This is a genomic window from Nonomuraea cavernae (assembly GCF_040655715.1).
GTDB lineage: Bacteria > Actinomycetota > Actinomycetes > Streptosporangiales > Streptosporangiaceae > Nonomuraea > Nonomuraea cavernae_A.
Window position 1 is genome coordinate 167,063 of sequence record NZ_JBFAKL010000007.1, and the last position, 57,163, is coordinate 224,225.

The 57,163-nt window shown below is 72.3% G+C and carries 52 protein-coding genes (2 of these 52 cut by a window edge); 27 read left to right on the plus strand and 25 right to left on the minus strand.

The window, feature by feature from the left end; all coding sequences use genetic code 11:
* A protein-coding gene (locus AB0I38_RS12855) for a helix-turn-helix domain-containing protein (RefSeq protein ID WP_436838740.1) crosses the window boundary here: on the plus strand, positions 1-359 show its 3' end. 544 nt of this gene lie to the left of the window's left edge; the window shows 359 of its 903 coding nt (coding positions 545-903); its start codon lies beyond the left edge, outside the window; its stop codon occupies positions 357-359.
* Positions 360-472: 113 nt separating this feature from the next.
* A complete protein-coding gene (locus AB0I38_RS12860; protein ID WP_358466282.1) occupies positions 473-706 on the plus strand; it encodes a DUF397 domain-containing protein in 234 nt (77 codons plus the stop codon).
* A gap of 191 nt (positions 707-897) precedes the next feature.
* On the opposite strand, the gene AB0I38_RS12865 is transcribed toward AB0I38_RS12860, so the two are convergent.
* From AB0I38_RS12865 to AB0I38_RS12880, 4 genes are all read right to left on the minus strand, one after another.
* A complete protein-coding gene (locus tag AB0I38_RS12865; RefSeq protein ID WP_080036407.1) occupies positions 898-1,209 on the minus strand; it encodes a WhiB family transcriptional regulator in 312 nt (103 codons plus the stop codon).
* A gap of 102 nt (positions 1,210-1,311) precedes the next feature.
* Positions 1,312-2,148, minus strand: a complete 837-nt coding sequence (locus AB0I38_RS12870) for a sucrase ferredoxin (RefSeq protein WP_358466535.1) — start codon at positions 2,146-2,148, stop codon at positions 1,312-1,314.
* A 155-nt stretch (positions 2,149-2,303) separates the two neighbouring features.
* A complete protein-coding gene (locus AB0I38_RS12875) occupies positions 2,304-3,800 on the minus strand; it encodes a glycerol-3-phosphate dehydrogenase/oxidase (protein ID WP_358466284.1) in 1,497 nt (498 codons plus the stop codon).
* Entirely contained in the window at positions 3,763-4,332 is a 570-nt protein-coding gene (locus AB0I38_RS12880) for a TetR/AcrR family transcriptional regulator (RefSeq protein ID WP_358466286.1), read from the minus strand. The genes AB0I38_RS12875 and AB0I38_RS12880 overlap by 38 nt, the downstream gene beginning before the upstream one ends.
* 31 nt (positions 4,333-4,363) lie before the next feature.
* Between AB0I38_RS12880 and AB0I38_RS12885 the strand changes: the two genes are divergently transcribed.
* Entirely contained in the window at positions 4,364-5,920 is a 1,557-nt protein-coding gene (locus AB0I38_RS12885) for an FAD-binding oxidoreductase (RefSeq protein WP_358466537.1), read from the plus strand.
* A 122-nt stretch (positions 5,921-6,042) separates the two neighbouring features.
* On the opposite strand, the gene AB0I38_RS12890 is transcribed toward AB0I38_RS12885, so the two are convergent.
* Complete coding sequence (locus AB0I38_RS12890; protein ID WP_358466289.1) at positions 6,043-6,453, minus strand: hypothetical protein; 411 nt, start codon at positions 6,451-6,453, stop codon at positions 6,043-6,045.
* A 128-nt stretch (positions 6,454-6,581) separates the two neighbouring features.
* Here AB0I38_RS12890 and AB0I38_RS12895 point away from each other — a divergent pair, with 128 nt between their 5' ends.
* On the plus strand, positions 6,582-8,072 hold the full coding sequence (locus AB0I38_RS12895; RefSeq protein ID WP_358466291.1) for a metallophosphoesterase family protein: 1,491 nt from the start codon (positions 6,582-6,584) through the stop codon (positions 8,070-8,072).
* 20 nt (positions 8,073-8,092) lie between these two features.
* Complete coding sequence (locus AB0I38_RS12900; protein WP_358466293.1) at positions 8,093-9,658, plus strand: bifunctional 3'-5' exonuclease/DNA polymerase; 1,566 nt, start codon at positions 8,093-8,095, stop codon at positions 9,656-9,658.
* Between the two features lie 49 nt (positions 9,659-9,707).
* Here the strand turns inward: AB0I38_RS12900 and AB0I38_RS12905 are convergent, their stop codons facing one another.
* From AB0I38_RS12905 to AB0I38_RS12925, 5 genes are all read right to left on the minus strand, one after another.
* Positions 9,708-10,982: an MFS transporter gene (locus AB0I38_RS12905; RefSeq protein ID WP_358466295.1), complete on the minus strand. Its 1,275-nt coding sequence runs from the start codon at positions 10,980-10,982 to the stop codon at positions 9,708-9,710.
* A 164-nt stretch (positions 10,983-11,146) separates the two neighbouring features.
* Positions 11,147-13,336, minus strand: a complete 2,190-nt coding sequence (locus tag AB0I38_RS12910) for a serine/threonine-protein kinase (protein ID WP_358466297.1) — start codon at positions 13,334-13,336, stop codon at positions 11,147-11,149.
* 155 nt (positions 13,337-13,491) lie between these two features.
* Positions 13,492-14,874, minus strand: a complete 1,383-nt coding sequence (locus tag AB0I38_RS12915; RefSeq protein WP_358466299.1) for a DUF1116 domain-containing protein — start codon at positions 14,872-14,874, stop codon at positions 13,492-13,494.
* Positions 14,871-16,208: an FdrA family protein gene (locus AB0I38_RS12920; protein WP_358466301.1), complete on the minus strand. Its 1,338-nt coding sequence runs from the start codon at positions 16,206-16,208 to the stop codon at positions 14,871-14,873. Before AB0I38_RS12920 ends, AB0I38_RS12915 begins: the two co-directional genes overlap by 4 nt.
* An 8-nt stretch (positions 16,209-16,216) precedes the next feature.
* Positions 16,217-17,068, minus strand: a complete 852-nt coding sequence (locus AB0I38_RS12925; RefSeq protein ID WP_358466303.1) for a DUF2877 domain-containing protein — start codon at positions 17,066-17,068, stop codon at positions 16,217-16,219.
* A gap of 130 nt (positions 17,069-17,198) precedes the next feature.
* Here AB0I38_RS12925 and AB0I38_RS12930 point away from each other — a divergent pair, with 130 nt between their 5' ends.
* The 9 genes from AB0I38_RS12930 to AB0I38_RS12970 all read left to right on the plus strand — a co-directional run bounded on the left by AB0I38_RS12930 (position 17,199) and on the right by AB0I38_RS12970 (position 26,747).
* Positions 17,199-18,812: a PucR family transcriptional regulator gene (locus tag AB0I38_RS12930; RefSeq protein WP_358466305.1), complete on the plus strand. Its 1,614-nt coding sequence runs from the start codon at positions 17,199-17,201 to the stop codon at positions 18,810-18,812.
* Between the two features lie 11 nt (positions 18,813-18,823).
* Complete coding sequence (locus AB0I38_RS12935) at positions 18,824-19,027, plus strand: RNA-binding S4 domain-containing protein (protein WP_358466307.1); 204 nt, start codon at positions 18,824-18,826, stop codon at positions 19,025-19,027.
* Positions 19,028-19,173: 146 nt separating this feature from the next.
* On the plus strand, positions 19,174-19,818 hold the full coding sequence (locus tag AB0I38_RS12940; RefSeq protein WP_358466309.1) for an NYN domain-containing protein: 645 nt from the start codon (positions 19,174-19,176) through the stop codon (positions 19,816-19,818).
* 224 nt (positions 19,819-20,042) lie between these two features.
* Complete coding sequence (locus tag AB0I38_RS12945; RefSeq protein ID WP_358466311.1) at positions 20,043-21,401, plus strand: uracil-xanthine permease family protein; 1,359 nt, start codon at positions 20,043-20,045, stop codon at positions 21,399-21,401.
* Entirely contained in the window at positions 21,398-22,270 is an 873-nt protein-coding gene (locus tag AB0I38_RS12950) for an FAD binding domain-containing protein (RefSeq protein ID WP_358466313.1), read from the plus strand. Before AB0I38_RS12945 ends, AB0I38_RS12950 begins: the two co-directional genes overlap by 4 nt.
* A gap of 9 nt (positions 22,271-22,279) precedes the next feature.
* Positions 22,280-22,756, plus strand: a complete 477-nt coding sequence (locus AB0I38_RS12955) for a (2Fe-2S)-binding protein (RefSeq protein ID WP_358466315.1) — start codon at positions 22,280-22,282, stop codon at positions 22,754-22,756.
* A 4-nt stretch (positions 22,757-22,760) separates the two neighbouring features.
* Entirely contained in the window at positions 22,761-25,109 is a 2,349-nt protein-coding gene (gene cutA, locus AB0I38_RS12960; RefSeq protein WP_358466317.1) for an aerobic carbon-monoxide dehydrogenase large subunit, read from the plus strand.
* 18 nt (positions 25,110-25,127) lie between these two features.
* The gene (locus AB0I38_RS12965; RefSeq protein ID WP_358466319.1) at positions 25,128-26,216 is read left to right on the plus strand and encodes a leucine-rich repeat domain-containing protein; all 1,089 of its coding nucleotides are present in this window, start codon (positions 25,128-25,130) and stop codon (positions 26,214-26,216) included.
* A gap of 81 nt (positions 26,217-26,297) precedes the next feature.
* Positions 26,298-26,747 carry a hypothetical protein gene (locus AB0I38_RS12970; protein WP_358466321.1) on the plus strand — a complete coding sequence of 150 codons (450 nt, stop codon included), beginning with the start codon at positions 26,298-26,300 and terminating at the stop codon, positions 26,745-26,747.
* A gap of 168 nt (positions 26,748-26,915) precedes the next feature.
* On the opposite strand, the gene cydB is transcribed toward AB0I38_RS12970, so the two are convergent.
* Together cydB and AB0I38_RS12980 are read right to left on the minus strand one after the other, a co-directional pair.
* The gene (cydB, locus tag AB0I38_RS12975) at positions 26,916-27,803 is read right to left on the minus strand and encodes a cytochrome d ubiquinol oxidase subunit II (RefSeq protein ID WP_358466323.1); all 888 of its coding nucleotides are present in this window, start codon (positions 27,801-27,803) and stop codon (positions 26,916-26,918) included.
* A 10-nt stretch (positions 27,804-27,813) separates the two neighbouring features.
* Entirely contained in the window at positions 27,814-29,157 is a 1,344-nt protein-coding gene (locus tag AB0I38_RS12980) for a cytochrome ubiquinol oxidase subunit I (protein WP_358466325.1), read from the minus strand.
* Positions 29,158-29,423: 266 nt separating this feature from the next.
* Between AB0I38_RS12980 and AB0I38_RS12985 the strand changes: the two genes are divergently transcribed.
* Both AB0I38_RS12985 and AB0I38_RS12990 read left to right on the plus strand, forming a co-directional pair.
* Positions 29,424-30,182: an SRPBCC family protein gene (locus tag AB0I38_RS12985; protein ID WP_358466327.1), complete on the plus strand. Its 759-nt coding sequence runs from the start codon at positions 29,424-29,426 to the stop codon at positions 30,180-30,182.
* 49 nt (positions 30,183-30,231) lie between these two features.
* On the plus strand, positions 30,232-31,128 hold the full coding sequence (locus AB0I38_RS12990) for a hypothetical protein (protein WP_358466329.1): 897 nt from the start codon (positions 30,232-30,234) through the stop codon (positions 31,126-31,128).
* A gap of 40 nt (positions 31,129-31,168) precedes the next feature.
* Here the strand turns inward: AB0I38_RS12990 and AB0I38_RS12995 are convergent, their stop codons facing one another.
* Both AB0I38_RS12995 and AB0I38_RS13000 read right to left on the minus strand, forming a co-directional pair.
* The gene (locus AB0I38_RS12995; RefSeq protein WP_358466331.1) at positions 31,169-32,812 is read right to left on the minus strand and encodes an OmpA family protein; all 1,644 of its coding nucleotides are present in this window, start codon (positions 32,810-32,812) and stop codon (positions 31,169-31,171) included.
* Positions 32,813-32,888: 76 nt separating this feature from the next.
* Positions 32,889-33,518 carry a thymidine kinase gene (locus AB0I38_RS13000; RefSeq protein WP_358466539.1) on the minus strand — a complete coding sequence of 210 codons (630 nt, stop codon included), beginning with the start codon at positions 33,516-33,518 and terminating at the stop codon, positions 32,889-32,891.
* 141 nt (positions 33,519-33,659) lie between these two features.
* Here AB0I38_RS13000 and AB0I38_RS13005 point away from each other — a divergent pair, with 141 nt between their 5' ends.
* Genes AB0I38_RS13005 through AB0I38_RS13015 form a run of 3 tightly spaced genes read left to right on the plus strand, consistent with a single transcriptional unit; the run spans position 33,660 to position 37,845 of the window.
* Positions 33,660-34,034 carry a hypothetical protein gene (locus tag AB0I38_RS13005; RefSeq protein WP_358466333.1) on the plus strand — a complete coding sequence of 125 codons (375 nt, stop codon included), beginning with the start codon at positions 33,660-33,662 and terminating at the stop codon, positions 34,032-34,034.
* A 6-nt stretch (positions 34,035-34,040) separates the two neighbouring features.
* Entirely contained in the window at positions 34,041-36,044 is a 2,004-nt protein-coding gene (locus tag AB0I38_RS13010) for a hydantoinase/oxoprolinase family protein (RefSeq protein WP_358466335.1), read from the plus strand.
* Positions 36,037-37,845, plus strand: a complete 1,809-nt coding sequence (locus AB0I38_RS13015) for a hydantoinase B/oxoprolinase family protein (protein ID WP_358466337.1) — start codon at positions 36,037-36,039, stop codon at positions 37,843-37,845. The genes AB0I38_RS13010 and AB0I38_RS13015 overlap by 8 nt, the downstream gene beginning before the upstream one ends.
* Positions 37,846-37,858: 13 nt before the next feature.
* On the opposite strand, the gene AB0I38_RS13020 is transcribed toward AB0I38_RS13015, so the two are convergent.
* Positions 37,859-39,064, minus strand: coding sequence for a hypothetical protein (locus AB0I38_RS13020; RefSeq protein ID WP_358466339.1), 1,206 nt, complete (start codon positions 39,062-39,064; stop codon positions 37,859-37,861).
* A gap of 439 nt (positions 39,065-39,503) precedes the next feature.
* Here AB0I38_RS13020 and AB0I38_RS13025 point away from each other — a divergent pair, with 439 nt between their 5' ends.
* Positions 39,504-39,650: a hypothetical protein gene (locus tag AB0I38_RS13025; protein ID WP_189126487.1), complete on the plus strand. Its 147-nt coding sequence runs from the start codon at positions 39,504-39,506 to the stop codon at positions 39,648-39,650.
* Positions 39,651-39,719: 69 nt separating this feature from the next.
* Here AB0I38_RS13025 and AB0I38_RS13030 read toward each other — a convergent pair whose 3' ends face one another.
* A complete protein-coding gene (locus tag AB0I38_RS13030; RefSeq protein ID WP_358466342.1) occupies positions 39,720-40,250 on the minus strand; it encodes a uridine kinase family protein in 531 nt (176 codons plus the stop codon).
* Positions 40,251-40,323: 73 nt separating this feature from the next.
* On the opposite strand from AB0I38_RS13030, the gene AB0I38_RS13035 reads away from it, so the two are divergent.
* Together AB0I38_RS13035 and AB0I38_RS13040 are read left to right on the plus strand one after the other, a co-directional pair.
* On the plus strand, positions 40,324-41,481 hold the full coding sequence (locus AB0I38_RS13035) for a CaiB/BaiF CoA transferase family protein (protein ID WP_358466541.1): 1,158 nt from the start codon (positions 40,324-40,326) through the stop codon (positions 41,479-41,481).
* Positions 41,482-41,554: 73 nt separating this feature from the next.
* Positions 41,555-43,042, plus strand: coding sequence for a carboxyl transferase domain-containing protein (locus AB0I38_RS13040; RefSeq protein WP_358466344.1), 1,488 nt, complete (start codon positions 41,555-41,557; stop codon positions 43,040-43,042).
* A 9-nt stretch (positions 43,043-43,051) separates the two neighbouring features.
* Here the strand turns inward: AB0I38_RS13040 and AB0I38_RS13045 are convergent, their stop codons facing one another.
* The 5 genes from AB0I38_RS13045 to AB0I38_RS13065 are packed head-to-tail and all read right to left on the minus strand — an operon-like array spanning position 43,052 to position 47,547.
* The gene (locus AB0I38_RS13045; RefSeq protein WP_358466345.1) at positions 43,052-43,447 is read right to left on the minus strand and encodes a hypothetical protein; all 396 of its coding nucleotides are present in this window, start codon (positions 43,445-43,447) and stop codon (positions 43,052-43,054) included.
* Positions 43,444-43,890, minus strand: a complete 447-nt coding sequence (locus AB0I38_RS13050) for a hypothetical protein (protein WP_358466347.1) — start codon at positions 43,888-43,890, stop codon at positions 43,444-43,446. Before AB0I38_RS13050 ends, AB0I38_RS13045 begins: the two co-directional genes overlap by 4 nt.
* A 9-nt stretch (positions 43,891-43,899) precedes the next feature.
* Complete coding sequence (locus AB0I38_RS13055) at positions 43,900-44,691, minus strand: carbon-nitrogen hydrolase family protein (protein ID WP_358466349.1); 792 nt, start codon at positions 44,689-44,691, stop codon at positions 43,900-43,902.
* A complete protein-coding gene (locus AB0I38_RS13060) occupies positions 44,651-45,592 on the minus strand; it encodes a DUF418 domain-containing protein (RefSeq protein WP_358466351.1) in 942 nt (313 codons plus the stop codon). The genes AB0I38_RS13055 and AB0I38_RS13060 overlap by 41 nt, the downstream gene beginning before the upstream one ends.
* A complete protein-coding gene (locus AB0I38_RS13065; protein ID WP_358466353.1) occupies positions 45,589-47,547 on the minus strand; it encodes an alpha/beta hydrolase in 1,959 nt (652 codons plus the stop codon). The genes AB0I38_RS13060 and AB0I38_RS13065 overlap by 4 nt, the downstream gene beginning before the upstream one ends.
* Positions 47,548-47,572: 25 nt before the next feature.
* On the opposite strand from AB0I38_RS13065, the gene AB0I38_RS13070 reads away from it, so the two are divergent.
* Positions 47,573-48,739: a pyridoxal phosphate-dependent aminotransferase gene (locus tag AB0I38_RS13070; RefSeq protein ID WP_358466355.1), complete on the plus strand. Its 1,167-nt coding sequence runs from the start codon at positions 47,573-47,575 to the stop codon at positions 48,737-48,739.
* 21 nt (positions 48,740-48,760) lie between these two features.
* On the opposite strand, the gene AB0I38_RS13075 is transcribed toward AB0I38_RS13070, so the two are convergent.
* Positions 48,761-49,846: an FUSC family protein gene (locus tag AB0I38_RS13075; protein WP_358466357.1), complete on the minus strand. Its 1,086-nt coding sequence runs from the start codon at positions 49,844-49,846 to the stop codon at positions 48,761-48,763.
* A gap of 123 nt (positions 49,847-49,969) precedes the next feature.
* Here AB0I38_RS13075 and AB0I38_RS13080 point away from each other — a divergent pair, with 123 nt between their 5' ends.
* Entirely contained in the window at positions 49,970-50,509 is a 540-nt protein-coding gene (locus AB0I38_RS13080) for a TetR/AcrR family transcriptional regulator (RefSeq protein WP_358466359.1), read from the plus strand.
* Here AB0I38_RS13080 and AB0I38_RS13085 read toward each other — a convergent pair.
* Both AB0I38_RS13085 and AB0I38_RS13090 read right to left on the minus strand, forming a co-directional pair.
* Positions 50,502-51,188 carry an alpha/beta fold hydrolase gene (locus AB0I38_RS13085; protein WP_358466361.1) on the minus strand — a complete coding sequence of 229 codons (687 nt, stop codon included), beginning with the start codon at positions 51,186-51,188 and terminating at the stop codon, positions 50,502-50,504. The genes AB0I38_RS13080 and AB0I38_RS13085 overlap by 8 nt on opposite strands.
* A 9-nt stretch (positions 51,189-51,197) precedes the next feature.
* On the minus strand, positions 51,198-54,050 hold the full coding sequence (locus AB0I38_RS13090) for a tetratricopeptide repeat protein (RefSeq protein WP_358466363.1): 2,853 nt from the start codon (positions 54,048-54,050) through the stop codon (positions 51,198-51,200).
* A 185-nt stretch (positions 54,051-54,235) separates the two neighbouring features.
* On the opposite strand from AB0I38_RS13090, the gene AB0I38_RS13095 reads away from it, so the two are divergent.
* Positions 54,236-55,330 carry a ring-opening amidohydrolase gene (locus tag AB0I38_RS13095; protein WP_358466365.1) on the plus strand — a complete coding sequence of 365 codons (1,095 nt, stop codon included), beginning with the start codon at positions 54,236-54,238 and terminating at the stop codon, positions 55,328-55,330.
* Positions 55,331-55,444: 114 nt separating this feature from the next.
* On the opposite strand, the gene AB0I38_RS13100 is transcribed toward AB0I38_RS13095, so the two are convergent.
* Positions 55,445-56,137 (minus strand): B3/B4 domain-containing protein, encoded by a 693-nt coding sequence (locus AB0I38_RS13100; RefSeq protein ID WP_358466367.1) that lies wholly within the window; start codon positions 56,135-56,137, stop codon positions 55,445-55,447.
* Positions 56,138-56,310: 173 nt separating this feature from the next.
* On the opposite strand from AB0I38_RS13100, the gene AB0I38_RS13105 reads away from it, so the two are divergent.
* On the plus strand, positions 56,311-56,853 hold the full coding sequence (locus AB0I38_RS13105; protein ID WP_358466369.1) for an SseB family protein: 543 nt from the start codon (positions 56,311-56,313) through the stop codon (positions 56,851-56,853).
* Positions 56,854-56,894: 41 nt separating this feature from the next.
* Positions 56,895-57,163, plus strand: the 5' end (the start) of a protein-coding gene (locus tag AB0I38_RS13110; protein WP_358466371.1) for a prepilin peptidase. Its footprint extends 367 nt past the window's final position; 269 of the gene's 636 nt are visible here — the first part of the coding sequence; its start codon is at positions 56,895-56,897; its stop codon lies off the right edge, out of view.

Sequence of the window (57,163 nt, forward strand, 5' to 3'; positions counted from 1 at the left end):
TGACCCTGTGGGCGGTGATCGACGAGGCCGTGGTGCGCCGCGCCCTCGGCGGACCGCAGGTGATGCGCGAGCAGATCGAGCACCTGCTGGAGATGACCACGCTGCGCAACGTCACCGTGCAGATCATGTCGTTCGAGCGGGGTGGGCACGCCGCGGCGGGCGGGCCGTTCAGCATCCTGCGGTTCCCTGAGCGCGACCTGCCCGACGTGGTCTACATGGAGCAGCTCACCAGTGCCCTCTACCTCGACAAGCCGGCCGAGTCCGACCGCTACACGCAGGTCATGGACCGGCTGAGCATCCAGGCCGAGTCGCCGGCCGACTCCAGGCTGTTCCTTGAGCGGTTGCTCGCCTCCATGTGATCCACTCCATACCGGAATTTTGGTCATCCCGTATATGGGCTTCTTTGTGCTGCCGTATCGTCTGCTCGCAAAGCACGGATGCACGTGCATTTGTAAGCGCGAGGAGTTTCTCCATGCATGAGTTCCGCAACGGGACGCCTGCCCGCACCCTTCCGGCCGTCTGGCGGAAGAGCAGGCGGAGCAACCCCAACGGCAACTGTGTCGAGGTGGCCAGCCTGCCGACCGGTGAGGTGGCTGTGCGCAACTCGCGTTTCCCCGACGATCCCGCGCTCGTCTACACGCGAGCCGAGATCACCGCGTTCGTCCTGGGCGCCAAGGACGGAGAGTTCGACGACCTGATCGTCTGATTTCGGGGGTCCGCGAACGACGAGAGCCCGGCGTCCATGACGCCGGGCTCTCTTTTGTGCTCGGGATTGAGACTCGCGCCTGATCAGGCAGTTGCCCCGACCGGGTTCGGCCGGGCCTGGCCGGGTGAGCCAGGCCCCGCTTCATCGGGACAACTGCGGGATCACGCGCGCTCGTGGCGCTGCCGGGCAGGTCAGGCGGCGGAGATGCCGGCGCTGGCGGCGCGGCGCATGCGACGGCGACGCTCGGAGGCGCGCTCGTCCTCGTTCAGGCCACCCCACGTGCCGTACTTCTCCGGACGGGAAAGCGCGTAGTCAAGGCACTCGTTACGGACGGGGCACTGGGCGCAGATCGCCTTGGCCTTCCGCTCACGTACGTCACGCTCGGGCTGCCGCTCCCCGTCGGGGCCGAAGAAGAGCACGAGGTCCTCACCCCGGCACGCGGCATCATCCTGCCAACCCCAGCTGGGGCGCGGGCGGGCGAGCTGCCGACGTACCTGAGACATGAGAAAACCACCTTCGTGAGAGGTATTTCGGTAATTGAGCCGCATTGGACGCTTTTGGCGTCACTGTTCCAACGCAGGGAGGGGCCGCGGATGTTCCCGTGATCAGGTGAGGGCGAGCGTGGTGTACCGCACAGGCGTGAGCCTGTCCAGCGAAACCAGCCGGTAGGTGGTGATCGTCTCGGCGCAAGCCGTACCACACGGCGCTTGCCACGCCGATGGTGCGACCACAACCCGGAACCGGACATCGCCGCCGCTTCGCGCGCTGACTCGCACGATGGCTTCGGTGACGTCGCCGTCCGACCTGGAGGATTCCACGGCCACTGCGCCGACAGAGCACTCTCCCGTATGGGATCGGGCGAAGTGCTCGACGGCTTGCAATGGCTCAGGGATGCCTGCGCGTCCCCGGTAGCGGTCGAGAATGATCTCGCCCGACCGGTACGCGTTAGCCGCTGCGATCGCAGCAGCCTGAGACATGCTGCCGTAGAAAATTCCGTGTGGCAAGCACACGAGGTTGGCGGCGTAACGATCGCCGCCAACGTGTGACGTTTCCCACACTCTGTCCGGCAAAATTTCCGCCAGCCCACGAGCGAGGGGTAGTCCAATGCGGGCACAACACGCATTGCGTTTGGCGTGCGTGCAGACCAGAAATACCGGCTCGTCATCCAGTATGCAGGACTCCGGGACCACTCCGGCCACCAGCGCGTCAAGGTCAAGATCGTCAGGACCTGCGATGACGCCCGAGGCCAGCCAGGGGTTGGGCCCCGTGCCGTAGGCGACTAGCACACGCAGGCCCTGCTGTCGCGGGCGGGTACGTCTTCCGGGACGGCGGATGAGCTGGGGTCTGATACCGCGATCGAGCGCCCGCCGCACGAGTTCGGCGATGTTGTCAGGAAGTTCGAAGTTCTCCAGATGGGACGGCCAGGGGCCGGGGTGTTCCACGAGCAACCAGAGCCGGGCTCCCACCGTGGCGCTGGCCCCTGTGGGCACGGCGCCGTCGTGGCTTCCCGCCGGATGTTCGCAGCCCCTGGTCACTCTCCGCCCCCTCTCGGATTAGGTAAGACTAACCTAAGAGTAAGGGATCAAGATGTGGGGGTTCAGCCCAGCGTGTCGCGAGCGGCGGGCAGGGCCGCCGCCCGGTCCTCGGGCACCAGGCCGATCCTCGTGCGGCGGTCGAGCAGGTCGCCGGCGTCGAGCGCGCCCTCGTGCCTGACCGACCAGAGCAGTTCGCCCCTGGTGATGCCCAGCCCGACCTCCTCGGGGTGCTCCTGGACGAGTTCGTGCACGGCCGCCGCCTCGCCGCCGTAGCGCTCGACCAGCCGCCGCGGCACCCCGTCGGCGGGCCGGCCGGGAGTCGCGCCGACGAGCGGGAGGCGCGCGGTGCGGCAGGGGCCCGCCGGAATGTCCGTGACCGAGAGCGCCCGGTCCACCGCGTCCCGCGCCATCCGCCGGTAGGTCGTGAGCTTCCCGCCGACGACCGTGACGAGCCGTCCGTGCGCCAGCACGGCGTGGCGGCGCGACAGGTCCGCCGTGCCGCCGGTGTCGCCGTCGGCGGCCAGCAGCGGCCTCAGGCCCGCGTAGGCGCCCGCCACGGCGTCGCGCCCCACGGGAACCTCCAGAACCGTGTTGAGCACGTCGAGGAGTGCTCTCACGTCCTCCTCCGGCGCCTCCGGAACGTCGGGGACGGGACCGTCGACCGGCTCGTCCGTCAGGCCGACGTGGACGCGGCCGTCGGCCTGCGGCAGCACGAGCGCGAACCGGTTGCTCGCGCCCGGGATCGGCACGTGCAGCCCGGCGGTGACGCCCGGCAACGTCCCCGGCCGCAGGACGAGGTGCGTGCCCCGCGAGGGACGCAGCCGCACCCGGGGGTCCAGCCGGCCGGCCCACACCCCGGTCGCGTTGACCACGACCCTGGCCCGGATCGCGAACTCCTCGCCGGTCAGCTCGTCACGCACGGTGGCGCCGTCGCCGGTCAGCTCCAGCGCGCGGCAGCGGGTCAGGACCTTGGCGCCGTGCGCCGCCGCCGTTCTGGCGATGGCCACCACGAGGCGGGCGTCGTCGACCAGGCGGCCGTCCCAGGACAGCAGCCCGCCCCTCAGGCCGCGTTCGCGCAGAGCCGGCGCCAGCCGCCGCGCCCGTACGGCGTCCAGCAGGGAGGGGCCGGGCAGCAGGGGGCGGGGCGTGCGGGCGGCGGCCCGCAGCCCGTCGCCGAGCCGGTAGCCCGTCATCAGCACGGCCGCCCGCGACCGGGACACCGCGGGCGTGAGCGGCAGCAGGTAGGGATGCGCCCTGACCAGGTGCGGGGCGGTGCGGCGGAGCAGGATGCCGCGCTCGACCGCGCTCTCGTAGGCCACGTCCAGCTGGCCCCTGGCCAGGTAGCGCAGGCCGCCGTGCACCAGCTTGGAGCTCCACCTGGACGTGCCGAACGCCAGGTCGTGCGCGTCGATCGCGGCCACGCTCAGCCCGCGCGAGGCGGCGTCCAGCGCTACTCCCGAGCCCGTCGCCCCCAGCCCCACGACGAGCAGGTCGACCGGCCGCTCGGTGACGAGGGCCAGCTCATGGGCCCTCCTGCGTGCGTTCAGTGAGCTGTCCAAGGTATGCCTCCAGCAGTGCCGTGAGTTCGGCGTCGAGGTCGTCGAGCGTCACCGGGTCGTGCCCCGCCGGGCCGCTCGCCGCCGGGCCGAGCATCGTGGGCGCCGACAGCAGGAACGACTGGGCCACCAGCAGCACCGCCCTGGCCTTGCGGGCGTCGCCGGTGACGCGTTCGAGCACGTCCAGCGCGGCTTCGTGGGTGGCGCCCCGGCGCTCCAGCAGGTAGGGGAGGAGCAGGTCGGGGTCGGTCTCCACGATCTTGCGCCAGAGCGGGTGCTCGCGCAGCCGCCGTACGCCCCCGACCATGGCGGCGACGGGGTCCGAGACGTCGAGTTCGGCCAGGACCCGCACCCATTCGCGGGTCATCAGGTCGGCGACCAGCGAGCGGACGTCGGGCCAGCGGCGATAGAGGGTCATCCGCGACACTCCGGCCCTGCGCGCCACGTCGGTGAGCGTGGTGCGGCGCACCCCGTAGGCCAGCACGCAGTCGCGAGCCGCGTCGAGAACTCCATCATTGTGACGAATCAACGTCATATGTCACAGTGTAGACGTGTCTACCGAATCCATGCTGTGGTCCGGCTGGGGCGACCCCGCCCTCGCGCGCGAGTTGCCCGAGCAGGTCCGCGATCTGCTGCGCGACGTGCTGGGCGTGCGCTCGCCGGACGCTCCGGCCGTGCCCCTCGACGCGGTGCGGCTGCCGCCGGTCACGCTGTCCGCCGGGCACCTGGCCGCGCTCGCCGGCGTGACCGGGCCGGAGCACGTGCTGACCTCGCACGAGGCGCGGGTCCGGCACACGCGCGGCAAGTCGACCCCCGACCTGCTGCTGATGCGGTCGGGCGACGGCTCCGACGCGCCGGACGCGGTCGTGCTGCCCGGTTCCCACGAGGAGGTGGCCGCGCTGCTCGCGCTCTGCGCGGCCGAGCGGATCGCCGTCGTGCCGTTCGGCGGCGGCACCTCCGTCGTGGGCGGACTGGTCGCCTCGCGGGCCGGCTTCGCCGGGGTGGTGGCGCTCGACCTGCGCCGGCTGGACCGGCTGGTGTCGGTCGACGCCGAGTCGATGGTCGCCGAGTTCCAGCCGGGCCTTCGGGCGCCCGAGGCCGAGCGGCTGCTGGGCGCGCACGGGCTGACGCTGGGTCACTTCCCCCAGTCGTACGAGTACGCCACGCTCGGCGGGTTCGCGGCGGCGCGCTCCAGCGGGCAGGCCTCCGCCGGCTACGGCCGGTTCGACGACCTGGTGGTGGGCCTCACGGTGGCCACCCCGGCGGGCACCCTGGAGCTGGGCCGCGCGCCCAGGTCGGCGGCCGGGCCCGACCTGCGGCACCTGGTCCTGGGCTCGGAGGGGGTGTTCGGCGTCATCACCTCGCTGCGCCTGCGGGTGCGGCGGCTGCCCGCCGAGAAGGTCTACGAGGGGTGGCGGTTCGCGTCGTTCAAGGAGGGCTCGGCCGCGCTGCGGACGCTCGCCCAGGAGGGGCCGCTGCCCACCGTGCTGCGGCTGTCGGACGAGACCGAGACCATGATCGGGCTGGCCAGGCCGGACGCGATCGGTGGCGGCGACACCGGCTGCCTGGTGATCGCGGGCTATGAGGGCGCGTCGGTGGCCGGGCGGCGGGACGCGGCCGCCTCGGTGCTGTCGCGGCTCGGCGGCACCCCGCTCGGGACGGCGCCGGGCGAGGACTGGGAGCACGGCCGCTTCTCCGCGCCCTACCTGCGTGACTCGCTCCTCGCCGCGGGGGCGACCGTGGAGACCCTGGAGACCGCCACGTTCTGGTCCGGCCTGCCGCGGCTCTACGACGCCGTACGGCTGGCGCTGCTCGGCGCGCTCGGCTCACCGCTGGTCATGTGCCACATCTCCCACGTGTACGAGACCGGGGCCTCGCTCTACTTCACCGTCGTCACCGCCCAGCACGGTGACCCGGTGGAGCAATGGGCGCGGGCCAAGGAGGCGGTCACCTCGGCGATCGTCGAGGCGGGCGGCACCGTCTCGCACCACCACGGGGTCGGCCGCGAACACCGCCGGGCGTACGCGACCGAGGTGGGGCCGGTGGGCGTGGAGATCCTGCGTGCGATCAAGTCGCGGCTGGACCCGGAGGGCATCCTCAACCCGGGAGTCCTCGTCCCCTGACCCCGGACGCCGGCGGTCCCTGTCCGGAACCCCGGACGGCTCCTGACCGGTGCCCCCCTGACGGCTCCCGCCCGGTGACCGGACGGCCCTTGATCTGTGTGACCCCCGTCGCGAGAGCCGGGCTACGCCTCCTCCGGAGGCATGACCTGGGCCGCCTCCTCCGTCGCAGCGGCGGCCTCGGCGTACTGCTGGAGGGCCTCGTACACCGCGGACAGGCACCACAGGCAGGCGACCAGCGCCTCGCCCTCGGAGCGCGCCAGCTCGACCGCCTCGATCGCGAACGGCAGCGCCTCGGCGGCGCGCCCCCGCTTGAGCAGCAGCATGGCCGCGGTGTGCAGGGCGCGCACGAGCAGGACGGTGTGCCCCGGGTCGGCGGCGGCGAGCTCGCGGCTGCGCGTGACCGCCTCCCGGAGGTCGCGCAGTGCGCTCCGGCTCCAGCGCGGGCGGCTCGCGGCATAGGCCAGCAGGCCTTCGACGGCATCAGCGCCCGTGGTGCCGCGCCGGGTCGTATCGTCCGAACCGTTCCGGGCCATCGCAGCCCCCCTCACGGCCGACAACCGCTTGCTTGGGGCGTGAGGCTACACCATCGTGAACCTTCTGTGTTGGCTGCACCACGGAGCGTTCGGATGCAATTCGGGAAGATCGCGGCAAAGATATGGTCATGGTGGACGTCGAAGCCGAGCGTGGTAAGCAGGCCTCATCCCGGGACTCCGAGGAGGGCGCCGGCTGGTCGTGTCAGCAGATCGGCACGTTCGAGCGGCTCAGACCGCACGACACCGGCTTCAACTGGCTCAACGTGGCGACCCTGTGGCGCTCGCGCAACGAGATCCTGGCCGGGCTGTTCGGCGACCCGTCGGGGCAGGTGCGGCAGCGCTGGGTGGCCGGGCAGCTGGAAGGCGGCGCCGACGTCGAGTTCAGGATCCGGCCCGAGGTCGGCCCGAGCTTCGACTTCCTGGTGTTAGGCGACACGGGCGAGGGCGACGCCTCCCAGTACGCCGTCGTGCCGGGCCTGCTGAAGGTGGGGGAGGGCACGTCCTTCGCCGTCATCGCGAGCGATGTGATCTACCCGGCGGGGTCGCCCAACGAGTACGGCGACAAGTTCTACCGGCCGTACAAGGACTACGACGCGCCGATCTACGCGATCCCTGGCAACCACGACTGGTACGACGGGCTCGGCGGGTTCATGCGGATCTTCTGCGACGCCCCGCCGCTCAAGCCCAAACCCGGCACCGGCTGGCTGCGCGGGCTGCTGTGGCGCAGGCCGGAGGCCGTCGACGAGGAGCGCCTGGCCGAGGCCCGTGAGCTCAGAGGCCGGCCGTCGCAGCAGGCCGGCCAGCCCGGCCCCTACTGGGTGATCGAGAGCGACGGCCTGCTCGTCGTCGGCGTCGACACTGGCATCAGGGGGGAGATCGACGCGGTGCAGACGGAGTGGCTGCGCCGCGTCTCGCGCGACCCCCGGCCCAAGGTGCTCATCACCGGCAAGCCGATCTACACCCGCAACGACTACAAGCCGTCGCCGCTGGAGGGCGGTGGCACCATCGACGACATCGTGCGCGACCCCGAGCACCGCTACGTGGCGGCGATCGGCGGCGACGTGCACAACTACCAGCGCTACCCGGTCAGGGTCGGCGACCGGGTGATCCAGTACATCGTCTCCGGCGGCGGCGGCGCGTTCATGCACGCCACCCACACCATCCGGCGGGTCGACGTGGCCGGCGTGCACGAGGACGACTTCAGGCTCTACCCGCTGCGCGGTGACTCGCTGTCGTTCTACAGCCAGCTCTACGCCAAGCGGCTCCGGATGAAGTGGATCTACCTCACGCCCGCCGAGGCCGCCTGCGTCATGGCCGGCCAGATCGGCAACACGCCGGTGCGGCCGCTCGACGGCCAGGTGACCATCACCCGCCGGATGAGGTGGGCCGCGCGACTGCTCGGCGCCTGGCCGTGGCCGTTCCGGCTGCCGGTCGACCGGGTCTTCCACCGCTACCTGTCGGAGTTCTCCGACTGGGACACCCCGCCGTTCTTCAAGCACTTCCTGCACCTGTCGGTCACGCCCGAGCTGCTGAAGATCCGTTGCATCGCCGCCACCGGCTGCCTGGAGCAGGAGCTGCGGCCGCCGGTGGAGGACGAGGTCGTCATCGCGCTGTCGTAGGCGCCTGGCACGCTGGAGGCGTGTACGTGGTGCTTGCGGGAGAGACGATCCACCCCGTCCCGGGGGCGGGCCGGCGTCCGGCCGATCCGGCGCGGGCCGTGGCAGAGCTGGAGCGCGAGCGTCCGCGCTGGGTCTGGGCCGACACCCGTGAGGACTACCCGCCGCTGCTGCGCGCCGGCGTGCGGGTGTCGCGCTGCCACGACCTCGCGCTCACCGAGAGCCTGCTGCTGGCAGCCGAGGGCCGCTACGGCGAGCCCCGCTCGGCCAGGGCCGCCCACGCCCGCCTGCTTGGGCTGCCCGTGCCCGACGAGCAGCCCTCCGCGCCCGGCACCCTGTTCGCGCCCGAGCCGCTGGCCGCCGAAGCGGTGGCCGAGGTGCTGGCCGGCCAGCTGCGCCGGATCGACGCGCTGCCCGATCCCGGCCGGTTCCGGCTGCTGGTCGCGGCCGAGTCGGCGGGCGCGCTGATCGCCGCCGAGATGGGCCACGACGGCATGCCGTGGCGCCGCGACGAGCACGACGCCCTGCTCACCGAGCTGCTCGGGCCGCGGCCCGTGCACGGCATGCGGCCCGCCCGGCTGCAGGCGCTGGCCGACGAGGTGTCGGCCGCGTTCGGTCACCCGGTCAACCCCGACTCGGTACAGCAGCTGGTCAAGGCGTTCAAGGGCGCGGGCGTGGCGATCAAGAGCACCCGGTCGTGGGAGCTCAAGCGGATCGACCACCCGGCCGTCGCCCCGCTGCTCGCCTACAAGGAGCTGGCCCGGCTGCACAGCTTCCACGGCTGGACGTGGGCCGACCAGTGGGTGCGCGGCGGCCGGTTCCGGCCCGAATACGTGGTGGGCGGCGTGGTGTCGGGCCGCTGGGCCACCTCGGGCGGCGGGGCGTTGCAGATCCCCAAGGTGATGCGCCGGGTGGTGCGGGCCGACGAGGGCTGGACCCTGGTCGTGGCCGACGCGGCCCAGCTGGAGCCGCGGGTGCTGGCCGCGATGGCCGGCGACGGGGGGCTGGCCAGGGCGGCGGGCGAGATCGACCTCTACTCCGCGCTGGCGCAGTCGTTCGGCGGCGAGCGTGACAACGCCAAGATCGCGATGCTGTCCGCCATGTACGGCGGCACCAGCGGCGACGCCCCCAAGCTGCTCGCCATGATGCGCCAGCGCTTCCCGCAGGCCTACCGGTTCGTCGAGGACGCCGCCAAGGCGGGCGAGGAGGGCCGCCTGGTCCGCTCCTGGCTCGGGCGCACCAGCCCGCCTCCGTCCGAGCGGTGGAAGGAGATCGTGTCGGGACCCGACGGCGGCCGGACCGCGCGCGACCGCGGCCGGTTCACCCGCAACTTCGTCGTCCAGGCCACCGCGGCCGAGTGGGCGCTCGCGCTGATGGCGGTGCTGCGAGGGCTGCTGCCCGACCCGGCCCGGCTGGTGTTCTTCCAGCACGACGAGGTCATCGTGCACTGCCCGCTCGACCAGGCCGAGCAGGTGATCGGCGCCGTGTCCGGCGCGGCGGCGGAGGCGACCCGGCTGCTGTTCGGCCGCACCCCGGTGCGCTTCCCGATGGAGGCGGTCGCCGTCGACTGCTACGCCGACGCCAAGTAGTTCCGCCGTCGACTGCTACGCCGACGCCAAGTAGTTCCGCCGTCGGCCGCTACGCCGGCGTCACGTGGTTCCGCTGCCCGACGGCCAGCCAGATCCCGGCGAGCGCCACCATCACGCCCACCACCAGGCCGAGCACGCTGTACGACAGGCCGCCGACGATCGCGCCGGCCACGATCGTGCCGGTGGCGCCGCACACGTTCATGAGCAGGTCCGACAGGCCCTGCACCGGGGTGCGACTGCCGACCGGCACCGACTCGCTGAGCAGCGCCGAGCCCGCGACCAGGCCGCACGACCAGCCCAGACCGAGCAGCACCAGCGCCACCGTCACCTGCCAGACGCGGTGATCGGCGGTGCCGGCCAGGGCGGCGGCGCCGAGCAGCAGCGCCATGCCGAGCAGCAGCACCGGCACCCTGCCCGCCTTGTCGGCCAGCCAGCCCACCACGGGCGACAAGACGTACATCCCGGCGATGTGCAGGCTGATCACCAGGCCGATGACGTCCAGGTTCGAGCCGTCGTGGTGGAGTTGGACCGGGGTCATCGACATGACCGACACCATCGCGGTGTGGCTCACCGCGATCATGATCAGTGCCCGGCGGGCCATCGGCGTGGCGCGCAGCGTCCGCCAGGCGTCCTTGACCGTCCCGCTCCTGCCCCGGTCGGTCGGGGACGCGCCGTCGCGCTCGCGGGCCAGCTTGAGCGGGTCGGGACGCAGCCCGATCACGATGATCAGCAGGGCGACGGCGAAGGCCAGCGCCGCGAACGCGAACGGGCCGGCCTTCTCGGCCAGGCCCGCGTCGATGCCGATCTGGTCGGCGGGTCTGGCCAGGTTGGGCCCGGCCACGGAGCCGATGGTGGCCGCCCACACGACCAGTGACAGGTGCCTGGCGGAGTGCCCCTTCGGCGACAGGTCGGTCGCCGAGTAGCGCGCGGCCAGGTTTCCCGCGCTTCCGCCGCCCACCAGCACCAGCCCGACCAGCAGCAGCGGCCAGTTGCCCATCGAGATGGCGGCCACGGACAGCGCGCATCCCGCGAGTGCGGCCAGGTACGCCAGCGCCAGTCCCGCTCGCCGCCCGCCCCGTCCCGCCGCCTTGGCGGTGGGCAGCGCGAGCAGCGCGGCGCCGAGTACGGTCGCGGTGCCCGCGAAACCACTGATGACGGTGGATCCGGACAGCTCGTCCACGACGACCGAGCTGAGCGCCAGCCCGACCGCGACCCCCACCCCGCCCGCGATCTGCGCGCCGGACAGGACACCCAGGGTGCGGCGCTGAATGGCACGAATTTGGTCATCGGGGGAAATAGCGGACTTTGTGGGGGTGCTCGTCACTTGTGAAGTCTCGCATAGCCCACGAGATGGCCCCAAAGAGGACAAGAACGCTTTCCTGATGCGCTCCGCCCGTTCCATTCGCCGGCTCGCGGACGGTGACGAACGCCCCTCTCGCGCCCGCGGCCCAGGGACGCGCCCGCTCCCGTGACCGCTTCTCCTGGAGGTCAGGTGGTCTGGCGGAAGGTGTCGAGGAAGACCTTGCGGTTCTTGGCCTGGTCGTCCCAGGTCAGCTCCGGCATGTCAAAGGTGATCTTGTACGCGGTATTGTCGTCGATCGTGACGTACCTGGTCAGCGCGTGCATCGGGACACCGTTGGGCAGCGTGTAGGTGTACTCCCAGTCGGCCGCCTTCCAGGTGCGGAACTGGGCCGCCTGCAACTGCACCTGGATGTAGCCCTCCCGGCCGCCGTCCGCCTCCTCCCTGCCCAGTTCGGACAGGCCGCCGTCGGGCTGCGGAGTCGCCTGCTCCACCAGGATCCGCAGGCCCGAGTCCTTGGGCCCGGTGAACATGGCCTCGCCGCTGGACGTCGTCAGCTTCCAGCCGCCGGGGACCCCCGCGGAGAAGCCCGGCGGGGTCTGCTCGGTGTAACCGTCGGGCACGGCCGTCTGCCGGAGCGGCTGGGCCGACGCGGTCTCGCTGGTGGCGAGCGGGGCGCTCACGACGGGCTCCGGCGAGCCGCGGGAACCGATGAGCGCGATGGCCACGGCCACCGTCCCCACGGCCGCGACGGAGGCGAGGACCAGGCGGGCCGTCGGCCGCCCGTCCCGCACCCAGGAGTTGCCCTCGTCCTCGCTGGGCCTGCGCCTGCTCCTGGTCAGCCGGTCGGGAGCGCTCGGCAGGGCGGCCAGGCGGCTGCGCGGGACGTCGCGTGACAGGTCGCGCGCGTGGTCGCGGAGATCGTCGTCCGTGGCCAGCGGCCAGGGAACGGCCCGGCTGTCGGTGGTCAGCGGCAGGATCGGCTGGGGCCCTGGCTTGCCGCCCCGGCCGGGGTTCCGCACCGGGTGCGGGCCCGAGGGGCCGCCGAGCTCGTCGGGCGCCAAAGCCGAGTACGGGCCGGATGGTCCGCCGAACGGAGGGAGGGCCGGGTCGTTCAGGTTCGTCGGCCCGCCGAAGGGTGGCGGGGCCGGGTCGTGCGGGCCCGATGGTCCGCCGAAGGGGGGACGGGCGCCGGGCGCGGGCTCCGGGAACCGCTGCGGGCCGGAGGGCGACTCGGGCTGGCGCAGCGGCCCCGAGGGACTGGTGAACGCGTCGAACCCGTCCGTCCGGGGCGGGAACTGGCCGCCCGATGTGCTCGACATCGCGTCGTACCCGTCCGGGGGGCCGCTCGCCGGGTCGTACGGCACGCGTACCGGCCCGGACGGAGTCTCCACGATCCGCGAGGGCATCGGCCCGGAGGGCGGGTCGAACGGCGGCAGCAGCGCCATCGGCGTCGAGTCGGCCTGCGTGGGCAGGGAAGGCTGCGTCTCGGGCGTGCGTGGCCGGACGGACCCGTGCGCGTGCAGCACCCGTTCGAGCGCCTCGCTCACCTGCTCGGCGGTGAGCCGTTCGGCCGGGTTCTTGCGCAGCAGCCGCTCGATGATCGGCAGCAGCGCACCGGCCCGCTGCGGCCTGATCGGGTCCTGGGTGAGCACCGCGCCCAGCACGGCGATCGCGTCCGGCCCCTCGTACGGCGGGCGCCCCTCCACGGCCGTGTACAGCGTCGCGCCGAACGACCACAGGTCGGCCGCCTGCGTGATCGGCTGGCCGGACAGCCGCTCCGGCGGGACGTACGCGGGCGAGCCCATGAGCAGCCCGGTCTGCGTGATCGTGACGTCGCCCTCGATGGCGGCGATGCCGAAGTCGGTCAGCACCACCCGGTCGGCGGTGAGCAGCACGTTGCCCGGCTTGATGTCACGGTGCAGGATCCCGGCGGTGTGCGCGTGGCGCAGCGCGTCGAGCACCCGGATGCCGATCTCCGCGGCCTGGATCACGGGGAGCGGGCCGCTCTGCCGTACGGCCTGCTCCAGCGACCAGGCCCGGACCAGCTCCATGACGATCCACGGCCGGCCGTCCTCCTCGACCACGTCGTGCACGGTGATGATGCCCGGATGCGTCAGCCGCGCCGCGGACCTGGCCTCGCGCAGCATGCGGCGGTGGGCGACCTGCTTGCCCGTGGTGTCGAGCCCGTACGGCAGGATCAGCTCCTTCACCGCCACGGCCCGGTCGAGCAGCACGTCGTGCGCGTGCCACACCATGCCCATGCCGCCCCGGCCGACCGGCGACATCAGCCGGTAGCGCCTGCCGATCAGGCGGCCCTGGCTCTGCGACGCGTTCCCCTCCGCGCCCGGCCCGCTGAGTACGCGGTCGGCTGCCATCTCCGCCCCCATCTCCAGCATCTTCCGTCACATGCGCCGCGCCAACTTCCAGATTATGCGGTTCGCCACGATATATGCAGTTCGTTGAAGAACGGAAGCGGGAACCCCGCCTGACAATAGGCATTACGCAGCGAAATGCAGATCATCAATAATGATCACTGAACGGAATCGGCAAGCGCCGCCAACGCCCTCGTGAACGCCTCGGCGGGCGGGTTCACCAGGCCCGCGCCGACCTGCCCGGTGCCCGCCACACGGCCCGCGATGCCGGTGTTCACCACGGGCAACAGGCCTGTCCGGGCCACCAGGGTGACGTCGATGCCGACCGGCGTGCCGCGAAAGCCGAGCCCCGGGATCTGGTAAACGGGATGTTCGGCCAAAGTGATCTCGTACATCGACCGGGTGGCCGCGATGGCGTCCGACACCTCGCCGCCCACGAACCGCACGATGGCCGGGGCCGCCGCCATCGCAAAACCGCCCAGACCCGACGTTTCGGTGATCGTGGAATCGCCTATGTCTGGATTGGCATCGGCTGGGCCGTATGCGCCGAGATAAAGCCCGTCCGGCACGCCCGCCGGCCCGGTGAACCACCGGTCGCCCAGCCCCGAGACCTGCACGCCGAAGTCGGTGCCGTTGCGCGCCATGGCGACCACCAGCGACGAGCCCGGCACGTCCCGGGCCGCGTCGGTGCTCACCTTGCCCGCGGCCATGCCGGCGTTGAGGAAGAAGTGGTCGTTGCCGTTGACGAAGCGCAGCACCTCGGCGGCGTGCTCCCGAGCCGCGTCCACCACGGCCGGGGCCAGCTCCCGCAGCAGCAGGGAGGTGGCGGCCCGATTGCGGTTGTGCAGCTCGTCGCCCATCTGGAGCGCCTGCGCGATGAGGGCGCGCAGGTCGATCGGGCCGGTCAGCTCGATCGCCGCGGACAGCACCGGGCCGAGCACCCGGTCCATCCAGCGCAGCCGGTCGAGGACCTCGGGCCCGTACGCGCCATAGCGCAGCACCTTGCCCAGGCCCTCGTTGAGCGAGCAGTAGGCGAGGCCGCCGTGCTCGGCGTCACGCACCTCGAACATCCACATCGACGGACTGACCACACCCGCCATCGGGCCCACGGTCCGGTGCCCGTGGCACGGCTCCAGCCGTACGCCGCCGGACTCCAGCAGCGAGCGGGCGCCGTCCTCGTCGTGCGCGTACCCCTCCAGCAACGTCGCGCCGATCAGCGCCCCGCGCATCGGCCCCGACGCGCGCTCCCAGTCGACCGGCGGACCGGCGTGCAGGAACGTCCGCCCGCCCAGGTCCAGCACCTCCGACGCCCGCCGGACGGCCACCAGGTGCGGCCGGGCCGAGGTCAGCCGGGCGACCGCGCGTTCGTTCGCGGCCATCCGGCGGGGATCGGCCAGCACCCTGGCCAGGGCGTCCGCGGTGCCGGGCAGAGGCGGCCGCCACTCCACCGGCGTCGTGGCGACGGCCTGGGCCTCCAGCGCCTCCTGGAGCAGGCCGGCGCCGACCGTGATCACGTGCGGTGGGCCGGAGAGAAGCGTCAAGTCAGGTCCCTGGCGTGGCGGGCGGCATGGGCGTTGGAGGTGAAGACGGAGGCCCCGGCCTCGCGGAGCGCGGCGGCCTGGCGGTGCAGGTCCTGGGGGTCGCCCTCGGTGCCGACCAGCGCGACGACGACGGTCGCCGGGCAGCGGGCGATCGCGTGGGCGAACGAGGCGGCCGGATCGGGGTCGGCGGCATGGCCGAGCACCACGTCCATCAGCACCACATCGCCGGGCGCGGCCTTCGCCAGCGCCTCCAGCCGCAGCGCCGGGTCGATCATCGGGTGGGCACGGCCCAGCGTGTAGGCGTCGTCGCCGTAGTCGACGAACTCTCCCCGTCCCACGATCAGCCGCGCCTCCGCGCACAGCGTGCCGCCCGAGTAGACGCCCCGCACCGTGCCGGTCACCGCCTTGCCGGACCATCCGGGCCAGGCCGGCCATTCGGGCACGGACCTGCCGAGCGCCCGCAGCACCTCCTCCGTCGCCTCGGTCAGATCACGCTCGCCCAGCAACGCGGACACGACCGGCGTGCGCAGGCTCTCCACGACCTCTCGTACGGCCCGCGCCACCTCGGGGGCGGGCGGCTTGGAGACGAGGACGATCAGCTCGGTGGCCGGATCGTCGTCGAGCATGCGCAGCGCCCGCACCGTGGACAGGCCGCCCACCTCGGCCGACAGGTCCCTGCCGCCCACGCCGAGCACGTGGCTGACGCCCGTTCCGGCCAGGTCCAGCAGCGACGTCACCTGCTGGGCGCCGGTGCCGGACGCTGCGACCAGGCCCACCGGGCCCGGACGGAGCACGTTCGCGAAGCCGAGGCCCGCCCCGGCGATCACCGCCGTGCCGCAGTCGGGTCCCATGACCAGTACGTCCCGCTCCTCGGCCAGCCGTTTGAGCAGCACCTCCCGCTCCACGGAGACGCCGTCGCTGAAGACCATCACCGGCAGGCCGGCGTGGACGGCGTCCAGCGCCTCGGCGAACGCGTGCTCGCCCGGCACCGAGACCAGCACCACGTCCGCCGGCCGGCGGGCGGCCGACCGGGTGGTGAGCGGCGGCTGGTCCGCCGCTGCCTGGGGCCGGGAGCTCGACAAGGCCACCAGCTGGCGGTCCAGCTCGCGGGCGGCGGCTTCCACGTCGTGGCCGCGGATCGCGACCAGCAGATCGGCCGGGCCGGCCGCGGGCAGGTCGAAGCGCAGGTCGCGGGCCAGGGCGAGGTTCAGCTCCGTCGCCATGGCGACGATCGCCACCTCCGTGCCGGGCAGCTCGGTCAGTGCCCTGCTCACCCGCATGAGTGCCACCGAGTCGTGATAAATCCCGCTACGCACCATCACGACCTCGCCCACGCCGCCGCTCACGCGGGACCGCGCAGGGCGAGGACGCTGGAGAGGCCGATCGCGATGCCCTGCGCCAGGTCCGACCCGGACGTGTGCCCGAGGCGGTGCAGCCGCCGCACCGCCGGCTCCAGAGCCTGCCGCCCGGCGAGCCCGCGCAGCACCGCGATCACCTCGGGGCTCGCCTCACCCCGGGCCGCGCAGTGCAGGAGCGTCGCCGAGATGGGCGTCGTACGGGTGCGGGCGTCGTAGGTGACGGTCGCCGCCAGCCAGTCGGCCAGCCACACCGCGCGCTCGGTGCCGGTGCCCCGGCCCAGGTGCCGCAGCGCCACCAGCAGCCCGGCGAGCACGTCGTCGCCGCTCGGCGTGAGCCCCGGCCCCAGGCCCACGAGCTGTTCGGCCGCCGTCATCACGCCCAGCAGCCAGCCGCGGGCGCAACTGGTGGCCAGCAGGTCGACGGCCGCGTTGCCGGCCAGGCCCGGACTGCCCACGGTCAGGCGGGGAGCGGCCTGCTCCAGGCGTACCGGATCGACCTCGCCGAGCGGCGGCGCGGGATCCCACCAGCGGTGCGCCCGCAGGCTCAGCCGCCCCAGCTGGACGCAGCCGTCACCCACCCAGCCCTCGTCACCGACCGTGACGTGCGGCAGGTCGGCGGTCAGCAGCACCGAGTTGGGCAGCCGGGTCGCCGTGCCCGTGATCACGGCGATCACCGACGGCTCCACGTCTGACCTGACCTCGAGATACACGCCCGTGGAGAACGCGGCCAGCACCCGGGCCGGTGAGCGCGGCGCCTCCAGCACCGGCCGTACCGCCGAGCTCGCGGCCCCGGTCACGTGGGTATGGGGCCGTCTCGCATGAGTACCGACGGTCACCGGACCTCCTTACCGACCTTGGACCTGACCGTAGAACGGCCTGCCAACCCTCCGTACGGAGAAATTTGCCAACAGTGCGCGGGAAGGTTGGCTCTTCCTGACAGACCGGCTATGGGGTCACAATCTCCACATGGAACCCCCCGTCCGCCTCGCCAGCACCGGAACGATCATTCACGGCGTGTCCGTCGGGGAGGTGCTCGGCGTCTCGACCCTCGCCGAGGCCCGGCTGATCGCGGGGGAGAACGGGCTGGGCCGCATCGTGCAGCGCCTCAACGTCATGGAGGTGCCCGACGTCCTCGCCTGGGTCAAACCGCACGAGCTGCTGCTCACCACCGGCTACCCGCTGCGCAACACCCCCCAGTCGCTCGGCCGGCTCGTCGCCGACCTCGACGAGCGCGGCCTCGCGGCGCTGGCCATCAAGCTCGGCCGCTACGTGGACGAACTGCCCGCCGAGATGGTGGAGCAGGCCGACCGGCTCGGCTTCCCGCTCATCCTGCTGCCGAACGACGTCGGCTTCGACGACATCCTCAACCAGGTGCTGACCGACATCCTCAACCGGCAGGCCGCGGTGCTCGCCCGTGCCGAGGAGGCGCACCGGGCGCTGGTCCAGGTCGTGCTCGCCGGGGGCGGGCTGAACGAGGTGACCGAAGGGGTGGCCGGGCTGCTCGACGTGGCCGTCGCGGCGGTGGACGGCGGTGGCCGGGTGCTGGCCACGGCCGGGCCGTCCGACCACGTGGCGGCGTTGCGCGAGTCCATCGGCCGCGAGGGCCCGGCGGTGGGCGCGGTCCGCGTGGCCGCGGGCGGCCGGGGGCGCGAGCTCGCCTCGGTGCCGGTCGTGGCGGGCGGGCACCACCACGGCCGCATCGTCGCCTACAGCCCCGCGGGCTGCATCCGCGACAGCGACGTCGGCATCCTCGAACGCGCCGCCACCGTCGCCGCCCTGGTCGTCACCCGGCAGGAGGCGGTCAACGCGGTCGAGAGCAAGTACCGCGCCGACTTCCTGCGCGACGTCCTCACCGGCCGCGCCGGCAGCGCCGACCGGGTCACCGCCCGGGCCCGGGCCTTCGGCTGGGACCTGGAACGACCGGTGACCGTGCTCGTCGCCGAGCTCGACCCCGACGGCGACGAGCGCAGCGCCCAGGACCGGCTCGTCGCCTGCTGGACCGCGGCGATGCGCCGGCACGACCCGCGCGGTGCGGTGGCCGGGTTCTCCCACGAGGTCGTGGCGGTCGTGGACGCCGAGGTCGACGCGGCCAGGGTGGCCAAGGACGCCGCCTCCGCCTTCGCCGACACACCGCCCGCCACGTTCTCGACCGGCACCTCCCGGCCGTCACCCGGCGTGGGAACCCTCCCCGAGGCGTACGCGCAGGCCCTCAAGGCCGCCCGGGTCGGCCGCCAGCTGCACGGCGCCGGCGCGGTCGCCCACTTCGACCAGCTCGGCGTCTACCGGCTGCTGTCGCTGGTGAACGACACCGACGAGCTGCACGCCTTCGTCCGCGAGACGATGGGCCCGCTCGCCACCGACGACGACGCCGAGAACGCCGACCTGCGGCGCACCCTCCAGGTCCTCCTGGAGACCAACCTGAACGTGGCGGAGACCGCCCGGCGGCTGCACTTCCACTACAACACGCTGCGCTATCGCATCGGCAAGCTGGAACGCATGCTCGGCAACTTCACCGACGACCCCCACCTGCGGCTCAACCTGACCCTGGCGCTGCACGTGCTGCGGATGCGGGGCATCTAGGCTTGGCCCTCGTGGACTTCGAACTGCGCTCCGACTACATCCCGCTGTGCGACCTGCTCAAGTACTGCGGGATCACCGAGACCGGGGGCCTGGCCAAGCATCTGATCGCCGAGGGCATGGTGCTCGTGGACGGCGAGGTGGAGCTGCGCAAGACCTGCAAGATCCGCTCCGGCCAGCTCGTCTCGGGCGACGGCTTCGCCATCCGGGTGCGGTGACCTTCACGGAAAGTGGCGATGGCGTTACTCGCCGTTGACTATACTCGAACATGTGAGCGAAAAGAAACGGCCCCCGGAGCCGGGGGCCGTAGAGCCCGGGAACGTAGCCCCGGGCGTTGATGACTCCATGTTAGGGGGCTATCGCCTTGGGTGACAAGCCGAACGGAGAGATGGCGCGCGTCGGGGTCTATGTCGACGGCTTCAACCTCTATTACGGGCTCAGGCTGCTGAGCCGTCGCCGCGACCTCTGGCTCGATCTGGGCGAGTTGGCGCGCAACCTGCTGCGCAGCGGGCAGAGTCTGGAACATGTCACCTATTTCACCGCGCTGGTCCGGGCGGATCCTCTCGCGGTGGCCCGCCAGCGGGCCTACCTGGCCGCGCTGCGGTGCCATGGCACCGAGGTGGTGCTGGGGAGGTTCCAGGAGCAGGTGAAGCGGTGCCGGGCGTGCGGTGCCACCTGGCGGTCCTATGAGGAGAAGAAGACGGATGTGGCGATCGCGAGCGCCATGGTCGCCGACGTCGCTCTCGGGCGGGTCGACGTCGTGATGCTCGTCTCGGCCGACTCCGACCTCTGCGCGGCCGTCGAGCGAGTGCGCGAGATCGACGCGCGGCGTGGCGCCAAGACGAGGGTCGTCTCGGTCTTCCCTCCGGGCAAGAGCGCCGACGGTCTGCGCAAGTGCAGCGACGCGTGGTTTCCCCTGGGCGCGGCCGTCGTACGGCGGTCGCAGTTGCCGGAGGTGGTGGCGGGGCGGGACGGGGCGCGCTATCACCGGCCGCCGCACTGGAGCTGAGACGGACCCCCATTTTCGGCCCGGCAGGACGGCTGGGAGCCGTCTCACCGGCTCGCATGGGCGGAGTGAGTGACGGGAACGCTGGTCAGGAAAGCGAATTTGGCAGATCATGCCCGTGTAGAAGTGGGGAAACGGGCCTAATCTGCCCGCAATGGTTTAGTACCGCCGCGGAGGAGCCTGCGGGGCGGCCACCTGTCCGACGGCCCGGCTGATGAGGGGCTTTCATGGTTTTCGGCTGGACCAAACACGGTGACGGTAAGCATCTGGCTCCCGGTGAGGTGGTCAGACCGGACGAGCGGCTGAGCTGGCCGCGCATGATCGGGTTCGGGGCGCAGCACGTGGTCGCGATGTTCGGCGCCACGTTCGTGTTCCCGCTGGTGATGGGGCTCAACCCGAACACCGCGATCATGATGTCCGGGGTCGCGACGATCCTGTTCCTGCTCATCGTCAAGGGAAAGGTGCCCAGCTACCTGGGCACGAGCGCGTCGTTCGTCGGCGGGGTGCTGGCGATCAGGGCGCTGTTCGGCGGCGACACGGCCGGGGCCGACGCCATCGTGACCGGCGCGATCCTGGTCGCCGGGTTCGTGCTGGCGCTGTGCGGCCTGGCCGTGCACTTCCTCGGCGTCGGCATCATCCACAAGATCTTCCCGCCGGTGGTCACCGGAGCGGTGGTCATGCTGATCGGGTTCGGCCTGGCGTACGTGGTGGCCGACTTCTACTGGCCGCAGGACCAGTGGCTGGCACTGATCACGATGCTGGTCACGTTCGTGCTGGTGGTGGCGTTCAAGGGGTTCATCGGCCGGATCGGCATCCTGATCGGGCTGATCGCCGGCTTCTTCCTCTCGTGGGTCGCCGACCGGCTGTTCGGCATGGTGCCGGCCTACGTCGACGGCGCGCTCACCATCGCGCCGCACTGGCGGGTGGACTTCTCGAAGATCGAGTCGGCCCCCCTGTTCGGCTGGCCCGACCTGCACGCGCCCGACTTCAGGTTCTCGGCCGTGCTGCTCGTGCTGCCGGCCGTCATCGTGCTGATCGCGGAGAACATCGGGCACGTCAAGGCCGTCGGCGAGATGACCGGCACCGACGTCGACCCGTACATGGGCCGGGCCATCGCCGCCGACGGCGCGGCCACCGTGCTCGCCAGCGCGGTCGGCGGCTCGCCCACCACCACCTACGCCGAGAACATCGGCGTCATGGCGGCCACCAGGGTCTACTCCACGGCCGCCTACTACATCGCGGGCGTCATCGCGATCGCGTTCGGCTTCAGCCCCAAGTTCGGCGAGCTGGTCTCCGCCACGCCCGACGGCGTGCTGGGCGGCGTCACGGTCATCCTGTACGGCATGATCGGGCTCCTCGGCGCCAAGATCTGGGTCGAGAACAGAGTGGACTTCGCCGATCCGGTCAACATGGTGCCGATCGGCGCGGGCATCATCCTGGCGATCGGACCGGTGAAGCAGATGATCAGCGGCGACTTCAGGCTGGAGGGCATCGCGCTCGGCACCATCGTGGTGGTGGGCGGCTACCACCTGCTGCGCGTCATCGCGGGCAGGCGGCCGGCGCCGGTGGGGAGCGACGCAGGGTGAAGCCGCCGCCGTTCGAGTACCACGCTCCACGCGACCTCGGCGAGGCGCTGCGGATCCTCGCCGAGGTGCGCGGCAAGGTGCTCGCCGGCGGCCAGAGCCTGATCCCGCTGCTCAACATGCGGTTGATGGCGCCGGAGCACCTGGTCGACATCAACCGGATCGAGTCGCTGGCCACGATCGAGACGACCCCGCGGGGCGTCACGGTGGGCGCGCTGGCCAGGCACAGCGAGGTGGAGCACTCCGGCGCCCACCAGCTGCTCGGCCAGGCGCTCCGGCTCGTCGCCCACCCCGTGATCCGCAACCGCGGCACGGTGGTGGGCAGCCTCGTGCACGCCGACCCGGCCGCCGAGCTGCCCGCGGTGCTGGCCGTACTCGGAGGTTCGGTACGGCTCGCGCGCGACGGCGCGGCGGCCGGCGACGCGCCGCTCGTGCGCGACGTGGGCGCCGCCGAGTTCTTCACCGGCCCCCTGGAGTCGGCGGTGGAACCGGGCGAGCTGGCCGTGTCGGCGTTCTTCCCGGCGTTGCCCGCGCGGACGGGCACGGCGTTCCGGGAGGTGGCCAGGAGACACGGCGACTACGCGCTGGCCGGGGTGTGCGCCGTGGTCACGCTGGACGACGACCTGCACGTCGGCTCGGCCCGGGTGGCCTGCGTCGGTGTCGGCCCGGTGCCGATCACGGTGGACGTGACCTCCGAGTGCGACGGCCGCCCGGCCGCCACGGTCGACTGGGCGGCGGTCACGCGGGCGGTGCGGGAGGCCACCGAGCCGGAGGGCGACATCCACGCGACGGCCGCGTACCGCCTGCGGTTGGTGGGCGTGCTGGCCGGGCAGGCGCTGAGAGAGGCGGCCCGCGAAGCCGCCGCGGACTGAGGGAGGGCAGTGGAGCACGAGATCACACTGGTCGTCAACGGCGGCGTACGGCGGGTGCGGGTCCCCGGGCGGCGGCTGCTGTCCGACTGCCTGCGCCACGACCTGGGCCTGACCGGCACCCACGTCGGCTGCGAGCACGGGGTGTGCGGATGCTGCACGGTGCTGCTGGACGGTCTGCCGGTGCGATCGTGCCTGACGTTCGCGGTGACGGTGGACGGGCACGAGATCACCACGGTGGAGGGGCTGGCCGGGCCCGACGGGCTCTCGCCGGTGCAGCGGGCGTTCGCGGAGTGTCACGGGCTGCAGTGCGGGTTCTGCACCCCCGGCTTCCTGTGCACGGTGACGGCGCTGCTGCGGGACAACCCCGCGCCGACCGACGACGAGGTGCGCGAGGGCATCTCAGGCAACCTGTGCCGTTGCACCGGCTACCAGAACATCACCAAGGCCGTTCACCGCGCCGCCGAACTGCTGGCCGAGGAGACGTGATCCAGTGACGACCAGGCTGTTCGGCGAGCCGGTGCAGCGCAGGGAGGACCCACGGCTGCTCACCGGCCAGGGCCGCTACCTCGACGACCTGGGCGCGGACGCGCTGGCCGTGGCGTTCGTGCGGTCGCCGCACGCCCATGCCCGCGTCCGCGACATCGACGTGACCGCCGCCCTCGACGTCGAGGGACTGGTCGCCGTCTACACCTGGGAGGACCTGCCCGAGCGGGTCGGACGCCCGCTGCCGCTGCTCATCCCGCACCCCGCGCTCACCCACGGCCGCACCGCCTACCCGCTGGCCAGGGAGATCGTCCGGCATGTGGGGGAGCCGGTCGTCATGGTCGTGGCCGCCGACCGATACCTGGCCGAGGACGCGTGCGCGCTGATCGAGGTCGACTACGAGCCGCTCAAGCCGGTGGTCGGCCTGGAGGAGGCGGCACACGGCGCGCGACTGGTGCACGAGGACGTGCCGGGCAACGTGGGCGCCCACCTGGTGCAGGAGGTCACCTCGGTCGCGGGCCTGAGCGCTCCCGAGGCCGTCGAGGCCGCGCCGCACCGGCTGTCGTTCCGGCTCGACATCGAGCGCAGCGCGAGCATGCCGCTGGAGGGCCGTGGCGTGCTGGCCCGCTGGGACGGCTCCGACCTGCGGGTCTACTCCAGCACCCAGACCTCCACCAGCGTCCGCATGGCGATCGCCGCCGCGCTCGGCCTGCCGCTGCCGCACGTCGAGGTGATCGCCCCCGACGTGGGCGGTGGCTTCGGCGTCAAGATCGTGCACCCGTGGCCGGAGGAGATCCTGGTGCCATGGGCGGCGATGCTGCTCGGCCGCGAGATCAAGTGGACCGAGGACCGCCGTGAGCACTTCGTCTCCTCGGCGCACGAACGCGGTCAGGTGCAGCACGTCACCGTGGGCTTCGACGACGAGGGGCGGGTCCTCGGCCTGGACGTGTCGATCCTGCACGACCACGGCGCCTACACGCCGTACGGGATCATCGTGCCGATCATCACCTCCACGCAGCTCCTCGGCCCCTACCGGATCGGCGCCTACCGGGTCGAGTTCAGCGCCATCTACACCAACACCGTGCAGGTCACCCCCTACCGGGGCGCGGGCCGGCCGCAGGGCGTGTTCTGCATGGAGCGGACGATGGACAAGATCGCCCGCTACCTGGGCAAGGACCGCACCGAGGTGCGCGCGGTCAACTTCATCGGCCCCGACGAGTTCCCGTACGACCAGAAGATGACCTTCCAGGACGGCCGGCCGCTCATCTACGACAGCGGCGACTACCCCGAGATGCTCCGCATGCTCAAGGAGCTGATCGGCTGGGACGACTTCCGGCGCGCCCCCGGCCGGGGCATCGGCATCGGCTGCTACGTCGAGGGCACCGGCGTCGGCCCCTACGAGGGCGGGCACGTGCAGGTCACCTCCGACGGCCGGGTGCACGTCTCGACCGGGCTCACCTCGCAGGGGCAGGGCCACGAGACGGTGTTCGCCCAGATCGCGGCCACCGAGCTGGGCGTGCCCATCGAGCGGGTCTCGGTGGTCACCGGCGACACGCGCAGGTTCGGCTACGCGGTCGGCACGTTCGCCTCCCGGGCGGCCGTGATGAGCGGCAACGCGATCGCGCTGGCCTGCCGCAAGGTCCGCGAGAAGGCGCTGCGCATCGCCGCCGACGCGCTCGAGGCCGACCCCGCCGACCTGGAGATCGCCGACGGCCTGGTACGTGTGCTGGGGGCGCCGTCGGCGTCGATCCCGCTGTCCACGGTCGCGGTGCTGGCCAACCCGCTGCGCTACGCGTTCGACGACGAGGCGGCCCGCGCCACCCAGTTCGCCGCCGCCGCCTCGCCGGACCGGCCACCGGTCGCCGAGGGCGACGAGCCGGGGCTGGAGGGGCGCGACTACTACTCGCCGATCAGGTCCACGTTCGCCTCCGGCATGCACGCCGCCATCGTCGAGACCGACCCGGACACCGCCGAGATCAGGGTGGTCCGCTACGCGGTGGTGCACGACTGCGGGCGGCTGATCAACCCCATGATCGTCGAAGGGCAGATCCACGGCGGGGTCGCCCAGGGCATCGGCGGCGCGTTGTACGAGCGGATGGTCTACGACGGGCACGGCCAGCTGCTCAACGCCTCGTTCATGGACTTCCTCATGCCGTACGCCACGGAGATCCCGCACGTCGAGACGGCCCATCTGGAGACGCCGTCGCCGCTGAACCCGCTGGGCATCAAGGGCGCCGGCGAGGCGGGCGTGATCCCGGTCTCCGCGGTGATCGCCTCGGCCATCGAGGACGCCGAGGGCATCGAGATCGACCGCATGCCGATCTCGCCGTCGGAGCTGTTCGAACTCCGCCAGTGATCATGGCAGGATCGCCGCATGACGGAGAGGTCCACGGTGGTGCGCCAGATACGGATCGGCGGCGAGGTGACGGAGCTGCGGGCGCCCGGCGCGGGTCTGACCGCGGTGCCCGGCACCCCGGCCGAGCTCGCCCGGGTACGGCTGATCGACCTGGCCTGGAACGAGCTGACCGAGCTGCCCCCGTGGGTCGGCGGCCTGCGGTCGCTGGCCGAGCTGAGGCTCGACGGCAACCGGCTGCGCGCCCTGCCCGGCCTCACGGGCCTGACCGCGCTGCGCGAGCTGCACCTCGACGGAAACCCGCTCACGACCGTCCCGGCCTGCCCGCCGCACCTCGAAACGCTCTTCCTGTACGGCAACGCGATCGAGACGCTGCCCAGCCACCTCCCCGCCGGGCTGCGGCACCTGTCGGCCGGCGGCAACCGGCTGACCGAGGTGCCCGGGTCACTGTGGAAGGCGGCCCGGCTGGAGTCGCTCAACCTGGCCGAGAACGAGCTCACCGAGGTGTCCCCGGACCTCGGCGGGCTGGACGGCCTGCGGATGCTCGACCTCGGGCACAACCGGCTCACCTCGATCCCGCCCGAGCTGGGTGACCTGCGCCTCACCGGCTACCTCTACCTGAGCGACAACCGCCTCACCGAGGTGCCCGCCGCGATCGGGCGGCTCGACCGGCTGGCCTACCTCAACCTCACCGACAACCGGCTGACGCGGCTGCCCGAGGCCCTGGGCGAGATGGCGTCGCTGGTGGAGTTGCGGCTCTACGGCAACCGGCTGGAGTCCCTGCCCGACGCGATCGGCCGTCTCGGCCGGCTGCGCGAGCTGCACCTGAGGGGCAACCTGCTGACCGCGCTGCCCGCCTCGGTCACCCGGCTCGGCGAGCTGCGCCATCTCGACCTGCGCGGCAACCGGCTCGGCGCGCTGCCCGCCGGGCTGGCGGGGCTGACCCGGCTCACCCATCTCGACCTGCGCGCCAACCGGCTCAGGACGCTGCCGGAGGACCTGGCCGGGCTGCCGGCGCTGGAGAAGCTGGACCTGCGCTGGAACAAGCTCGATGGAGATCAGGACGTCGTGCGTCGTCTCCGGGAACGTGGCTGTGTCGTCCTCACCTGAATCGGCCTGACCTGAACACGGGTCCGGGGTGAACTCGGTCCTCAGGTGAACCCGGGCCGCGAGGGCTGCGTATCTCGGCACATGACGACATTTCCACGTCTGGCCGCCTCTGCGCTGTTGCTGGTCGGACTCGTAGCCGCCTGCGCGCCCGATGGCGGCGGTGACGGCGGCGGTTACGCCGCCGCCGGCGAGCAACAGGCGGGGCAGCCCTCAGACGCGCCCAAGGAGAAACTCTCCGTCGAGCAGCTCTCCGCCAAGGTCGGCTGCAAGCCGCGGATGCAGGTCGACGCCGAGGACATCCGCACCGGCTACTGCAAGACCGAGGACGGCGAGTTCTTCGTCACCACGTTCACCAGCCAGGCGGGCAAGGACGCCTGGATGGACATCGCGCCGGAGTACAACCCGCATCTGGTCGGCAACCTGTGGACCGTGCTGTCCAGCCGCAAGGTGCTCGACTCGCTCAAGGAGCGGCTCGGCGGCGACCTCCACCTCAAGGACCACCGCACCAAGAAGATGGAGACCATCGGCTGAGGTCGCCCGACCGTCGGAGGGCGCTCAGTAGGCACCCGGGCGGACGATCATCAGAACGACGACGGCGGCCCAGAGCAGGTTGTGGATCCCGGAGAGCCGGTCTGGCTCGAGCTCCGGCGGGGTCGGCCGCCAGGGGCCGCCTGGCGATCCGCGCGCCGGGCGGGGACGCTACTTCGGCGCCACCGCCACCTGAACCCGCTTTCTGAACACCCAGTACGTCCACCCCTGGTAGACGAGGACGAACGGCAGCGCGATCAGCCCGATCCAGCTCAGCATGGTCAGCGTGTAGGGCCCGGAGGCCGCCTCGGCCAGCGTGAGACCGGGCAGTGGCGCCCCGCGGAGGTCGGCGAAGACCGACACCGAGGTCAGTACGATGGCCGCCGCCGTCGCGGTGAACGCCCAGCCCTCCCGGCGCCGCCAGATCAGCGCGGCCGCCGCGGCCAGCGAGCCCATGGCGACCAGGGCGGGCACTGAGTCGAGGCTCGACAGGGCCACCGCCGCCAGCGGCAGCACGACCGCGCTCGCGGTCAGGGCGACCAGCCGGGAGCGCCGGCGTACCTCGCCGTCGGTCTTGAGGGCGAGGAAGACGGCGCCGTGCAGCACGCACAGGCCCAGCGTGAACACCCCGCCCACCAGGGCGGCGACGGCGCTGTCGAACAGCAGGTCGGCGAAGATCGCACCCCACAGGAACGCGGGCAGCGCGCTGCCGATCACGATGCCGAGGTCGCACCAGGCCGGATAGGAGACCTTGGCCCGCCACTCCAGCCCGACGCCGCGCACGATCAGGCCGACCAGGATCAGCACGACCGGCAGGTAGAAGGCGCTGAACATGCCGGAGTACCAGGCAGGGAAGGCCGCGAACATGGCTCCCACGGCGGTGATCAGCCACACCTCGTTGCCGTCCCAGACCGGGCCGATCGTCTGCAGGCCCTGCCGGTGCTCGCCGTCGTTCGCGCTCACGAACGGCGACAGCAGCCCGACGCCGAAGTCGAAGCCTTCCAGTACGAAGTAGCCGGTCCACAGGAAGGCGATGATGACGAACCACAGGTCGATCACGGTCTCCACCTCAGTACATCAGCGACGGCTCGCGCCGCTCGGCCACGGCCGCGCGCTGCGGCTCCTCGGGGCCGTTGCGAACATGCCTGGTCAGGAGTACGGCCTCGGCCACCGCGAGCGTGCCGTACAGGAGCGTGAAGACCGCCAGTGAGATGGCCACCTCGGTCAGGCCGACGCCGGGGGAGACGCTCGCGGCGGTCAGCAGCTCGCCGGCGACCGTCCACGGCTGGCGGCCCACCTCGCTCAGCAGCCAGCCGGCGGTCACCGCCAGCAGCGGCAGCGGCAGGGCGAGCACGAACATCCGCGACAGCCAGTGGGGCATCGGCCGCCGGCGGCGGGTCAGCCACAGGCCGAGGACCGACAGGCCGACCGTGGCCAGCCCGAAGACGATCATCAGCCGGAAGGACCAGAACACCACGGCCTGGTCAGGCCGGTAGTCGCCGGGCCCGAACTCCTTCTCGAACCTCTGCTGCAGGTCCTCGGTGCCCTGCACGGTGGCGCCGAAGTCGCCGGTCGACAGGAAGCTGAGCACGCCGGGGATCTCGATGCCGGGCGCGATCGAGAACGGCGCGGCGGCGGTGTCGTGCCGCAGTCCCTCGGCGGAGGCCAGCTTCATCGGCTGCTGCTCGAACGCCAGCTTGGCCGACATGTCGCCGGTGCCCGCGACGACGAGCCCGGCGACCGCCGTCATGACCAGCGCGCCGCGAGCGGCGCCGCGCCACATGCCGTCCCTGGTCCGCAGCAGCCAGTAGCCGCACACGGCCAGCACGAACCCGCCCGCCACGATGAACGCCGAGGCCAGCACGTGGGGCACCTGGGCGAGCGCGGTGGAGTTGGTGAGCACGGCCCACAGGTCGGTCATCCTGGCCTTGCCGTCCACGACCTCGTAGCCCACGGGATGCTTCATCCAGGCGTTGGCCGCAAGGATGAAATATGCCGACAAATTGGACCCAATGACCGCCGCCCAGAGGCAGGCCAGGTGCACCCTCTTCGGCAGCCGGTCCCACCCGAAGATCCACAACCCGATGAACGTGGACTCCATGAAGAACGCCAGCAACGCCTCCATGGCGAGCGGCGCGCCGAACACGTCACCGACGAACGTGGAGTATTCGCTCCAGTTCATCCCGAACTGGAACTCCTGCACGATGCCCGTCACCACGCCCATGGCGAAGTTGATCAGGAACAGCTTCCCGAAGAACTTGGTCAGCCGGAGGTAGTGCTCCTTGCCGGTCCGGTGCCACGCGGTCTGCAGTCCGGCCACGAAGACGCCGAGCCCGATCGTCAACGGCACGAACAGGAAGTGATAAACGGTGGTCACCCCGAACTGCCACCGCGCGAGATCCAGCGCGTCCATTCCCCCACCCATCCCCCACCCGGCTGCTGAGCTCCCCAGGCCGTCGTCAGATCTACCTATTGTAGTACTACGTCTTGTAGAGCAATGCGATGCGACCTTGGTCACACATGCCTGCGTATCGGTGTTATCGAGCATGTCGCAGGAGGTCACGACGCCGCGTCACCCGGCGGGCTGATTCCCGGCTACCTCCCGCGGCGGACCTTTGATCGTCCATCTGGCAGGTGTTGCCCTTATCGCGGCGGTGAGCTCGTCCCTAGAGTGGCGATGTGAAAGTCGCAGGCAGCGCCGTGATCGGCGTCGAGAGAGATCGAGTGTGGGCCGCGCTCCAGGACCCGGCGGTGCTGGTGCGCACCATCCCGGGCTGCGAGCGCCTGGAGGAGAGCGGGCCCGACACGTACAGGATGACGGTCACCGCGGGGGTGGCCTCCATCAAGGGCCTCTACCAGGGTGAGGTGGCGCTGGCCGAGCCGCTCGCGCCGGAGCGCTTCGTGCTGCGGGCGCGCGGCCAGGGAGCTCCCGGCACGGTCGACGCCACCGTGCTGGTACGGCTCAGCGAGATCGACGGCGGGACCCGGGTCGACTACGACGCCGACGCGGTGATCGGCGGCATGATCGGCGGCGTGGGCCAGCGCATGCTCGGCTCGGTGGCCAAGAGGACGGCGGGGGAGTTCTTCGCCGCCGTCGAGGACCACCTGCGCGCCCCCGCCGCCGCGGAGCCCGCCGGGCTCGCGCTGGAGGGCGCGGGGCCCGCCGGGCTCGCGCGAGGCGAGGCGGCCACCCCGCCGGCCGTGGGCGCGGTGCCCGCCGTCCAAGAGCGGCCCGGCGGGTACGAGCCCGGCGTGTACGAGCGGTCCGGCGTCCAAGAGCGGCCCGGTGTGTACGAGCGGCCCGGCGTATCCGGTGGGCGCGAGCGGCAGGCCGGGACCCGGCCGTGGACGATGCTGGCCTCGTTCGGCATGGGCGCGGGGGTCGCGCTCGCCGGCGTGGTCGTGGGCTGGCTGCTCGGACGTGGCCGGGGTCGCTGACGTCCACCGGCTCTCGCGGAAAAGGATCTCCGGGCGTAGCGTTGACCGTATGCGGCAGGCACATGCTGAAGACGCTCGGACCGAGGCCAGACGAGTCGTACGCAACCTGCTGGGTGAGGAACGTCCGACGGCCGAGGCGTTGATCGCTGACGCGCGCCCGGTGCTCGGTGACGAGCGATCGGAGCGCTGCCTCAGCCTGGCGCTGGGCGCGTCGCTCACCAGGCGGTCGGCCGAGCTGGCGGCCATCGCCGCGCTGCTGGTCGGCACCCGCGAGCTGGGCGCGTCCTGGTGGCAGCAGCCCAGGGACGGCAAGTTGCCCCCGCCCGACGAGGTGCTGGAGACGTCCGTCGCGATCGAGCCGTGGACCGACCTCACCGCGCTGGAGATGCTGGCCGCGTGGATCTCCGACGACGCCGCAGACCAGCTCTGGGGCCGGCCGGTCGCCGAGGTCGACCTCAACTCCTGGCACGCCGAGGACCGCTTCGCGCTGCCGCCGGAGGTCAGGCCGGGCCAGCGGCTCGTCGTGCACTTCGACGCGGGCGGCCGGCTCGACGCGGTCGTCACGCGCCGCGCCGACGACGACCTGGGGTCCAATCTCGACTTCCACTCGCTGCGCTACTCCCGGCCGGCCGAGGCCCAGTGGAGCTGGGGGGTGGCCGCCGGGCTCGGGCCGCACCGGCTGCCCGGCGAGCGCCCCGACCCCTACGCCCGCGAGGTGGACGCGGACGCGGTCGGCATCCTGCGCGCCTGGGCGATGCGGCACGGCGCCACCCGCGAGCAGCTGGGGGAGCGGTGGCGGACCGTCGGCGACGTGGTGGCCGCGATCGAGCGGGTCGACTGGATGTGGCGCAGCGGCGAGTGGTTCGGCTGGTGGCGCGGCGCGTCGGCGCTGGTGGACGACTCGGCCTACCTGCCCTTCCGGCTGGAAGAGCTGGCAGCGGGCTGAGCCGTCCGGGTCTCAGCGGACGGGAGATCGGCGACCGGTCTCAGCGGATGGGGATGTCGGCGAGCGGCGGGAAGTCGGCGATGCGCACCCGGACCGTCGTGGCCTGCTCCGGCACGCCGATCAGCGCCCAGAACTCCTTGGTCTCCTGCGCGAGATGCTTCTCGACGGGGGTGCCGCCGGCCGTGCAGACGCAGTAGAGGCGGTCCCCCTGTCTCCCGTAGGCTCCCACCGGGCCGTACATGGTCTGGGTGGCGGGGTCGACCAGGTCCACGTTCGAGGATGCCCCGAAGCGACCGGACGCCGGCAGGCGCTCGTGTTTCCTGCTCAGCTCGTGGAGCCAGGTCGACTTGATCCCGTTGTTGGTGGTCCGGTAGGTCAGCACGCCGAGTCCGCCGCCGATCGTCCGGACGGGATCCACCTCGACGGTGAACGGCTGGCCGTCGACGTTGGTCGTGGCCGACGAGCCGGGACCGCCGGAGCTCAGGGGGACCGGCGTGCCGGTGGGGCCGGTCGCGCCCGAGGTCCGGGGCCGGTCGAAGGTCACGGTGACCCGCCGGTTCCTGCGCTGCCCGTCCTTGGTGTCGTTGGGGTACAGCGGTTCGCGGGAGCCGTGGCCCTCGGCGGTGAACCGCACACCCTCCCTGCTCACCAGGGACGTCAGCCGCGCGCGTACGGCCTGGGCGCGGCGCGTGGACAGGGGGTCGTTGACGGCGTCGTCGCCGGTGGCGTCCGCGTGCCCATCGATCTTCACGGTGCCCGCGTCGGAGGTGTCGATCGACGTCGCGGTGCGTTGCAGGATCTGCTGGGCCTTGGCCGACAGGTCGGCCTTGTTGACCTTGAACAGCACGTCCGAGGAGAGATTGATCCGCACGCGCTTGTCGTCGGTCGTGGTCTCCTGGCTCCGGTCCAGGCTGACCGAGGGGATCTCCATCGGGTACGAGAGCGGCGTGAGCTGATGGTCGGCCGGGTCGGGGATCTCCTGGCCGGGCGGCGGCACGGGCGGCTCGTCACTGATCGGGACGTTGACGATGGGCGGGGCGAACGGCAGGTACACCGTGGTGGAGGAGGCTCCACCGGCCGGCGCCGGCACCACGGCGTAGAGCGTGCGCGGCTTGCCGTACTCCAGCCCCGGGCCCTCGAAGTCGTTCTCGACCGTGCACAGGCAGGCGCCCTCGGGAGTGGCGGACGGCATCAGGATCCGGCTCTGGGCGACGTCGATCAACCCGAGCCCGGAGGCCATGTCGTCCTTGTCCTTGGTCATGTAGTCGTGGACATCGTGCCAGAGGTACCACTTCCGGCTGTCCGTGGTCTTGCTGAGCCGTACCTGGATCACCACGTGATCGGCGCCGAGCCGGTTGAGCCCCACGAGGTCGACGGCCACGTCCCGGATGCGCGCGTCCTCCGCGGTGGCCTTGACGGACGCGATGGCCACACGGGTGTCGGAGTGCGGGTCGGTGTACTCGGGGCTCGGCGCGGGCTCGTCTTCAGGAGGCGGCGGATCCTGGGGCGTGTCGCTCGAAGGCGGTGTGTCGCTCGAAGACGGCGTGGCCGCCGCGGACGGGAGGCGTTCGGAGGCGGACCGCTCCAGGGCGCCGCACCCGGCCAGAAGGGTGACGGCCCCGGCCAGCGACAGCGCGCTGATCCACCGGGAGCGCTTGACAGAGGTGATTCCTAAGGCGTCCATCAGATGGACATCTTGCCTCAGGAGCGCTTTTCGCGACGGAAATGGGCGAATTCGGGAGCGATGATCGCGGGTGCGGTCAGCCGGCCGAGCCCTCGCCGAGCAGGCCCGAGCGGTGGTGGCGCCGGCAGAGCACCTGGTAGCGCACCGGGGACGCGTCGGTGTCGCCGATCACGACCTGCTCGCCCGTCCGCACCAGCTCGCCGCCCACGATCCGGCCGTTCAGCTGCCCCGGCCGCCCGCACCAGCACAGCACCTCGACCTGCAGCCGGCACACCTCGTCGGCCAGCTCGAACAACCGCTGCGCCGCCGGGAACATCACCGACCTGAAGTCCGACGCCAGCCCGAAGGCGTACACGTCGACGCCGTGCTCGTCGACCAGGTCGGCCAGCTGCTCGATCTGCTCGACCGTGTAGAAGCAGGCCTCGTCACAGATCAGGTAGTCGATCCGATCGTGACCGGTGACCAAGCTCACCAGATCGAGGGAGTCCTCCACCTCGATCGCCTCCAGGCCGAGCCCGATCCTGCTGGTCAGCTTGGGCCCGCCCGACCTGTCGTGCTTGGTGAGCACCAGACCGCGCCTGCCCTGCCGGCCGTGGTTGTAGTTCATCTGCAGGGCGAGCGTGGACTTCCCGCAGTCCATGGGGCCGAAGTAGAACTTCAGCACGGCATCGCGGGCGCCGGACGGCACTGCTGACAAGGCGGACATCTCGATCACGGAGTGCCACCTTAGCGGTTCGCCTCGCGGGTGAGGTGGCCAGCGCGTCCAGTCACGGGCCGCTGCCGCAGCGGGTTGGCGTGTTCCCTGACCTCATGGGACATTTCTCCCCTGAAGCATCAGGAGGCAGGCGTGGTAACAGACAAGCCCCCCGCGGGGCTCGAAGCACTGATGACGCCCGACGACGTCACGGCGGCGCAGGGCGACGCCGCGCGCTGGCGCTACGGGTTCTACGTGGTGCTGACGGGCATCGTGGCGATCCTCGTGGCCTTCGGAGCCGCCGTCTTCGCCACCGGCGAGTTCGCGGCGCTGTTCGCCGGAGTGGCCGGAGTGGTGGGAACGATCATGGGGGCCTACTTCGGGGTACAGGCCGGCCAGTCGGGTAAGGCCAAGGTGGAGGCCGACCTGGCCCGATCCAACGAGCTCGTGGTCCGGCTCGCCGCCTACGTCGGCACGGCGAACGCGCCCCGCGTCATCGAAGAAGTGCTCGGCCGGCGCCGGAGCTGAGGAGTCATGCGTAGCGTCCGTATCGGAGTCGACACCGGAGGCACCTTCACCGACGTGGTGGCGGTGGACGAGCAGACCGGTGAGATCGTCACCACCAAGACCCCCTCCACGCCCGCCAACCCGGCGGACGGGTTCGTCGCGGGCATCGAGAAGCTGGGCGAGCTGGACGTCGGCTCGGTCGTCCACGGCACCACCGTGGCCACCAACCAGCTGCTCGAGGACCGGATCGCCGACCTCGGGTTCATCACCACCGAGGGTTTCGAGTTCATCCTGGAGATCGCCAGGCAGAGCGTGCCCGACGGCTACGGCAACTCCTACTTCTGGGTCAAACCGCCCAGGATCGTGCCCGTGCACCTGGTGAAGACCGTCGGCGGGCGGCTCGACCACCTGGGCGCCGAGGTGCGGCCGTTCGCCGAGGACCAGGCCGTCGAGGTGGCCCGCTGGTTCCGGGCCAGGGGCATCACCGCGATCGGCGTGTGCTTCCTGCACTCCTACGCCAATCCCGAGCACGAGCGCCGCATGCGCGACGTGCTGGCCCGCGAGCATCCCGAGGCCGTGGTCTCGATCTCCAGCGACGTGCTGCGCGAATACCGCGAGTACGAGCGGTCGGTCACCACGCTCGTCGACGCCGCGGTCAAGCCGGCCATGCGCCGCTACCTCGCCAACCTGTCCGGGCGGCTCGGCATCCCGTTCTCGGTGATGAAGTCCAACGGCGGGGTGCTGTCGGCGCGCGAGGTGGTCGACCAGCCGATCACCACCGTGCTGTCGGGACCCGCCGCGGGCGCCCTCGGCGCCGCGCTCATCGCGTCCACGGCCGGGCACCCGTCGGTGATCACGCTCGACGGCGGCGGCACCTCCACCGACGTCGCCGTGGTGATCGACGGCGAGCCCTCGATCACCACCGAGGGCTCCGTCGGCCGCTACCCGTGCAAGATCCCGATGATCGACATCGTGACCGTCGGCGCGGGCGGCGGCTCGATCGCCTGGATCTCGCCCGAGGGCACGCTGAAGGTGGGGCCCAAGTCGGCGGGCGCCGACCCCGGCCCCCTCTGCTACGGCAGGGGCGGCACCGAGGTGACGGTCACCGACGCGCACGTCTTCCTCGGCCGCATCCCGCCCCACCTGCTCGGCGGGGAGATCCCGCTCGACGCCGGCGCCGCGCGGACCGGCATCGAGGCGCTGGCCGACAAGCTCGGCCTCGGCGCCGAGCGCACCGCGACCGGCATCCTGGAGATCAGCGCGTTCAACCAGAGCAACGCGATCCGCCAGCTGACCGTCAAGCGCGGGCTCGACGTACGTGACTTCCCGCTGGTGACGTTCGGCGGGTCCGGGCCGCTGCTGGCCTGCCGGCTGATCGACATCCTCGGGCTGCCCGCCGTGGTCGTGCCGCCCGACCCGGGCAACGTCTCCGCGTTCGGCCTGCTCACCGTGGACGTCAAGAACGACTACGTGCGTACGCACGTCACCCGCGATCTGTCCCTGGCCACCGCCGCCCGGATCTACGGCGAGCTGGAGGGCGAGGCCGCCGAGGCGCTCGACCGTGAGGGCTTCGACGACCCGGTCTACGCCCGCAGCGCCGACCTGCGTTACTACGGGCAGGCCTACGAGGTGCGGGTGCCGGCTCCGGCGGGCCCGCTCGACGAGGACTGGCGGGAGCGGGTGCTCCAGCACTTCCACGACGCCCACGAGAAGCTGTACGGCTACGCCTACCGAGCCGACCCCCGGCACCAGGTCGAGTGGGTCAACCTGCGGGTCTCCGGCATCGGGCCCATCACCCGCCCGGCGATCCGGCGCAGGCCGCACCAGAAGGTGGAGGCGGCGGCGGTGCGCAGGCAGGTGCACTTCGATGAGCCGTGCGACACCCCGATCCACCAGCGGGCCGCGCTCGACCCCGGCGCGGTGGTCGAGGGTCCGGCGGTGATCGAGGAGTACGGCTCGACCATCCCCATCCACCCAGGTTTCACCGCGACGGTGGACGAGTACGGCAACGTGGAGGTGCGGCGTGGCTGACCCGATCCTCGCCGAGATCGTCGAAGGCACGCTGGCCTCGGTGGAGAAGGAGGTCGAGACCGCGATCGCGCGCACCGCGCGGTCGCCGATGATCCGCGACGCCCACGACTTCCGGGCCGGCATCCACGACGCCCGGCTGCGCAAGCTGACCGGCCGCTCCTACAGCGCGCTCGTCCAGCCGGTGGTCCGCGACTTCCCGATCGACATGATGAAGCCCGGCGACGTCTACTTCCACAACGACGTCTACCTGTCCGAGGGCGGCATCGGCCATCTGCCCGATCTGTGCGTCACGGTCCCGGTCTTCCACGAGGGGGTCGTGGTGGCGTTCGTGCAGGCGTTCGGCCACCACGACGACATCGGCGGATCGGTGCCCGGCTCGATGCCCTCGCACGCGCGCAGCGTGTTCGAGGAGGGCCTGATGGTCCCGCCGATCAAGCTGTGGGACGAGGGCGTGCCCAACGAGGCCGCGCTGCGCATCATGACGCGCAACTCACGGATGCCCGACTCGCTGGCGGGCGACCTCGACGCCGAGTGCTCGGCCTGCCTGATGGGCGCGCGCCGGCTCGGCGAGCTCTTCGAGAGGTACGGCAGGGCCGCCGTCGAGGAGTGCTTCGACGCGATCATCGAGCAGACCACGCGGACGTTCCGCCGTGAGCTGCTGGCCAAGATCCCCGAGGGCACCTACACCTGGGAGGACTACGCCGAGCACGACGGCGTCGACGAGCCCCGGCTGCACACGCAACGCATCACGCTGACGGTCGACCAGAACGCCGAAGCGCCGCTGACGATCGACTTCACCGGCACGTCGCCGCAGGCCAAGGGGCCGATCAATCACGCGGGCGACTACGCCGACGGCGTGTTCCTGAAGAAGTGGCTGGCGCCGATCCTGCGCAACCTGGCCGACACCCCCGAGCGGATGGCCGAGCTGGACGTCAACGAGGGCGTCGTCCCCCTGATCAAGATGATCTTCCCGGAGAAGGGCACGCTGCTCACCCCGGTCTTCCCGGCCCCCACCAATGCCCGGACCTTCGTCATCCTGCGTCTGCTGGGCGTGCTCGCGGGCGTGCTGGCCAAGGCCACCGGCGGTCGTATGCCCGCCGACCAGGAGACCATCCGCTACACCGGCGTCTACGGCACCGACGCCGAAGGCCGGTCCTACCTGATGCGCGAGGTGCTCGGCGGCGGCTCCGGCGGGCGCTGGTACGCCGACGGCGAGGACACCATCCACGTGGTGCCCGACTCGCGCAACATCCCGGTCGAGTTCGCCGAGGCGCGCTGGCCGTTCCGGGTGGAGCGGCTGGCCCTGGCCTGCGACTCCGGCGGGCCGGGGATGTTCCGGGGCGGGCTCGGCTACGACAAGCACATCCGGATGCTGCGCGACGCCTCGTACATGTCGATCGCCGACCGGTCGATCCTGTCGTGCTGGGGCGTCAACGGCGGCCTGGCCGGCCGGCCGTTCCGGGTGGAGATCGCGGGCAAGGAGATGGAGGGCCTGGTGGACGACCACCAGGTGCAGGCCGGCGAGGTCATCCGCATCCGCACCACCGGGGGCGGCGGCTGGGGCTCGCCGTACGACCGAGACCCGCGCGCGGTGGCCGCCGACGTCCGCGACGGCAAGGTCTCCATCGCGGGCGCCCTGGGCGACTACGGAGTGGTGCTCGACGGCGACCGCATCGACGAGCAGGGCACCGCCGAGCTCCGCGCCAACCTGCGCCCGGCGACGGGCCGCTTCTTCGACCGCGGCCCCGGCTATCCCAAGCTCTCCGGTGGCCGCACGCACGCCGAGGTGGACGAGCTGTAAGACGCGGGCGGCATCAGAGGGTGAGGCGATAGAGGGTGAGCGGCCGCCCGCTCGAGCCGCTGGTGAGGTTGCCCGTGCGTTCGGCCAGCCCTGCCAGCTCCAGCCGGTGCAGCATGCGCCGGGCGGTGCGCTGCTGCACGTCGAGGCGGCCGGCGATCTCCCGGGTGGTCAGCGGCATGTCGCCGACGGCGGCCCGTGCCTCCAGCAGCTTCTCCAGGGTCGGCACCGACAGACCTACACGGCGCGCGATGACCGAGAGGTTCTGCTGTCCGGCCGGGCCGGTCGCGACCGGCTCCAGCACGATGTCGGTGTTGGCCCGCAGGGACAGGACCGCCGCCACGTCGCCGATGCGGCGGGCCTTGGCCAGGGCGCGCCGGGCCAGACTTTCCGCCTCTGCGGCGCTGCGCCCTAGGCCGAAGCCGACGCGGACCAGCTGATTGTGGTCCGCGAGCCGGGTCAGCATGGGCAGGCCGGTGAAGCCTCCCGTGGCCCTGTACAGCGGGCCACGGGTCGTCACCAGCAGGTGTGTGCCGCCGCGGAAGGCCGCGATGGTGCCGCCCAGCGCGGTCGCCTCGCGCAGCAGGCCCTCCTCGCTGGCCACCTCGATCAGCCCGAGCGTGATCTGCGCATCCTGCTGCGCCTGCCCCTCGGCCGTCAGCAGCAGCTGGCGCAGCGCCACTCGCACCGAATGGACCGCCGGCACCAAGCGCAGTACCCGCATGTCGCCGCGGAGAGCCTCGTGGACCGAGCCGAGGCAGGTGATCACGGGATGGCCCGGGGCGCGGCGATGGAAGGCGATCACCTTCTCGGGCGTCATTTCCGGCCGGTACGGCAGCGTGCGCAGGGTTCCGGTCGGCAGCCCGGCCTCGGCGAACGCCGCCGTCACCTCGGCCGCCGGCAGTGTGTCGATCGACAGGCGGGTCACGTCCTGGCCTTCGTGCTGGAGCCGTACCAGGGCGCTGAGCAATGTGGCGCCCGAGTAGTCGAGGAACGCGGCGGGACGGGTTAGCGCGCCGACGTTCCGGGCCAGGGTGTACGGGACGACGCCGGTGAACAGCCACCCCTCGACGGCGGAGGCGTGTGCCTCGACGATCGCCGGCGTCTGCGACTCATGGTCGTAGTCCAGACGGAGAGTGCTGACCCCCGATTGTTCCTCGCATGTGGCCGCCACGTCGTCGACCAGATCGTGCGGACCGACGACTCCGATGACGACTGCCACCCACGCCTCCCTCTTCCGCCTGCTCCGAACCTGATCGCGATCAGCCTCTTGGTGGATGCGATCCCTCGCCGTTCGGGTACCCGGCCCTCTCCATCCATGGACGTATCGTTGATCGTGGCGGGTGAGCCGGAGCCCGGATGCGACCATCATGGTGGTCGATCAAGGACATCTATGGCCCATCTTGGCGCAGAATCGCCGCGTCTGTCTTCGTGACTGCCTCCTGAGAGCGGCCACACGACTTGATCTACTTAGTAAAGGTGCTGGTTCTGGACATGCTGACGCACCGTGAACGACTGCCTGGGCTCCTGGGCTTCAACGACATCGCCCACCTGCGCTAGCCCACAATTCGGCACACATCATCGATCATCACGTCTGAACCTCGTGATCACGGGTAGCGCTGTGCCACCACACCCGTAACAACCGACGGACGGAAGCCAGCATGATCACCCTCATCCTGCTCATCTTCGCCCTGGCCTGCTTCGTCCTGGCCGCCTTCAACGTGGGCGGGGGCCGCGTCAATCTCATCGCCCTCGGCCTCGCCCTCTGGGTGCTGACCGAGCTCATCCCCCACTTCGGCGACCTGTAGCAGCGGGCCGGGCTCCGCCGCCGTCCTCGCCGGGGACGGCGGCGGCCCATCCCGGGTTCTCGTGACGAATCAGCCGATGACGACGAGATCGGCCCGATCCCGGGTGCCGTCGTCGGCGAACCACTTCCGCTCGGCCGCGAACCAGGCGTCCCATCGGGGCGCGAACTCGGGGCCGTCGCGATCGATCACCCGGCGCAGGCGCACCGGCTCGGGCGCCTCCACCCAGACGGTGTACGCCAGCAGATGCGCCGCCGACCTCCGGGCCGTTCCGACGCCTTCGACGACGAGCGCCGGGGCGACCGGCACCTCGACGAGCGGCCCGTATTCACCACGCACCCAGTCGTAGCGGCGGAAGGCGCCGGGCAGGCCCCGCCGGAGCGGCTGGAGCACCTGCTCCTGGAGGGCGTCGAACCACGGACCGGGTCCCTCGTCCCAGGGCACGGGGAAGTCATCGCTGTGCACGACCTGGCAGCCGAGGGCCGCCGCGAGGCCGTCCGCGAACGTCGTCTTGCCGGACCCCGCGGGCCCGTCGACGGCCACCAGCCGGACCGGACCGCATGACGGTTCCAGTTCCCGGATCTGGCGGGCCAGTGATTGCACGGACCCAGGGTAGGTGAGTTATGGGGTTAGGGGAGAGAATGTGCTCCCGCACCGGATCAAGCTGGAGGTCGATTTGCCCGGACCCCTCGATGACATCGTCGTGCTGGACCTGTCCAGGGCGCTGGCCGGCCCCCATGCCGCGCAGATGCTGGGAGATCTCGGCGCGCGGGTGATCAAGGTCGAGCATCCTGCCGGGGGTGACGAGTCGCGAGGCTGGGGCCCGCCCTTCGTAGGACCGGATCACGATATTTCCACCTATTTTCTGGCGGCCAACCGCAACAAGCAGTCCATCGCCGTCGACCTGAAGACGCCCGACGGCAAGGCGCTCATCGAGCGGCTGGTACGCCAGAGCGACGTGCTGATCGAGAACTTCCGCACCGGCGTCCTCGACCGGCTCGGCTTCCCGGTCGAGCGCCTGCACGAGCTCAACCCGCGCCTCGTCGTCCTGTCGATCACCGGGTTCGGCCACGACGGTCCCGAGGGCGGGCGGCCCGGCTACGACCAGATCGCCCAGGGCGAGGCCGGCCTCATGTCGCTGACCGGCCCGTCGGCCGACGAGCCGTACCGGGTGGGCGCCTCGATCGCCGACCTGCTGGCCGGCATCCACGGCGCGTACGGGGTGACGGCGGCGCTGTACGAGCGACAGCGCACGGGCAAGGGCCGGGTGGTGCGCACGTCGCTGCTCGCCGCGGTGACGGGCGTGCACTCCTACCACGGCACCGCCTGGACCGTGGGCGGGCAGGTGCCGGTCGCGGGAGGCAACCACCACGCCTCGATCGCCCCCTATGGGGCGTTCCACTGCGCCGACGGCATGCTGCAGATCGCCGTGGCCAACGACGTGCAGTGGCGGAAGGTGGCCACGCTGCTCGGCATCGATCCCGGCCGGCCGAGATACGCGACCAACCGTGACAGGTTCGCGCACCGCGACGAGCTGATCAGCGACATGGAGAAGGCCCTGGTGGCGCACGACCGCGCCCACTGGCTGGCCCGCCTCGCCGAGGAGGGAGTGCCCGCAGGGGCGATCCGCTCGCTCGACGAGGTCTACTCCTGGGATCAGACCCGCTCCCAGGGGCTGGTCGTCGAGGTCGACCATCCGGTGCTCGGCCGCATCGAGCTGCCGGGGCCGCCGCTGCGCTTCGACGGCCTCGACGACGCGGAGCACACCGCGCCGCCCGCGCTCGGCCAGGACGAGGACGCGGTGCTCAGCTGGCTGGGAGAGCGCGAGACGTGATCCGGACATTGCGCTACCGGCCGGTACATTCGTGCGTCACCATGGCAGCATCGGCCGACACGAGGGAGCAGCGGTGACGCGTCCGGACGCACGCACACTGATCGAAACGGTTCTCGACCGGGGATCGTGGACATCGTGGGACGTGCCCCCGGTCGATCCGGCGGCACCCGGTTCCTCCTACGCCGAGGAGCTGGCCGCGGCCCGGGCCAAGTCGGGCTACGACGAGTCGGTCATCACCGGTGAGGGGCTGCTCGCCGGGCGCCGGGTCGCGGTGCTGGCCAGCGAGTTCTCGTTCATGGCCGGGTCGATCGGGAGCGCGGCGGCCGAGCGGATCACCTCGGCGGTCGAGCGGGCCGCCCGCGAGCGCCTGCCGCTGCTGGCCGCGCCCGCCTCGGGCGGCACCAGGATGCAGGAGGGCGCGCTGGCGTTCGTGCAGATGGTGAAGATCACCGCGGCGGTGCAGGCGCATCGCGCGGCCGGTCTGCCGCACGTGGTCTACCTGCGGCATCCGACGACGGGCGGGGTGCTCGCCTCGTGGGGGTCGCTCGGGCACGTCACGGCCGCGGAGCCGGGCGCGCTGGTCGGGTTCCTCGGGCCGAGGGTGTTCGAGGCGCTGTACGGCTACCCGTTCCCCGAGGGGGTGCAGGTGGCGGAGAACCTCTACCGGCACGGGCTGGTCGACGCGGTGGTGTCGGCCGACGACGTGCGCGAGGTGGCGATCCGGGCGCTGGCCGTGCTGTGCGCCGACAGGACGGCCCTGGAGCCGGGGCTGCCGCCGGAGGAGGACCTGCGTCCGGTGGAGGCGTGGGAGGCGATCAGCCGGTCGCGCCGCGATGACCGGCCCGGCGTGCGCGGGGTGCTCAAGCTGGCCGCCACCGACGTGACCCCGCTCAACGGCACCGGCGCGGGCGAGAACGAGCCGGGCCTGCTGCTGGCGCTGGCGCGGTTCGGCGCCGCGCCCGCCGTGGTGCTCGGCCAGGACCGGCTCGGCCAGCGCTCCCGTTCGCCGCTCGGCCCGGCCGGGCTGCGCGTGGCCCGGCGCGGCATGCGGCTGGCCGCCGAGCTGGGGCTGCCCCTGGTCACCGTGATCGACACGGCCGGGGCGGCACTGTCGAAGGCGGCCGAGGAGGGCGGCCTGGCGGGGGAGATCGCCCGTTGCCTGGCCGACATGGTGAGCCTGGACGCGCCCACCGTCGCGCTGCTGCTCGGCGAGGGCGCCGGTGGCGCCGCGCTGGCGCTGTTGCCCGCCGACCGGGTGCTGTGCGCGCAGCACGCCTGGCTGGCGCCGCTGCCGCCGGAGGGCGCCTCGGCGATTCTCTACCGCTCGGTCGACTTCGCGCCGGAGATCGCCCAGGCCCAGCGGGTACGCGCCACCGACCTGCGCGCCGCCGGGATCGTCGACCGGGTCATCCCCGAGTTGCCCGACGCCGCCTACGAGCATCGGGCGTTCTGCGAGCGGGTGGGGCGGGCGCTGGAGCACGAGCTCGCGCTGCTGCTCGCCCGGCCGCCGGCCGACCGGCTCACCGCCCGCCTGGCCCGCTATCGCCACCTGGGTGGCTGACCGGGCGGGTCAGGAAATCGGGATCCGCTCCACCTGGATGGAGAAGACCTCCTCGCGGGGCACCACGACCTCGTAGGCGCCGTGGTCGACCATCCAGTAGCCGAGTGTCTCGGCCTTCATGCCGCTGTGCCCGGTGTAGGCGATGTGCAGACCGTCATCGTCCTCGTCGAGGACGATGCACGGCTCGCCGCCGAACACCCCGACGGTGCGGACCAGCACCAGCCACTCCAGCTCGTCGCGGCGGACCTGGCGCCGCCAGTAGCCGGACGCCGCCTCGAACCCGTCGAGCTCCTCCTCGCTGAACAGCATGACCTGGTCGCTGTCGGGGCCCAGCGCGGCCGGCAGCGTGCGCTCGCCGAAGCGGGCGACGAAGCCGGAGGCCACGGGGGTGATCTCGGTACTCATGCGGCGGGCCGCCAGGTCAGACCGTCGTAGTCCGCGAAGCGCCGCTCGTCGCCGCCGATCAGGTGCACGATCTCGGCGCCCGCCGGGATCGGCATGGGCATGGTGTGGAACTGCGGCACCACGTGCGTGGACGAGGTGGTGAACCCGTTGCCGGCGAAGGGCGGCGCGTCGCTCCAGTCACCGCCCATGTGGGGACCGTACGGGACCGCGTAGGTGTCGACGTCGCGGGCGTGCCACCGCATGATGTAGAGCTCGGGCACGCCGGCTGTCAGCTCGGACCCGTCGAATACCAGGTCGAGCCCGTGGAAGTAGTCTCCGGGCGTGGTCAGCCGCGAACAGTCCTGGACGCGGTAGACGTAGCCGGAGATGACCGTGCGTTTGCCCGACAGGTAGGGGACGAGCAGACGCGGCGGGACCACCTTCTGCATCTGCGTTCTGCTCACTGTTCCACTTTACGATCTATTGACCCAGAGCACGCGGTGTTCGAGGCAGGGCAAGGTCGTCCGGGCGGCCGCGGTCGCCTCGGGATCGAGCTCCACGACCTGCACCCCGGGCGCGGTGCCCAGGTCGGCGCGGACCACGCCCAGCGGGTCGACCAGCATGCTGCGCCCCACACCGAACCCGTCGCTGGACTCGGCCGGGTTGGGTGCCTGGCCGACGGCGGCGGTCCACATGGTGTTCTCCAGCGCGCGGGCGCGGACCAGGGTGATCCAGTGGTCCTCCTTGAGCGGCCCCGACCCCCAGGCGGCGATCACCGCGAACAGCTCGGCGCCCTGGTCGACCAGTGCCCTGGCCAGCTCGGGGAAGCGGATGTCGTAGCAGGTGATCAGCCCCACCCTGACCCCGGCCAGCTCGACGACCGTGGGTTCGGAGCCGGGGGCGACCAGCTCGGACTCCCTCGCGCCGAAGGAGTCGAACAGGTGGATCTTCCGGTAGGCGGCCTTGACCTCGCCGGTGGCGTCGATCGCGACGGCCGTGTTGTGCACGCGGCCGTCGCCGGGCTCGAACACCCCGGCGATCACGGCGACGCGGTGCTCGCGGGCGGCCTCGGCCACTCCGGAGACGAACGGGCCGTCGAGCGGCTCGGCCAGGTCGGTGATCCGCCGGCCGTAGCGGGTGAGCGTCGCCTCGGGGAAGATCGCCAGGTCGGCGCCCTCGGCTCGGGCGAGCGCCTCGCGGACCCTCTTGAGGTTTGCCGCCGGATCAGGAGCCACCGGGATCTGGCAGAGGGCGATTGTGGTCACGGCCCGACTCTAACCGGTTGGGCACCCATCGAAACCAGGTCAGGCACCGCCAGACCCACTCCAGTGGGCCATAACGGAAGGTCGACAGCCACCACCTGCTGGCCCACGCCTGGGCCGACAGGGTCACCACCGTCACCAGGACCACCGACCAGCGGGTGGGGTCGCTCGCCACGAGCGGCCCGGTGAGGAAGATCACCAGCGTGCCGGAGACGTAGTTGGTCAGCGCCATCCGGCCCATCGGCTCCAGCACCGCCGACAGTGGCGCCGACCAGCCGGCCCGCAGGAGCAGCAGCAGCCCGGTCGTGTAGGCGACGGCCCCGGCCAGCGCGGCGACGCTGTAGACGGTCCAGTCGCCGGTCATGACCCAGGCGGGGGTGAGCAGCACGGTCGCCAGCGCGCTCACCGCGAACCCCGGCCACAGCAGCCGCTCGGACGGCCGCAGCTGCATCAGCGCCATGCCGACCAGGAACAGGCCGGGGATGAACAGCGAGCCGCCTCCCTCCCGCATCGCCCAGACGACCGCCCCCAGCCCGAGGATCAGCACGGGCAGCCCACCGGCCAGGAATGACGCGGGCAGCAGCACCAGCGCGCCGTAGACGGCGTAGTCGGTCAGCACCTCGCCCTTGTAGAAGGTCTGCTGCAGGAGCCCGAAGCCGAACAGCCAGACCAGCCTGCTCAGCAGCACCCATCGGCCGGCCCGCTGCAGGAACAGCACGAAACCGATGCCGAAGAGCAGCGAGAAGATCGGGTAGAAGCGGGCCTGGAACAGCGCGTCGATCGCCCAGTCGATGCCGGTGCGCGGCCGGTCGGGGTCGCTTGGCAGGTGCTGCCAGGCGTTGACCAGCATGATCCCGCCCACCGCGAAGCCGCGGAGGGCGTCGAGCTCACGGATGCGCGTCACAGGAACCAGGCGAACCACCATACGAGGAATCCGGCGCCGATGAGCGCCGCCACGGCCTGTCCCCATCCGCGCCGCCGCGCGAACGCCGCGAGCGCGAGCACGGCCGAGCCGACCGCCACCCAACTGTACGGCCCGGTCGTCGCGGGCACGCCGACGGTCAGGGTGGCCTCGTTCGCCTGCCCGTACACCTCCCTCGCGACGAGCCAGCTGAACGCCACCCCGGTGAGTCCGGCGTACGCGGTCAGTGCCCGGCCCCGGACCGCGCCCGCGAGCAACTGCGCCAGGGAGGCCAGCGCGAACAGCGCGAACGGCGCGGCCAGCCACGGCGCGGACGCCAGCTGGTAGGGCGCGGCACTCACGCGCACGTCGGCGGTACGGGGCGGCGCCTGCTCGGCAGGGCAGGGGGAGGAGCGCCGGGCGGGGTCGGTGACGAAGGCCCGGATGTGCGCGCGGGCGCACGCGCCGGCCGGGGACCCGGCCAGGGACACCGCGTGGCCGAGGCCGGCGAACTCGACGAAGCGGCCGTCCGGCAGTCGCTCGGCGGCGGCCCTGCCGGTCCCGGACGGCGTCGTGGGGTCGGTCCGGCCGCCGACGGCCAGGACCGGCGCGTCCGTGGTGGAGTTCGCGGGGGCGGACGCGGGCAGCTTCCACGCGTCACACACCGCCTTGTCGGCATTTACGGTGAAAAGTCGGGAGCTGGTGGTGAAGGTGTTGACCGGGACCTCGTCCTGGCACTGCACCGCGTGATACAGCCCCAGCTCGCGGGCCATCAACCCCTCGGCCAGCGCGTCGGCCGGCGGGCTCAGCGGCTCGTCATGCCCGCTCGCCAGAGCACCGACCAGCACGGCCACCACCGCCGCCCCGCCGGCCCCGCCCGCCCCGCCAACTGCGCCGGCCGCGTCTGCTGCGCCCGCCCCGCTCGGCACGTCCGGTGTGCGCGGCGTTCCGCCCGGCTCCCGCAGGGCCTGCGCCAGGAGCGTCGCCGTGTCGTCGCCGGTCAGCCGGGCCGTGAACGCGGAGCCGAGCAGCGGGTCGGTCACGGGCACCCGCGCGGGCCGCGCGTTCAACCTGCGCACCATGGCCTCGAACCGGTCGCGCAGCCCCAGCCGCGCCACCGCGTCGGCCAGCGCCCGGTCCGCCTCGTCGTACCAGGCCGCGCTCTCGGGCAGGAACGAGTCGAGCACCACCGACCGGACACCGCCCGGGTCGGCGGCGGCCACGTCGAGCATCACCCGCGTCGAGTAGCCGACCCCGAACAGGTTCCACGATGGGTAGCCGAGCACCTCACGGAGCCGGACCACGTCCGCCGTGATCTCCTTGGTGGTGTAGCCGCGCAGGTCGACTCCCTGCTCCCGCAGTCGCTCCCGGCAGGCCCCGGCCGCCGCCGCGACACCCGCCCAGCGATCGACCCGCCCACCCGATCCATGCGATCCGCTCGACCCAGCCGACCCAGCCGACCCAGCCGACCCAGCCGATCCAGCCGATCCAGCCGATCCAGCCGACCCTGCCGATCCCCCCGCCACGAGGGCGCCCGTGTCCGTCGTGCCGCCAGTGGCCGGCTCGCGCAGCAGTCCGAGCATCGCCTCGGCCGTCTCCGGGCAGCCCAGCGCGGGCCGCGAGTGCCGGCCGCCGCGCTGCTCCACGACCACCACGTCGCGGTCGGGGAACATCCGGCTCACCGACCCGAGCAGCGGGATGGACGACGTGCCGGGCCCGCCGTTCATGAACACGACCGGGTCGCGCGCCCGGCCGCTCGCCGTCGAGGTGTGTACGGCGAAGCCGACCCTGATGGTCCGGCCCGGCGCGTCACGGCGTTCGGGCACGACCAGGAAACCGCAGACCGTGTGATCGGGCACCGCGAGCGGGCACGGGCTCCGAGCGACGTCGCCCGGCGCCGGACCGGGAGCGAGCGGGGGGAGGACCAGAGCGAGGGCGAGGGCGACCTGGGTGATCACGCGACGACCCTATTAGGGTGGGGCCGTGACGGAAGCACTAGTTTCTCGGATGCGCGGGTTCGGCACGACGATTTTCGCCGAGATGAGCCAACTTGCCGCGCGCACCGGGTCCATCAACCTGGGACAGGGATTCCCCGACACCGACGGCCCGGCGGCCATGCTCGACCGCGCGGTCCAGGCGATCAGGTCGGGTGCCAACCAGTACCCACCCGGCCCCGGCGTGCCGGAGCTGCGCCAGGCCGTCGCCGAGCACCGGGCCGCCCACTACGGCCTGAGCTACGACCCCGACGGCGAGATCCTGGTGACGGTCGGCGCCACCGAGGCCATCGCGACCAGCGTGCTGGCGCTGTGCGAGCCGGGTGACGAGGTGATCGCGTTCGAGCCCTACTACGACTCCTACGCCGCCTCGATCGCGCTCGCCCAGGCCCGGCTGGTCGCCGTGACCATGCGGCCCGAGGCCGGTCGCTTCACCTTCGACCCCGATGAGCTGCGGGCGGCCGTCACGCCGCGGACCCGCGCCATCCTGGTCAACTCGCCGCACAACCCGACGGGCACCGTCTTCACCAGGGCCGAGCTGACCGTCATCGCCGAGCTCTGCCAGGAGCACGGGCTGATCGCCATCACCGACGAGGTGTACGAGCACCTGACGTTCGACGGCGTCGAGCACATCCCGCTGGCCACGCTGCCCGGCATGCGCGAGCGCACGGTGGCGATCTCCTCGGCGGGCAAGACGTTCTCGGTCACCGGCTGGAAGACCGGCTGGGTGTGCGCCCCGCCCGAGCTGGTCACGGCCGTGCAGACGGTCAAGCAGTTCACCACCTACACCGCGAGCGCGCCGTGGCAGCTCGCCGTCGCCTACGGCCTGCGCCACGAGCTGGGCTGGGTGGCCGAGTTGCGCGCCGCCCTGCAGGACAAGCGCGACCGGCTGATGACCGGGCTGACGGCGGCCGGGTTCGAGGTGCTCAAACCGGCGGGCACCTACTTCGTGCAGACCGATATCAGGCCGCTCGACTTCACCGACGGGTTCGAGTTCGCCCGCAGGCTGCCCGAGCTGGCCGGGGTGGTGGCGATCCCGACCGAGGTCTTCTACGACCATCCGGCGCGGGGCAGCCACTTCGTCAGGTTCGCCTTCTGCAAGAAGGAGGAGGTCATCGACGAGGCGGCCGCCCGGCTGAAGCGCCTGTCCGCCTGAGCTGAACGCGGCCCGGCGAGGTCAGGCGGGTCCGGGGGTGTCGAGCGGGGTGAGCGCGGCGCCCGCCTCCTCCGGGGCGGCGCCCGTGGCCAGCAGCAGGTCCACGACGATCGACCGGAGCTGGGCCACGATGACGTGGGCGGAGAATCCCAGGCCCTCGGGCCGCTTGCTGCCGGCCACGGCCAGCAGCGCCTGCCTGGCCAGCACGGGTTCGCGGCCGGCCCCGAGCTCCAGTTGGAGCAGCAGCGCGGCCTCCGACACCTCGCGCATGGAGTCGGCCAGCGAGGGGGACGGCGGGGTGGCCTCGCTCAGCGCCGCCAGGGTGCGGCGGGCCAGCACCCTGGTGTTCCTGAGCGCGTGATCCACCGGCACGACAGCCATCTCGTACCTGGCCAGCCGGGCGCGGCGGTGCCAGTGCAGCGGCGAGATCATGGCGATCTCCTTGCCGGTCGCCAGCGCCTGCTCGAACTCCTCGATCGCCGCCTGTGTGCCGCGCGCCTCCTCCAGCGCCTCGGCGGCCAGCTCCACGTCGCGCTTCTCGATCGCCTCGGCCGCCTGTTCCAGCACGGTGGACAGGGCGTCGAGCACTTCCGAGGCGTGCTTGGCCACGAGGTTGACCGGGCTGGCGGGCAGCAGGGCCACCACGGCGACCCCGATGGCGCCGCCGGCGAGCGCGTCGAGCATCCGGTCGAAGCCGCCCGTGCTGTCGCCCGGCACCAGGGCCGCGACCAGCACGGCCGAGGACCCGGCCTGCAGCGCGAACAGCGCCCCGCTGTCCAGCAGCGCGGCGGTGGCCATGGCCAGCGCCACGACCAGGGCGATCTGCCAGGGGCCCGAGCCGATCCAGGCGACGAGGAGGTCTCCCACGCCGACGCCGAGGCTGACGCCCACGACCAGCTCGGCCACTCGGCGCAGCCGCTGCCCGAGGCCCACGCCGACGCAGATCAGCACGGCGATCGGCGCGAAGAAAGGGCTGGGGTGACCGAGCAGCTGGGTGGCGGCGATCCAGGCGAGCGCGGCACCCACGGCGCACTGCGCGATCGACGGAGCCTTCAGCCCGAACGCGTGCAGCCGCTCCCGCAGATGATCGCCGAGCTTCGTTCGCACGCCTCCACCCTGCCCGATCTATATGACATTACGGTCACATGACCCAATATGGAGGATAGGGGGCAGTAGTACGATCCGCCCCGGTTCATTGTCGTATGCGATCGGGCCCCTATTGTCGACAGCGTGGAACCAAGGAGCCGGGAAGGCACGCGGCGGCGCATCTTGGACGCCGCCTGCCGCCTGTTCGCCGAGCACGGCTACGACGAGGTGACGATGCGGATGCTCGGCGCCGAGGCGAACGCCAACATCGCCCTCATCAACCGCTACTTCGGCTCGAAGCGGGAGCTGTTCGCCGAGGTGCTGGCCCAGCAGGGCAGGTTCCCCGCCGTGCTCGACGAGGGCGGCGACCTGGCCAGGCGGCTGGCCGAGTACGTCGCCGCCCGGCTCGGCTCCGAGGACGCCAGCCCCGTCCTCGCCACCCTGGAGCGCTCGGCGTCCAGCCCGGCGATCCGCGAGCTGGCCCAGGACCGGGTCAGGAGCGCCATCCTGGAGCCGCTGATCGCCCGGCTGGGCGGGGAGGACGCCGAGTTGCGCGCCTCCATCGCCGCGGCGATCATCATGGGCGGCGGCAGGTTCCAGCAGTTGTTCGGGCCCGTGGCGCCGGGGTCGCGCCAGGCGCTGGTCGACAGGCTGACCGGGGTCTTCCGCGCCTGCCTCAGCTGACCTCGCGCTCGCCCTGGTCCAGGAACGCGTCGACCTCGGCCAGGAACGCCTTCCTGGCCGAGACGTGGATCAGGTGCCCGGCGTCGATCGTGACCAGCCGGGCGCCCGGAATGCGCTCGGCCAGCGGCTCGGACCGGACGTGGCTCGACGGCCCGCCCGACAGCACCAGCGTGGGAGCGGTGATCCGGCCGAGCCCACGCGCCCACTCCGGGTCGGGGGCGAGGAACTGCCGCTCGGTATCGTGCACCATCCGCCAGTCGAAGCCGGTGGATTCGTCCTCCACGATGGGCGCGCGCCCTTCGATGGGGTACGGCGGGGGAGGGTCCTCGACGACGAGCCGCTCGACCCGGCCGGGGTGACGCATGGCCAGGAGGTAGGCGACCACGCCGCCCATCGAGTGGCCCACCAGCGTGGCCCGCTCGATGCCGAGGTGGTCGAGCAGCGCCACGATGTCCTCGGCCATGTCCGGCAACGCGTAGTGGCCGGGGCGGCCGCTGCCGCCGTGGCCGCGCAGGTCGGGCGCGATGACGTGGTGGCGGGCGGCGAGGTGCTGGGTGACGCCGTTCCAGTCGTTGTGGTCGGCGGTGCGACCGTGGAGCAGCACCAGAGGGGGAGTGTCCGGGGAGCCTTCCTCCCGGAAGACGAGCTCGACTTCGTTGACGACCGCCGTACGCATCATGCCCGGACCCTACTCCCGCCCCGGCAGCACCATGAGCCGATGGCCGCCGAGGCGCTCGGACAGCGCGGCCAGGAACTCGGGCGCGGGCGGGCCCCAGTCCCAGAGCCGGACGGCGAGGTGCGCGAACGCCCACGGCGGATCGAACCGCCATTCCCGCAGATCGCCGCGCCGGCCGCAGGCCCGGCAGCCGTGCCCCGGGAGCCGGCCCGCGGTCCAGTCCGCGATCGAGGCGGCGATCTCGTCCCATTCGTCAGTCGCCACGCCGTCACGGCTGAGCACCGCTCGCGAGCCGCAGCCTGGGCAGGTCGCCCCCTCGGCCGCCATCGGGTGGCAGGCGATTCGCCCGGTGTGGAGCGAGAGCCCGCCGGGCGGAGGGATCCGCGGGTGCACGGGCCGCGCGTCCAGGGAAAGGACCTGCGTATCCGCGGCGACGACGCCGCCGGACACCAGCCACTCCCTGAGGGAGGAGGCCAGGGACGGGCCGTCGCCCTCCGTCGCGTCGAGGTCGGCCACCCACACGCACCCGGCAGGCGGAGGGCCGCCGCACAGCCGGAGCTCCAGCGCGTGCTCGTCGTCGTGCGGGGCGAGCTCCACGGCGCGCGCCAGGTCGGCGCGGGCCTCGTCGTGCCGTCCCACCCGGCGCAGGGCACGGGCGCGGCGGGCCAGCGCCCAGGGGGTGTCCGGCTCCAGCTCCACGGCGCGGTCATGGTCGGCCAGCGCCTCGTCGTGCCGTCCCAGGATCCGCTGGAGGTCGCCCCGAAGGGAGAGGCCCCAGGCGTAGTCGGGCTTCGCCGTGATCGCCAGGGTGAGGCCGATGATCGCCTCGGCATGGCGTCCCATCAGCCGGTGGGTGACCGCCCGCGTCCCCGCGGCCCACGTGTAGCCGGGCCTCAGCTCGATGGCGCGGGTGAGGTCGGCCAGCGCCTCCTCGTGGCGCCCGCACCGCTGGTGGACCTCGCCCCGGGTGGCGAAGGCCCACGCGTAGCCGGGGTCCAGCTCGACGGCACGGGTGAGGTCGGCCACGGCCTCGTCGAAGCGCGCCATCACCCGGAGGACCTGCCCTCGGCCGCCGAAGGCCCAGGCGTCGCGCGGGTCGAGCTCGACGGCGCGGGTGAGGTCGGCCAGCGCCTCCTCGGGGCGCCTCATCAGGCGGTACGTCTCGCCCCTGTCCCCGACGGCCGGCTGGTAGCCGGGGTCGAGTTCGAGGGCCGCCTCGAAGTCGCCGAGCGCGCGGTCGAAGCGGCAGGCGTAGCGGTGTTCCCTGCCGCGTACGCGATAGGCCTCCTTCAGCCGGTCGGCGGGGAACGTCCGGTGACCGATGAGGACGCCGAGGAACCCGGTGAGATCCCCGTCCTCCCCCAGGCCGGCGCCGAGGTCGCGGCCGAGTGCCGCCAGCCGGTTCGAGTCGGCGTCGGCGCCGGCCGAGGCGATCATCTCGGCCCAGCGGCGCGCCCACGCGGATCCCGCCGCGCAGGCTCCCAGTGCCGTCTCCAGCAGGCCGGGCAGCGAGCCCGCCGGGTCGGCGCAGGCCAGGTGGTAGAACTCCTCCAGCAGGCAGGACTCCCACGTCTCGTCGGCCCAGGCGTCCTCGGCGGCGAGCCCGAGCCGCTCGCGCCGGTCGTGGTAGGCGCCGGCGAGCGCGTGGTGGGCCTGCTGCCAGCGGTACGGCGAGCGGCCCCGGCCGAGCCGGAGCATCGGCTCGCGGACCACGTCGTGATAGCGGCAGCCGCCTCCCGACCGGGTGACGAAGCTCTGCGCCCGCAGCCAGGCGTAGTGGCCGGCCGCGTCGGCACCGGGCACGCCGACGAGCACCCCGACGAGGTCCTCGTCGAAGCGGCGGGGCAGCGCCGCGGTCACGGCCAGGTCGCGCCGGACGGGGTCCGCCTCCCACCGCAGGAACCGGTCCACGAGCCCGTCCGAGGGGTCGGCCACGGCGCCGGGGTCGCTCGGGCGCTGCTCGGCCAGCGTCGCGACCGCCAGCGGCAACCCTCCGGAGACGGCGCTGATCACCTCGATGACCCGCTCGTCCGTCACCGACCTCCGCGCCAGCAGCCGCCTCACCTCGACCTCGGTGAAGGGCACGAGCGGCAGGTCGGCGAGCACGCTCAGGTACGGCGACCAGCGCAACGGGTCGAGCGGCAGCCGTCCGGCCACGGTGACCACGAGGTCCACGGGCGCCTCGCCGTACCTGCCCTCGAACACGTCGCGCAGCCAGTCGTCGAGGTAGGCGCCCGTGCGCTCGTAGGTGTCGAAGAAGAGCGCCAGCGGGCGGGGCAGCTCGCGCAGGCCCTCGAGAAAGGCCGGGGTGAGCTCCTGCGCGGGGGCCGGCGCCGGCTCGCGTCCGCGCAGCCTGTCCATGGCGGCGACGCGGAGCCGGTTGACCTGTTCGGGGTCGATGGCGCCGGTGAGGAGGCTCGCACCCGGGACGAGGGCGCCCACCGTGCCCGTGGCCACCTGGGTCGCGGTCCTGGTGACGGCGCCGGCCACGTCGTCGCCCGCCTCGGTCTCGTGCCTGCGCCTGCGGTAGGCGGCGTGCTGCTGGGTGAACCTCTTCAGCCGCGCGCCCTGCCCCTCGAGTTCGGCGGCGACGGCGGCCATGACCTCGACCACCTCGTACGCCGACTCGTCCACGCGGGCGGTCAGCCGGCCCGCGTCCTGGGCGATCCGCCTGAGCCTGGACAGCAGGAAGGTCTTGCCCATGCCGCCGTCGCCGTGGATCGAGAACAGCACGCGGCGGCGCTCGTCCTCCAGTGGCAGGTCCAGGTTGGCGCGGAAGAAGGCGATCTCCACCTCCCGCCCGATGAACCCGGCCTGCTGGCGCCGGCGCACCAGATCCTGGAGGGAACGAGGAGTGTTCGTCACGTCGTACATCTCAACCGGTGACGGCACTGCCCGCAACGTCTGGCAGACATTGCCCATGAAAGGGGGTCGAGGTCGTCAGTAGCGTCGGGGCGTGCCGCCGGAGGAGGCCGGGTATTTCGCCCGGGGGCGGCTCGGGACGGCGGCCCTCCCTGCTACTGCGGCTCACAGGCGAGAAAGGGCGATAAATGCCGGATCCGATTGAAGTGCGGAAGGTGCCGATCGAGAGCGTGACCGACGCCTCGGGCCTGGAGCGGCTCATCGACGACGGGGTGATCGAGGCGCACCGGGTGCTCGCGGTGGTCGGCAAGACCGAGGGCAACGGCGGCGTGAACGACTACACCCGCATCCTGGCGGACCGGGCGTTCCGTGACGTGCTGGCGGCCAAGGGGCATCCGGCGCCGGAGAACGTGCCGCTGGTGTGGTCGGGCGGCACCGACGGGGTGCTGAGCCCGCACGCCACGATCTTCGCCACCCTCGACCCGTCTCGAACGGTCGCGTCGGACGAGCCGCGCGTGTCGGTCGGTGTGGCGATGAGCGAGGTGATCCTGCCCGAGGACATCGGCCGCCACGCGATGGTGGAGAAGGTCGCGGCCGGCGTGCGCGAGGCGATGAAGATCGCCGGCATCGACGACCCGCGCGACGTCCACTACGTGCAGACCAAGACCCCGCTGCTCACCCTGGCCACGATCACCGACGCCAAGAGCCGCGGCCAGGACACCGCGATCGAGGAGACGGGGCCGTCGATGGACCTGTCCAACTCGACCACCGCCCTCGGCGTCGCCGTCGCCCTGGGCGAGATCGACATGCCCCGCGCCGACCAGATCCACAAGGACCTCTCGCTCTACTCGTCCGTCGCCTCGTGCTCGTCCGGCGTGGAGCTCGACCGGGCGCAGATCGTCCTGGTCGGCAACGTACGGGGCATCGGCGGGCGCTACCGCATCGGCCACAGCGTGATGAAGGACGCCCTGGACGCCGACGGCATCTGGGAGGCGATCCGCGACTCCGGCCTGACGCTGCCCGACCGGCCGCACCCCTCGGACCTGGGCGACCGGCTGGTGAATGTCTTCATGAAGTGCGAGGCCGACCCCACGGGCAGGGTCAGGGGCCGGCGCAACATCATGCTGGACGACTCCGACGTGCACTGGCATCGCCAGATCAAGGCCACGGTGGGCGGCGTGGCGGCCTCGGTGACCGGCGACCCCGCCGTCTTCGTCTCGGTGGCCGCCGTCCACCAGGGCCCGTCGGGGGGCGGCCCGGTGGCGGCCATCTCCACCCCCTGACCGGCCGGTACGAGCGCCACGGCCTCCCCGGGAACGCGCCTCCCGGGGAGGCCGCACGGTCCAGCACGTACGTATGAACGGTTCGCGCGGTCGTACGATCGGTCGTCCGTACGGTCAGAAGTCGAAGCGTGGCGAGGACGCGCTGAGCGTGACGGGCTTCGGGTCCACGGCCCGCAGCGCGCTCAGCTCGCCGACCAGGGCGGTCATGAGCCGCCCGACGTCCAGCGTCGCCGACGGGTGCAGCGCCTCGGCGACGATCAGCACGGACCGGGTCGTGTCACTGACGGCCGACTGGCGGCTCTGCCGGTTGGACCACCGCCGGGCGTGAGCCCGCCCGGCGGCGTCGGCGAAGATCACCTCGCCGGGTTCGGGGTGCTCGGTCTCCCCGGAGAAGGTCAGGTAGGTCTCGTCGCCGGTCGCGTGACGGACCTCCAGGAAACCGGTCACCTCCGCCACGTCGAACACCGCCACCGGGATCGCGAACGCCAGCGACACCGCGTTGCACACGTCGATCAGGGGATGGATCCGCGGCAGCTCCCCTTCCTTCCGGAACCGCCGCAGCAGCGACTCCGAGGCGCATCGGTACTGCGTCGGCTTCAGCCCCATCCGAGAGAAGGTCCGCCGCCACGCCTGGATCTCGGGCAGCTCCGCCTCGGACGAGGCCGCCAGCCGGGAGGCCGCGACCGCGGTGAACGCCTCGATCCGGGTGTCCGGGCGGGCCTCTCCGCCGATCCCGTCGGCGAACAGCGCGCCGGCCGCCAGCTCCGGGAAGTCCCGCCAGATCGTGGTCGCGTGCTGGAAGTACAAACAGATCGCCCCCTGTCGCGGCTCTGGACGGCCTCGCCCCGTCGCGGCCCGCGCGGGCGAGTTCTCGTCCGGCGGACGGTCCCTCGGCCCGGCCCTCGCGGGCCCGACCCTACCTGGTGCCCGCCCGAAGCCGCGGGGAGGACCGGCGGGACGCGCGGGTACGCTCGGGATTTGTGCCGAGCATCCCGCGACCTCTCGACCCCGGCGACGACGGCAGCACCGCGCCCGCCGTCGCCACCGCCCTCGCCTCCTACCAGGACGACACCGCCGGCCCCGCCGAGGTGCTGGGCGCGCTGACCGGCTCCCGGCTCCTGGTGCCCGTGGTCGCGCTGCTGACCGAGTCGGAGGTGGGCGAGCACGGGCTGCGGCAGGAGAAGGAGAGCGAGATGGCGCTGCCCAAGCTCGTCGGCAAGGACGGCCGGGAGGCGGTGCTCGCCTTCACCGGCACCGAGGCGCTGACCAGGTGGCGGCCCGACGCGCGGCCGATCCAGGCCACAGCGCTCCAGGTCTGCCAGGCGGCGGTCCACGAGCGGGCCGCCGCGGTCGTGGTCGACGTGGCCGGGCCGGTGCCGTTCGTGATCGAGGGCACCGCGCTGGAGGCCCTCGCGGCGGCCGAGTCGGGCACGCTCGATCAGCTGTCCGGCGTGACCGTGGCCCGGGTCGAGGCCGTCGAGCCCGCCCGCAGGCGCCGCTGGTTCGCCCGCAAAGCCCGCTGAACGGTTCCCGCTGGGGCGCGTCACCGGACTAGGGTCGCCACGTGGTTGCACTCGTGGCGCTACTCGGCCTCATCGCGGGCCGTTATGTCCGGACATTGGCCGGCGCGTTCGGTGACGATCCGGAGGATCTCCGGGCCGAGGCCCGCGCCGCGCTGTCCGCCGTGCTGCGCACGGTGCCGGTGCCCGCCTGGCTGCCGGCCGTCGAGCTGGCCACGGCCGCGGTGACCGCCCTGGTCGCCTGGCGCGCGGGCCTGCCGTACGTGTACCTCGCCCTGGCGGGCACGGTCCTGGCGATCATCGACTGGCGGAC

What these genes read in the sequence shown, in the direction of transcription:
- AB0I38_RS12965 (WP_358466319.1), top strand. Translation starts at nt 25,128, where the DNA reads ATGACGGAGAGGTCCACGGTGGTGCGCCAGATACGGATCGGCGGCGAG.
- AB0I38_RS12865 (WP_080036407.1), bottom strand. Translation starts at nt 1,209, where the DNA reads ATGTCTCAGGTACGTCGGCAGCTCGCCCGCCCGCGCCCCAGCTGGGGT.
- AB0I38_RS12980 (WP_358466325.1), bottom strand. Translation starts at nt 29,157, where the DNA reads ATGGACGCGCTGGATCTCGCGCGGTGGCAGTTCGGGGTGACCACCGTT.
- AB0I38_RS12910 (WP_358466297.1), bottom strand. Translation starts at nt 13,336, where the DNA reads ATGGCAGCCGACCGCGTACTCAGCGGGCCGGGCGCGGAGGGGAACGCG.
- AB0I38_RS13045 (WP_358466345.1), bottom strand. Translation starts at nt 43,447, where the DNA reads ATGAGTACCGAGATCACCCCCGTGGCCTCCGGCTTCGTCGCCCGCTTC.
- AB0I38_RS12895 (WP_358466291.1), top strand. Translation starts at nt 6,582, where the DNA reads ATGGTGGACGTCGAAGCCGAGCGTGGTAAGCAGGCCTCATCCCGGGAC.
- AB0I38_RS12860 (WP_358466282.1), top strand. Translation starts at nt 473, where the DNA reads ATGCATGAGTTCCGCAACGGGACGCCTGCCCGCACCCTTCCGGCCGTC.
- AB0I38_RS13085 (WP_358466361.1), bottom strand. Translation starts at nt 51,188, where the DNA reads ATGATGCGTACGGCGGTCGTCAACGAAGTCGAGCTCGTCTTCCGGGAG.
- AB0I38_RS13025 (WP_189126487.1), top strand. Translation starts at nt 39,504, where the DNA reads ATGATCACCCTCATCCTGCTCATCTTCGCCCTGGCCTGCTTCGTCCTG.
- AB0I38_RS12930 (WP_358466305.1), top strand. Translation starts at nt 17,199, where the DNA reads ATGGAACCCCCCGTCCGCCTCGCCAGCACCGGAACGATCATTCACGGC.
- AB0I38_RS13095 (WP_358466365.1), top strand. Translation starts at nt 54,236, where the DNA reads ATGCCGGATCCGATTGAAGTGCGGAAGGTGCCGATCGAGAGCGTGACC.
- AB0I38_RS13010 (WP_358466335.1), top strand. Translation starts at nt 34,041, where the DNA reads ATGCGTAGCGTCCGTATCGGAGTCGACACCGGAGGCACCTTCACCGAC.
- AB0I38_RS12885 (WP_358466537.1), top strand. Translation starts at nt 4,364, where the DNA reads ATGCTGTGGTCCGGCTGGGGCGACCCCGCCCTCGCGCGCGAGTTGCCC.
- AB0I38_RS12890 (WP_358466289.1), bottom strand. Translation starts at nt 6,453, where the DNA reads ATGGCCCGGAACGGTTCGGACGATACGACCCGGCGCGGCACCACGGGC.
- AB0I38_RS12945 (WP_358466311.1), top strand. Translation starts at nt 20,043, where the DNA reads ATGGTTTTCGGCTGGACCAAACACGGTGACGGTAAGCATCTGGCTCCC.
- AB0I38_RS12995 (WP_358466331.1), bottom strand. Translation starts at nt 32,812, where the DNA reads ATGGACGCCTTAGGAATCACCTCTGTCAAGCGCTCCCGGTGGATCAGC.
- AB0I38_RS13000 (WP_358466539.1), bottom strand. Translation starts at nt 33,518, where the DNA reads ATGTCCGCCTTGTCAGCAGTGCCGTCCGGCGCCCGCGATGCCGTGCTG.
- AB0I38_RS12970 (WP_358466321.1), top strand. Translation starts at nt 26,298, where the DNA reads ATGACGACATTTCCACGTCTGGCCGCCTCTGCGCTGTTGCTGGTCGGA.
- AB0I38_RS12990 (WP_358466329.1), top strand. Translation starts at nt 30,232, where the DNA reads ATGCGGCAGGCACATGCTGAAGACGCTCGGACCGAGGCCAGACGAGTC.
- AB0I38_RS12880 (WP_358466286.1), bottom strand. Translation starts at nt 4,332, where the DNA reads ATGACGTTGATTCGTCACAATGATGGAGTTCTCGACGCGGCTCGCGAC.